Annotated in this window: 55 protein-coding genes and 2 pseudogenes (1 of these 57 running past the window's edge); 11 read left to right on the forward strand and 46 right to left on the reverse strand. The window is 47.2% G+C overall.

Going from position 1 to position 57671, the window contains the following annotated elements:
• Both ON063_RS00980 and holA read right to left on the reverse strand, forming a co-directional pair.
• Positions 1–277: pseudogene (locus ON063_RS00980) on the reverse strand (GNAT family N-acetyltransferase); the annotation flags it as partial.
• Positions 278–286: 9 nt separating this feature from the next.
• Positions 287–1297: a DNA polymerase III subunit delta gene (gene holA, locus ON063_RS00985; RefSeq protein WP_274663967.1), complete on the reverse strand. Its 1011-nt coding sequence runs from the start codon at positions 1295–1297 to the stop codon at positions 287–289.
• A 90-nt stretch (positions 1298–1387) separates the two neighbouring features.
• Between holA and ON063_RS00990 the strand changes: the two genes are divergently transcribed.
• Entirely contained in the window at positions 1388–1552 is a 165-nt protein-coding gene (locus ON063_RS00990; RefSeq protein WP_012726678.1) for a YqzM family protein, read from the forward strand.
• Positions 1553–1613: 61 nt separating this feature from the next.
• On the opposite strand, the gene ON063_RS00995 is transcribed toward ON063_RS00990, so the two are convergent.
• The 4 genes from ON063_RS00995 to ON063_RS01010 all read right to left on the reverse strand — a co-directional run bounded on the left by ON063_RS00995 (position 1614) and on the right by ON063_RS01010 (position 7170).
• Positions 1614–3731 carry a DNA internalization-related competence protein ComEC/Rec2 gene (locus ON063_RS00995; RefSeq protein ID WP_274663939.1) on the reverse strand — a complete coding sequence of 706 codons (2118 nt, stop codon included), beginning with the start codon at positions 3729–3731 and terminating at the stop codon, positions 1614–1616.
• Between the two features lies 1 nt (position 3732).
• Entirely contained in the window at positions 3733–4308 is a 576-nt protein-coding gene (locus ON063_RS01000) for a helix-hairpin-helix domain-containing protein (protein ID WP_274663940.1), read from the reverse strand.
• Between the two features lie 250 nt (positions 4309–4558).
• Entirely contained in the window at positions 4559–6202 is a 1644-nt protein-coding gene (locus ON063_RS01005; RefSeq protein ID WP_274663941.1) for a methyl-accepting chemotaxis protein, read from the reverse strand.
• Positions 6199–7170, reverse strand: a complete 972-nt coding sequence (locus tag ON063_RS01010) for a BMP family lipoprotein (RefSeq protein WP_274663942.1) — start codon at positions 7168–7170, stop codon at positions 6199–6201. The genes ON063_RS01005 and ON063_RS01010 overlap by 4 nt, the downstream gene beginning before the upstream one ends.
• Positions 7171–7375: 205 nt before the next feature.
• Here ON063_RS01010 and ON063_RS01015 point away from each other — a divergent pair, with 205 nt between their 5' ends.
• On the forward strand, positions 7376–7645 hold the full coding sequence (locus ON063_RS01015) for a hypothetical protein (RefSeq protein ID WP_274663943.1): 270 nt from the start codon (positions 7376–7378) through the stop codon (positions 7643–7645).
• A 52-nt stretch (positions 7646–7697) separates the two neighbouring features.
• On the opposite strand, the gene ON063_RS01020 is transcribed toward ON063_RS01015, so the two are convergent.
• Genes ON063_RS01020 through ON063_RS01030 form a run of 3 tightly spaced genes read right to left on the reverse strand, consistent with a single transcriptional unit; the run spans position 7698 to position 10144 of the window.
• Complete coding sequence (locus ON063_RS01020; RefSeq protein WP_214693180.1) at positions 7698–9218, reverse strand: flotillin family protein; 1521 nt, start codon at positions 9216–9218, stop codon at positions 7698–7700.
• 3 nt (positions 9219–9221) lie between these two features.
• Positions 9222–9743, reverse strand: coding sequence for an NfeD family protein (locus ON063_RS01025; RefSeq protein WP_074033399.1), 522 nt, complete (start codon positions 9741–9743; stop codon positions 9222–9224).
• Positions 9743–10144: a hypothetical protein gene (locus tag ON063_RS01030; RefSeq protein WP_274663944.1), complete on the reverse strand. Its 402-nt coding sequence runs from the start codon at positions 10142–10144 to the stop codon at positions 9743–9745. The genes ON063_RS01025 and ON063_RS01030 overlap by 1 nt, the downstream gene beginning before the upstream one ends.
• A gap of 119 nt (positions 10145–10263) precedes the next feature.
• Between ON063_RS01030 and rnhC the strand changes: the two genes are divergently transcribed.
• The 3 genes from rnhC to ON063_RS01045 all read left to right on the forward strand — a co-directional run bounded on the left by rnhC (position 10264) and on the right by ON063_RS01045 (position 13385).
• Entirely contained in the window at positions 10264–11178 is a 915-nt protein-coding gene (gene rnhC, locus ON063_RS01035; protein ID WP_274663945.1) for a ribonuclease HIII, read from the forward strand.
• A 71-nt stretch (positions 11179–11249) separates the two neighbouring features.
• Positions 11250–12062 (forward strand): alpha/beta fold hydrolase, encoded by an 813-nt coding sequence (locus tag ON063_RS01040; protein WP_274663946.1) that lies wholly within the window; start codon positions 11250–11252, stop codon positions 12060–12062.
• A 300-nt stretch (positions 12063–12362) separates the two neighbouring features.
• On the forward strand, positions 12363–13385 hold the full coding sequence (locus ON063_RS01045) for a PTS transporter subunit IIC (RefSeq protein ID WP_274663947.1): 1023 nt from the start codon (positions 12363–12365) through the stop codon (positions 13383–13385).
• 41 nt (positions 13386–13426) lie between these two features.
• Here ON063_RS01045 and pheT read toward each other — a convergent pair whose 3' ends face one another.
• The 9 genes from pheT to infC all read right to left on the reverse strand — a co-directional run bounded on the left by pheT (position 13427) and on the right by infC (position 20923).
• Positions 13427–15802 carry a phenylalanine--tRNA ligase subunit beta gene (gene pheT, locus ON063_RS01050; protein ID WP_274663948.1) on the reverse strand — a complete coding sequence of 792 codons (2376 nt, stop codon included), beginning with the start codon at positions 15800–15802 and terminating at the stop codon, positions 13427–13429.
• A 12-nt stretch (positions 15803–15814) separates the two neighbouring features.
• The gene (pheS, locus tag ON063_RS01055) at positions 15815–16837 is read right to left on the reverse strand and encodes a phenylalanine--tRNA ligase subunit alpha (RefSeq protein ID WP_224861524.1); all 1023 of its coding nucleotides are present in this window, start codon (positions 16835–16837) and stop codon (positions 15815–15817) included.
• A gap of 302 nt (positions 16838–17139) precedes the next feature.
• A complete protein-coding gene (locus tag ON063_RS01060) occupies positions 17140–17886 on the reverse strand; it encodes a TrmH family RNA methyltransferase (protein ID WP_074033405.1) in 747 nt (248 codons plus the stop codon).
• A gap of 1 nt (position 17887) precedes the next feature.
• A complete protein-coding gene (locus ON063_RS01065) occupies positions 17888–18913 on the reverse strand; it encodes a M42 family metallopeptidase (protein WP_274663949.1) in 1026 nt (341 codons plus the stop codon).
• Positions 18914–18932: 19 nt separating this feature from the next.
• Entirely contained in the window at positions 18933–19415 is a 483-nt protein-coding gene (locus ON063_RS01070) for a dUTP diphosphatase (protein ID WP_274663950.1), read from the reverse strand.
• A gap of 24 nt (positions 19416–19439) precedes the next feature.
• Complete coding sequence (locus ON063_RS01075; protein ID WP_214693206.1) at positions 19440–19694, reverse strand: hypothetical protein; 255 nt, start codon at positions 19692–19694, stop codon at positions 19440–19442.
• A gap of 86 nt (positions 19695–19780) precedes the next feature.
• On the reverse strand, positions 19781–20140 hold the full coding sequence (rplT, locus tag ON063_RS01080; RefSeq protein ID WP_012726696.1) for a 50S ribosomal protein L20: 360 nt from the start codon (positions 20138–20140) through the stop codon (positions 19781–19783).
• 27 nt (positions 20141–20167) lie between these two features.
• A complete protein-coding gene (gene rpmI, locus ON063_RS01085; protein WP_012726697.1) occupies positions 20168–20362 on the reverse strand; it encodes a 50S ribosomal protein L35 in 195 nt (64 codons plus the stop codon).
• A gap of 30 nt (positions 20363–20392) precedes the next feature.
• Entirely contained in the window at positions 20393–20923 is a 531-nt protein-coding gene (infC, locus tag ON063_RS01090) for a translation initiation factor IF-3 (RefSeq protein ID WP_074033409.1), read from the reverse strand.
• A gap of 341 nt (positions 20924–21264) precedes the next feature.
• Between infC and ON063_RS01095 the strand changes: the two genes are divergently transcribed.
• The gene (locus ON063_RS01095) at positions 21265–21474 is read left to right on the forward strand and encodes a hypothetical protein (RefSeq protein ID WP_012726699.1); all 210 of its coding nucleotides are present in this window, start codon (positions 21265–21267) and stop codon (positions 21472–21474) included.
• Between the two features lie 34 nt (positions 21475–21508).
• Here the strand turns inward: ON063_RS01095 and ON063_RS01100 are convergent, their stop codons facing one another.
• From ON063_RS01100 to ON063_RS01130, 7 genes are all read right to left on the reverse strand, one after another.
• Entirely contained in the window at positions 21509–22381 is an 873-nt protein-coding gene (locus tag ON063_RS01100; protein WP_274663951.1) for a DUF1002 domain-containing protein, read from the reverse strand.
• A gap of 104 nt (positions 22382–22485) precedes the next feature.
• The gene (gene thrS, locus ON063_RS01105) at positions 22486–24429 is read right to left on the reverse strand and encodes a threonine--tRNA ligase (RefSeq protein ID WP_274663952.1); all 1944 of its coding nucleotides are present in this window, start codon (positions 24427–24429) and stop codon (positions 22486–22488) included.
• A gap of 299 nt (positions 24430–24728) precedes the next feature.
• Positions 24729–26957, reverse strand: coding sequence for a primosomal protein DnaI (gene dnaI / locus ON063_RS01110; protein WP_274663953.1), 2229 nt, complete (start codon positions 26955–26957; stop codon positions 24729–24731).
• Between the two features lie 40 nt (positions 26958–26997).
• Positions 26998–27465 (reverse strand): transcriptional regulator NrdR, encoded by a 468-nt coding sequence (gene nrdR / locus ON063_RS01115; RefSeq protein ID WP_012726705.1) that lies wholly within the window; start codon positions 27463–27465, stop codon positions 26998–27000.
• A 12-nt stretch (positions 27466–27477) separates the two neighbouring features.
• Entirely contained in the window at positions 27478–27849 is a 372-nt protein-coding gene (locus tag ON063_RS01120; RefSeq protein ID WP_274663954.1) for a hypothetical protein, read from the reverse strand.
• Between the two features lie 112 nt (positions 27850–27961).
• On the reverse strand, positions 27962–28348 hold the full coding sequence (speD, locus tag ON063_RS01125; protein ID WP_026825618.1) for an adenosylmethionine decarboxylase: 387 nt from the start codon (positions 28346–28348) through the stop codon (positions 27962–27964).
• 232 nt (positions 28349–28580) lie between these two features.
• Positions 28581–29612, reverse strand: a complete 1032-nt coding sequence (locus ON063_RS01130) for a glyceraldehyde-3-phosphate dehydrogenase (RefSeq protein WP_214760153.1) — start codon at positions 29610–29612, stop codon at positions 28581–28583.
• A 157-nt stretch (positions 29613–29769) separates the two neighbouring features.
• Here ON063_RS01130 and ON063_RS01135 point away from each other — a divergent pair, with 157 nt between their 5' ends.
• On the forward strand, positions 29770–30252 hold the full coding sequence (locus tag ON063_RS01135) for a site-2 protease family protein (RefSeq protein ID WP_214782214.1): 483 nt from the start codon (positions 29770–29772) through the stop codon (positions 30250–30252).
• Positions 30253–30275: 23 nt separating this feature from the next.
• Here the strand turns inward: ON063_RS01135 and coaE are convergent, their stop codons facing one another.
• The 15 genes and pseudogenes from coaE to dnaE all read right to left on the reverse strand — a co-directional run bounded on the left by coaE (position 30276) and on the right by dnaE (position 49881).
• Complete coding sequence (gene coaE, locus ON063_RS01140; RefSeq protein WP_214693225.1) at positions 30276–30881, reverse strand: dephospho-CoA kinase; 606 nt, start codon at positions 30879–30881, stop codon at positions 30276–30278.
• Positions 30882–30893: 12 nt separating this feature from the next.
• A complete protein-coding gene (gene mutM, locus ON063_RS01145; protein ID WP_274663955.1) occupies positions 30894–31721 on the reverse strand; it encodes a DNA-formamidopyrimidine glycosylase in 828 nt (275 codons plus the stop codon).
• A gap of 21 nt (positions 31722–31742) precedes the next feature.
• Positions 31743–34337 (reverse strand): DNA polymerase I, encoded by a 2595-nt coding sequence (polA, locus tag ON063_RS01150; protein ID WP_274663956.1) that lies wholly within the window; start codon positions 34335–34337, stop codon positions 31743–31745.
• Positions 34338–34577: 240 nt separating this feature from the next.
• Positions 34578–36305 carry a two-component system histidine kinase PnpS gene (gene pnpS, locus ON063_RS01155; RefSeq protein WP_274663957.1) on the reverse strand — a complete coding sequence of 576 codons (1728 nt, stop codon included), beginning with the start codon at positions 36303–36305 and terminating at the stop codon, positions 34578–34580.
• Entirely contained in the window at positions 36302–37003 is a 702-nt protein-coding gene (locus ON063_RS01160) for a response regulator transcription factor (protein ID WP_271304550.1), read from the reverse strand. The genes pnpS and ON063_RS01160 overlap by 4 nt, the downstream gene beginning before the upstream one ends.
• Before the next feature lie 182 nt (positions 37004–37185).
• The gene (mdh, locus tag ON063_RS01165) at positions 37186–38118 is read right to left on the reverse strand and encodes a malate dehydrogenase (protein WP_224861534.1); all 933 of its coding nucleotides are present in this window, start codon (positions 38116–38118) and stop codon (positions 37186–37188) included.
• A gap of 37 nt (positions 38119–38155) precedes the next feature.
• Entirely contained in the window at positions 38156–39424 is a 1269-nt protein-coding gene (icd, locus tag ON063_RS01170; protein WP_083600123.1) for an NADP-dependent isocitrate dehydrogenase, read from the reverse strand.
• Between the two features lie 99 nt (positions 39425–39523).
• A complete protein-coding gene (gene citZ / locus ON063_RS01175; protein ID WP_214693233.1) occupies positions 39524–40636 on the reverse strand; it encodes a citrate synthase in 1113 nt (370 codons plus the stop codon).
• Between the two features lie 185 nt (positions 40637–40821).
• A complete protein-coding gene (locus ON063_RS01180; protein ID WP_012726718.1) occupies positions 40822–41286 on the reverse strand; it encodes a DUF441 domain-containing protein in 465 nt (154 codons plus the stop codon).
• Positions 41287–41353: 67 nt separating this feature from the next.
• Positions 41354–43096 carry a pyruvate kinase gene (gene pyk / locus ON063_RS01185; RefSeq protein WP_214693235.1) on the reverse strand — a complete coding sequence of 581 codons (1743 nt, stop codon included), beginning with the start codon at positions 43094–43096 and terminating at the stop codon, positions 41354–41356.
• 93 nt (positions 43097–43189) lie between these two features.
• Positions 43190–44158 carry a 6-phosphofructokinase gene (gene pfkA / locus ON063_RS01190; protein ID WP_214693237.1) on the reverse strand — a complete coding sequence of 323 codons (969 nt, stop codon included), beginning with the start codon at positions 44156–44158 and terminating at the stop codon, positions 43190–43192.
• A gap of 160 nt (positions 44159–44318) precedes the next feature.
• Entirely contained in the window at positions 44319–45269 is a 951-nt protein-coding gene (locus ON063_RS01195; protein WP_214693239.1) for an acetyl-CoA carboxylase carboxyltransferase subunit alpha, read from the reverse strand.
• Positions 45247–46066: pseudogene (gene accD / locus ON063_RS01200) on the reverse strand (acetyl-CoA carboxylase, carboxyltransferase subunit beta). Before accD ends, ON063_RS01195 begins: the two are co-directional and overlap by 23 nt.
• A 14-nt stretch (positions 46067–46080) precedes the next feature.
• The gene (locus tag ON063_RS01205; protein WP_274663958.1) at positions 46081–46635 is read right to left on the reverse strand and encodes a FadR/GntR family transcriptional regulator; all 555 of its coding nucleotides are present in this window, start codon (positions 46633–46635) and stop codon (positions 46081–46083) included.
• Between the two features lie 78 nt (positions 46636–46713).
• Positions 46714–49881, reverse strand: coding sequence for a DNA polymerase III subunit alpha (gene dnaE / locus ON063_RS01210; protein ID WP_274663959.1), 3168 nt, complete (start codon positions 49879–49881; stop codon positions 46714–46716).
• A gap of 102 nt (positions 49882–49983) precedes the next feature.
• Here dnaE and ON063_RS01215 point away from each other — a divergent pair, with 102 nt between their 5' ends.
• Complete coding sequence (locus ON063_RS01215) at positions 49984–50175, forward strand: hypothetical protein (RefSeq protein ID WP_274663960.1); 192 nt, start codon at positions 49984–49986, stop codon at positions 50173–50175.
• Positions 50176–50191: 16 nt separating this feature from the next.
• On the opposite strand, the gene ON063_RS01220 is transcribed toward ON063_RS01215, so the two are convergent.
• Entirely contained in the window at positions 50192–51160 is a 969-nt protein-coding gene (locus ON063_RS01220) for a DHH family phosphoesterase (protein ID WP_214782187.1), read from the reverse strand.
• A gap of 75 nt (positions 51161–51235) precedes the next feature.
• Between ON063_RS01220 and ON063_RS01225 the strand changes: the two genes are divergently transcribed.
• On the forward strand, positions 51236–51550 hold the full coding sequence (locus ON063_RS01225) for a YtpI family protein (protein ID WP_074033432.1): 315 nt from the start codon (positions 51236–51238) through the stop codon (positions 51548–51550).
• A 41-nt stretch (positions 51551–51591) separates the two neighbouring features.
• Here ON063_RS01225 and ON063_RS01230 read toward each other — a convergent pair whose 3' ends face one another.
• Complete coding sequence (locus tag ON063_RS01230; protein ID WP_074033433.1) at positions 51592–52902, reverse strand: DRTGG domain-containing protein; 1311 nt, start codon at positions 52900–52902, stop codon at positions 51592–51594.
• 165 nt (positions 52903–53067) lie between these two features.
• Between ON063_RS01230 and ON063_RS01235 the strand changes: the two genes are divergently transcribed.
• The gene (locus tag ON063_RS01235) at positions 53068–54165 is read left to right on the forward strand and encodes a M24 family metallopeptidase (protein ID WP_214746449.1); all 1098 of its coding nucleotides are present in this window, start codon (positions 53068–53070) and stop codon (positions 54163–54165) included.
• 42 nt (positions 54166–54207) lie between these two features.
• Here ON063_RS01235 and ON063_RS01240 read toward each other — a convergent pair whose 3' ends face one another.
• Together ON063_RS01240 and ON063_RS01245 are read right to left on the reverse strand one after the other, a co-directional pair.
• Positions 54208–54930 (reverse strand): metallophosphoesterase family protein, encoded by a 723-nt coding sequence (locus tag ON063_RS01240; RefSeq protein ID WP_274663961.1) that lies wholly within the window; start codon positions 54928–54930, stop codon positions 54208–54210.
• Between the two features lie 11 nt (positions 54931–54941).
• Entirely contained in the window at positions 54942–55667 is a 726-nt protein-coding gene (locus ON063_RS01245) for an SDR family oxidoreductase (protein ID WP_274663962.1), read from the reverse strand.
• 183 nt (positions 55668–55850) lie between these two features.
• On the opposite strand from ON063_RS01245, the gene ON063_RS01250 reads away from it, so the two are divergent.
• Complete coding sequence (locus ON063_RS01250) at positions 55851–56288, forward strand: universal stress protein (protein WP_012726732.1); 438 nt, start codon at positions 55851–55853, stop codon at positions 56286–56288.
• 54 nt (positions 56289–56342) lie between these two features.
• Here the strand turns inward: ON063_RS01250 and ON063_RS01255 are convergent, their stop codons facing one another.
• Both ON063_RS01255 and ON063_RS01260 read right to left on the reverse strand, forming a co-directional pair.
• Positions 56343–56939, reverse strand: a complete 597-nt coding sequence (locus tag ON063_RS01255; protein ID WP_214795643.1) for a 3D domain-containing protein — start codon at positions 56937–56939, stop codon at positions 56343–56345.
• Between the two features lie 377 nt (positions 56940–57316).
• Positions 57317–57671, reverse strand: partial view of an acetate kinase gene (locus tag ON063_RS01260; protein WP_271304541.1) — the end only. 857 nt of this gene lie beyond the right edge of the window; only the last 355 of its 1212 coding nucleotides appear in the window; its start codon lies beyond the right edge, outside the window — the gene reads right to left on this strand; it ends in the stop codon at positions 57317–57319.

Here is a 57671-nt window from a genome sequence, read left to right on the forward strand (position 1 = left end):
ACGCCTGTAAGAAATGCGACCCAATTCCTCGTCCGGCTAGATCCGGATCCGTCGCCATTCCCCGAAGTTGATACGGCACCGACACGCCTTCAATTTCTCTTGATGACAACATGACAGTCGCGACCGATTGCACGTGCTCTCTTTCGACCCAAGCAAAATGACGTGTCGTCGACGACTCGTCCCCTTCAAAATAACAAGTCTCAATCCCTTTACCCGGTCTGAGTACAATATGTCGAAGTGGAATCACATCTTGTAGTGATACTTGTTTCAATCCCATCTTCTCACCTCACAATAAGGCCAGTTGGCAAACGAGTGTATCGAATACGATTTGTTTATCGCCACGACCTGTTTTCATCGCTTCATCCGCATCTGCAATCAACGTCAACGCTTGCGCGAGCTGCGCTTCTGAAAAATTACGACTCGCTTGTGTTGCTAGTTTGACGGTATATGGATGAGCACCAATTTTTGAAGCGATTTGTTTTTCTCCGTACCCCGCTTCTGTCAACTGCTTTGATAGATACATGTTTCGGTATTGCCTTGCTAACAAACCAAGAAGTCCAATCAGTTCTTGTCCTTGCTTCTCTAAGTCACGTACTAACCGAAGCGCCGCATCTGCGCGTCGTTTGACGAGGAGCTCGGACAGCTGAAACACGTTATCCTCTAGCGTACGTGGCACCAAATCATTCACGATCTCAATCGGAATCGTCGCGCCTGTTCCTGCATATAACTGTAGTTTTTCTAATTCTCGGACTAATTTTCCCCAGTCATCCTGACACAAGAACAATAGTCGCTCCATGGTCGCCCGTTCCATTTTTTGTTGTTCCTGACTAAGCGTATCATTCACATATCGCATCAATTCTGCTTGGCTCGGTTTTTTCGCTTCGAGTACGATGGCCCGTTCTTTCAACCGTTTCACGATTTTTTTACGTTCATCGAGTTTTTCCGACTCCACAATGAGTACGAGGACCGAGTAAGTCGCGGGCTGAACGACATATTCGGCGAGACGGTCGACGTTATGCTTTTGCTTTTCTTTCGCTCCCGTCAAAAATTGGGCATTCTTGACGATGACTGTCCGAAATTCACTGAAAAAAGGGACCGTTTCCGCTTCATCGAGCGCAGTATCTAATGACGTCTCTTGGAGATCGAGTTGCATGACATCAAATTGATCACCGGATGGGTTGGCCGCCTTCACGATTCCACGTTCCCAATTTTCTAATAAATACTTTTCAGTTCCATGGAGAACATAGACGCTCGCTAGTTTACCATTATGTAACCACGGTTCATTCAAAACACACACCACTTTCACAATTTATTCTCATCTAAACATAGATTATCTTCGCATGATTCGCTATACTTATAAAGGAAGTATGATAAGGAGGGACCTAATATGCAAATTAACTCTGTACGCCCACCGAGTGAAAACCCGTTTGAAAATGATGTTCAATGCAAACGTAATGACGCGATCGACTCTGCGATCGGCTTCATCGTCCCATTTGGCTTTTTCTTCACGATTTTCTTCATCGGTGTCATCATCAAGTTCTTAAGCCTATAAGTTTTCAAACGATTGCCCCGGGGGAGCAATCGTTTTTTAGTGTATCATATTTATTCACGCACTAGTCGATGATCCCCCGACACATTCTTTTTTCACAGATGATCATCCCATCGAGATCGGTTCGCAACAAGCGACGTCCGACAATCCGGTCTAACGTCTCCTGATGTGGGTGGCCATAACGATTGTTCGCTCCGACGCTCGCAATCACCCATTCCGGATCGATTCGCTCGAGCAACTCTTCCCCTGACGACGTATTCGATCCATGATGCCCTAACTTAAACACGTCGACATCAACCGTCGGTAAGTTAGTCTCTTCTTTTATAGGCAAATCCCCTGTCAATAAATACCGCATGCCACCTACGTTCATATAGAGGCTGATTGAATGATCATTTTCATCTTCATGCACTTTAGTCGGTGCGACAATCCATATCCAAGACATCGGTCGATCTCCTGCCTCGAGATAGCGAACGGATGCCCCGTATTTTACCGCCAACTGAAGAATCTCCTCACGCTTCTCTGCATTCGCCACTTCTTTCGATAACCAAATCTCCTTTACATGCACGAGCTTCAACAATCCTTCTAAACCACCGATGTGGTCATGGTCCGCATGCGTCAAGAGGACAAAATCAAGTGCACGCTCCCCCCGCTTCCATATATATGGTGCCACAACGTCTGCTCCCGGGTCATACACTGTTCGTTTTTGCTCGTTGGGATCCCGAAAGACGCCGCCGACATCAATCACACCAATTGTTTCTCCTGACTCTACAACAATCGCATCGCCTTGACCGACATCTAAAAATGTCACCCGTGGAGCCTCTGCCCATTCGGCCCAACCGGCAACGAGGATACACGTCATTATGGCCATACACCATCCGAACCATCGCTTCCGTTGGACAAGAAGTAAACTTCCCCAAATCCCAATCCACAAAGCGACTTGCTGCGGAAATGTTAGTTCATGCATCGGTAGCCATGGTCGATTCATATCATGCATGGAGAACATTCCGTTGATGGCATCTAGGATCACCATGAATATTGGTGTAATTTCTGGAACGACCCAAACGGTCAGTGCGAGCGGCATCATCACCCATGATATGCAAAACGCCATGATCATATTGAAAAGTGGTGCAGCGACGGATAGAATCGGTTGAACTTGCCAAAGGACGAATAATCCAAATAGTTGGGCAAACACGGACAACTCCAACAACCCGGTCCACAGTTGTCTCGTGACCAACAAGAAGAACGTCATCCCGACCGTTAACTGAAACCCTAAATTTAAGAGAAGGTGTGGTTGAAAGGCAAGCATGGCAGCTGCGCACCAACTTAAGAGACGAATCGGGTCCCTTACCGATACACCAAATAAAGAAAGGATGAGCAACACATCTGCCACGAGGACAGCTCGTGCGACCGGTGGTGAAAAACCAGTTAGCCATCCGAACGCCGTAATCGTCAATAGAATCAATACCGTCTTCGTCTCTCGTCGAATCGGGATCGGTCGAAACATTGCTCGCAGGGCGACGATCAGCATGGCGATATGCGAACCTGAGATGACGAGAAGATGCAGGAGACCCGTCACTCGATATGAGAAAGAAGTCTGTTCGTCGAGCATCCGGCTCTCACCGAACAGTAAGGCCTCTATGTATAGTGCGACATCGGCGCGATATTGTTGTTCAATCTGTTGGAGACGTCTCTCTTTCCACCTTAACATCCAACCGTCCATCCCTGCTGTCGGACGGCACTCGTCGATTCGCTTGATCTTTCCTTTGAAGGATAAGTCCGCGCTAGCCGCCCATTTCTGTTCGTCAAATCCCCCGATGTTCCGCAACGGCTGAAACGGTTCTTGTTCTATTTCTACGAGACACGTCTCACCAGGTCTACCAATCGTGAGCTCTCTCCCCCGCAACACACCTTGATGAGTCCCCACGTTCCCATATAATCGGGCCGTCTTCCCGTTCTCTTTACGACTCTCAATCGAGAACACGATTGTGTCTGTCGGTGTCCATTCTGCCGGATCGGCATGTAGCCATGCAATCAGGATGAGGAGAATGACACCGAGTTTCGCATATAGATGTTGTCCGCCTCGAGACGCGACATATAACACACCGGAAACGATTGTGACGAGGTAAATTCCTTCCGTCAATCCGGTCACCATCACAATCGCAAATAGTGGAAATAACGGCATCTCATGGTACCAATAAGTAAGGTTTCATACTTTCTAATGTTTTCTCCCCAAATCCTTTCACTTCACCTAAGTCCTCGTATGTTTTAAAGGGACCATTCTCTTTCAGGTGGTTCAAAATCGCGTCAGCTTTTGCAGGACCAATTCCAGGGACCGACATCAACTCGTCTTTCGTGGCACTATTCACGTGTACCCCATTTGGTTCTAACTCTGTGCTAGGTACCTCTTGTGCAATCGGCGCTTCTCCTTTTTTCGGTACGATGATTTTTACACCGTCCACGAGTAGTTGTGCCAAGTTCAATTGTTCCGGGTCGGCTTCATCTGTTAATACGGCCAACGAGAGAACATCCCCGACTCTAGCACCTTCTGGCACGGTATAGACGTTCGGAGACTCGACTGCGCCTGTGACATACACGACGATTTCTAATCGCTCTACTGTCTCATCCGGAACTACTTCTTCTGATTCTACGACGAATTCATCGACGACACGTTCTTCTGGCTCTTTACTATAAAATAAATAACCAACACCTAAAAACAGGACGACGACAACACCGATGATGACCTGCTTCCACTTTTCCAAGACGATTCTCCCCCTGTTTCGACTATTGTATCTAGTATGCCGAATCCAGCGTGACTGCACTTGTCCCGTTCCAGGTCTTAATCCATTCTCAACGGAGTCGTTTGCTTGCCTGCAACGTACCCAACCTTCATACAATATGAAAGATAATCGCTCATTTTCTTGCGACAATAGAAGAAGGGACCCAACATTCGAAACAGCAAAAAAAACCGAAAACCAATGGGTGGTCTTCGGTCCTTCTGCATAAGGATCATTACTCTTCCTCGAAATGCTGGACTTGGTCAGCGAGTGCCGCAGCCTGTTCTTCTAGTTCTTGCATCAACGTAAAGATTTGATCAAAGCTTGCTTGTTGTTCTTTCATCGAAGCAGCCACTTCTTCATTTCCAGCTGCCAATTCTTCTGTCACGCCCGATACTTCCTCGACACGACGCAACACGTTGTTCACTTCACTACTAGATGTGCGCATTTCTTGCTCAATTGTACGGACGAACGAGGCGACATGGTCTGTACGTTCATGGATGCGGTTGAATGCTTCCTTCGTCAAACTAAATGCTTCAAGCTGTGCTTCTTGTTCGCGTTTTGATTCGTTCACCGTTTCTGTCAATCGCACGACTTCTTGTTGAATCGTCTCCACGACATGGAAAATCGAACGGGTTGCCTTATTGCTCTCTTCGGCCAACTTTTTAACCTCGCTCGCCACGACCGCGAACCCACGTCCTGCTTCACCTGCACGAGCCGCTTCAATCGCTGCGTTCAAGGCAAGTAAATTCGTCTGAGCCGCCACGTCTTCCACGAGTTTCGCCATCGATTCGATCTCCACCGTTTGTCTAGCAAAATGATCCATTCTCGTGACAAGGACTTCATTTCTTTCGCTCGAGCGATCAAGGATGTGTTCCTGATCCGTCAACGTCTCAATCCCGGCTGCCACTTCTCGTGTCATCTCAGTCGTTTCTTCTGTCGTCTGTTTCGTTTGATTCAAGCTCGTCTCGAACGACGTCGCCATCGTATGGACCGAGCTGAGCGTCTCCTGCAATTCATTAGCGATGGACTGCGCGCCATGTGCCATTTCATCCACTGCGTTCGTGATGTTTGACGTCGTGCTGACAACCGCTTCATTTTCAGCCGCTGCCGTTTCCGTCATCCCATTCACCTTCATCGATGTCACACGAATCGAACCGATGACCGTTTGAAGAGATGTCGTCATCTCGCGCATCGCGCGTTCTAGTCGCCCGATTTCATCATTGCGAGTTGATTCTGGCAATGTGATGAGGCGTCCTGAAGCGATGGCTTCTGCGACTTTCACGTTGCGCTCGAGCGGGCGTGTGATGGAACGCGCGAAGAAGAAGTTGTAAATGCCGAGCGCTAAGACAACAAGAATCGTCAACAGGATTGAGATGAATAATAGACGCTCTGTCTCATTTGCCGCCTCTACTTGAAGCGCCTCGTAGAACGAACCGTTCTTTGCAATCAGTGTGTTGATATCATTTAACAACCCTTCGAGCTTGGCAGCTTGAATCCGCGCTCCAATCCCACCTTCTAATGCAGACTCGACATCCTCGTTCACTTGTTCATACTTCATCGTGGCACGGTCTAAATGATTCGAAAACTCAGGAATCAAGTAAGTTTGTTTGAGATCGTCAAACGTTTTCGCATTCGATACACGGATGCGTTCAAGTTGAACGAGTGTAGACTGATTCGACTGTTCGCCAAGCGACGTCCAGAGCGACTGTTCTTGTAAGAGTGACGTCTCGAGCTGAGACAATTCAATCATTTGACTCCCGTACTGTTCATTGTAAGTCTGCAGACGGTTCAAGGTCGACAAGACATAACTCATCATGAGAACGATTAAGACGACGGTGAACACCGTTGAGAAGATAAACCGTTTACGTAAACTCATTGTAGTGTCCCCTCTTTCAGTTGACGTTCGACCGATTCATACTGAGTCGTCTCATTCTCATCCCACTGAATGCGACGAAGTGGCGCTAGACCGACGCCACCTTCTTCAATCCCAAGGATGACATGATCATTAAACGGCTGTTTTGTCACACGACCTGCGATTTCAACGATCGCCAAATCGACTTGTTTCAACATCGAAGTCACGACCGCATCAGGTGCAATCATCGATTGATCGCTATCGACTCCGATTGCCTTAATTCCATACTTTTCAGCAGTCTCCAATACCCCAACTCCTGTGAGGCCCGCCGCTGCATAGAGGACGTCTGCCCCCTCTTTGATTTGTTTCTCCGCTAGTTCGCGTCCAAGCTCTAGTGAGGCGAAGTCGTTCGAGAAATCAACGAGCATCTCGACATCCTCATTCACGGATTTCGCTCCACGCTCAAATCCTGCCTCGAACTTCTGAATGAGTTCAATATCCATACCACCGATAAAACCGATTTTATCCGTCTCTGTCTCAAGACCGGCTACCGCACCCGCGAGCGCACTGCCTTCTCCTTCTTCAAACGTGACATTTAAAACGTTCGGTAACGCTGACACGCCATCGATGAGGGCAAATTGTTGATCCGGATGTTCTGCCGCTACCGTCTCAAGATCTTCCTGACAGGCAAAACCGAGACCGACGATCACATCGTGCCCCTCCTGTACTAACTCTTCGAAGCCAGCTTGATACGTTTCGGTCTCCGATAATTCGCGATAGTCGACGAACCATTCGCCCGTCTCACGTAACTCCCCCATGCCACGCATCGCCGCATCACTGAACGATTGGTCCCCGAGACCAACATCCGATAGGACGACGCCCATCGTCTGACGTTCGTCAACAGCGGCAGTCGGGTCATCGATGACCGACTGACAACCGGACAACCACAGTGAACAAGCTGTGATTGTACTGATCATTATGCTTTTCTTCATGTATTCCATACTCCCTCTCTCTATTGGTCTGACAACTCTTTTATCGACAGAGAAGACAAGGTTCTCCATCATTATTTTTAAAAGTTGTGGGAATAAAATATCGGGATATCTGAGAATGTCAGATGTTTCAAAAGGGAATTTTTTCTAATTGTTGAATACACATATGAATGACTTTGATGACAAATCCGAAGGGAGGATGAAGGAAATGATAAAAAAGATCATTCGACATAGTTGGAACGTCATATCTGGATTATTTGTTCTCTTATTGTCACTTTGGTTGAGTGGTCCTGGTATAGCAGAGACAGACACCCCACAATATCGTTGGTATTTCATGCTTTGGTTTGTACTATGGACGGTCGGTTTTGTTTTACAGTTCAGACCGCGAACGAAATGGTTTGGTCTATTCATCACGTTTGTGCCGACATTGTATTATTTTATTTCCGTCCTAAAAGCATTCGAAGTCATTACATACTAATCAATCATGTACAAAAATCAGAGCCATAGATGATGTCTATGGCTCGTGTCAATTATTCTTTTGATGCAGCGACCGTCGTATCCGCTAACTCTCGCTCCGGTGCAGGCGCCTTCGCGACATTCCCTTTACCGGCAAAGTTCTCAAGCAAGTCTTTCATATCGATACCCGAAGAGGCTTTCAACGTTTGTTGCAATGAAGCCATAAGGTCCGTTGCATATCCCGTCACTTTCCCTGCTCCACCGTTTTGACCACCGCCTGTGTCGACGACCGTGATTTGATCGATGTTGCCAAGTGGTGCCGCAATTTCCTTCGCATAATCCGGAAGCATTTTGACGACCATATCGAGAATCGCTGCCTGCCCATATTGAGCGAACGCCTCGGCGATTTTCTCTTTCGCTTCCGCTTCCGCGAGACCCGTCAAGCGAATGATTTCAGCTTCCGCTTCACCTTTCGCGCGTTCAGAATCGGCTTCAGCAAGACCAGCCAAACGAACTCGTTCCGCATCCGCTTTCGCTTGTGCTTCGATGCGATATTTCTCGGCATCTGCGCTTGCGATTTGACGTGCTTTATCCGCAGCGGCCGATTGTTCGATCGAGTAACGGTCCGCATCGGCTTTTTTCTTCACTTCTGAATCATACTGCTTCTCACGACGCATGATTTCTTTCTCTTCGAGCTCGATTTGCTTTTGACGCTCGATGATTTGAACTTGCATCTGTTGTTCTGTAACTTCTTGTTTCGCACGTGCTTCCTCGAGCTCGTACGCTTGGTCGGCCCGGGCTTTGGCAACGTCTTGCTCGCGACGGTATGCCGCAATCCGGAGCTGATTCTCTTTCTCTGCTTCTGCGATTTCTGATGCTCGTTCTAACTCTGCTTTTTTCGCATCTTTCATCGCTTCCGCCTGTTTGATGCGCGTTTCTTTATCCGCTTCTGCTGTGGCGATATCGGCATCACGCTTCACTTGCGCGATACGAGGTTTACCGAGTGATTCTAAATAACCATTTTTGTCTCGAACATCTTTGATCGTGAAGGAGACGATGACAAGTCCCATCTTCGCTAAGTCTTGAGAGGCGACGCGTTGGACTTCTTGAGAAAACTTGTCTCGGTTTTTGTAAATTTCTTCAACCGTCATCGAACCAAGAATAGATCGCAAATGACCCTCTAATACTTCTTTCGCCTCGTTTTCTCGTTCAACTTTCGGTTTTCCGAGGAACTGTTCTGCGGCTGTCGCAATTTCACTGATGGACCCGCCGATTTTAATGATGGCCGTTCCGTCCGCCATGACCGGTACACCTTGTTCGGTATACACTTCAGGCGTTGTGACCTCTAGCTTGCTAGAGAGTAAACTGAGTGGTTCTGCTTGTTGGAACACTGGGAGGACGAACGTTCCTCCACCACGAATGATTTTGACACGGTTACCCGAGGTGTCGCTATGTACATTTTTCTTGCCTAAATAACTACCTGTTACAATCAACGCTTCGTCAGGTCCGACCGTGCGGTATTTCAAAACGAATACAAACACGAGTGCGAGGATGATGACCCCGACGATGATGCTGACTAAAATAGCCGTATTCATAAGTTATTTCTCCTCTCGAATCGTAGGTTCGTCATATGTCATGACGATGGCGATATTACTTTTCACTTCAATGATAATGACGCGATGGTCTGTGGAAATCGATGTCCCATCCAAACTTTGAGCCGTCTTCAAAAGGGAACCGGTCACCGTCTCAATCATGACTTCACCGTATCCGCCTTCTGGGATCGGTACCGTCAACCGTCCGACTTGTCCAACCAACGCTTCATCGGTCAATCCGATTGACTCTTCAGCATTGGATAATGGTAACAACACGAACAAATAGAGAAGTGTTGTCAGAGCGAGCGACCCGACCAATGCGACAGCAAGTCCAATCACCGGTGACACGTGCGCCAATGCGTTTAAAATGAGTCCGATTCCAGCACCGAGTGCTAAAAACGATAAAATAACTGCAGGGTTAAACCAGCCTTCAAACATGTCAAATGCATCAGAGAACATCATATAGATGAAGGTTCCAAAACCAGCGATGATCAACACCCACCAGTACAGTTGATCGATTGCCTCCATTACCACCCCTCCTCCTGTCGACGTTGCTGTTCCATAAATAACATACGTCGAAGTTGCTCGACCTCAAGGGCGAGCTGATCCTCAATCTTATCCCATTCGGATAGGGACGACGTAGATAAATCATTCGCTTCCCGAACTCGACCAATCGATTGTTCAATGCGCCGTCGATTATATACATCGACGAGTTCTTGACGTTCGAGTCGCATCCTGTTTAAAAAGTATTCAACTTCTTTTTGAACCTGAACCACTTGATCCGTCACGTCCTCAGAAGAATCTTGCATCAGCAGCCGACGCACTCTCACTTGATGAGCCACTAACTTGGCAATTCTCGCTTCGAGTTCGAGAATGTGCTTGTACAATTCCTCTACCTCATCTTGATTCGTGTCATCGCGCCACCACACGTCTATCTCACCTCACTTTACTCTAATCACTTTCATATACGATAAAACCTCATCATCGGTTTCAAAAAATCATAAAAAAATGTAAAATGAATTTGCCAGACAGAAAGGAAGTGCTCATTTTGGGCAACCAAGTCATCAAGCTATCAACTGCTGATCAAGAAAAACTAAAAACCATGTATCACAAGTATGCAGTCACCCCGCCTCCTTACGCGACTTTCAGTGCAAAAACCCCTGGATTTGTCGTCACGATTTATCAATCGGGTAAAGTGATGTTCCAAGGTAAAGATGCAGATTCCGAGGCAGTGAAATGGGGAACCCCTGCCAAGAAAAAACAAGCGTCTCCACCGATGACGACATTACCTGAAGGCTTTTCGAATTGGTCTGTCGTCGGGAGCGATGAAGTCGGAAAAGGGGATTATTTCGGACCACTCGTCGTCGTGTCCGCTTTTGTATCACGCGACCAGATCGCACTCGTCAAAGAGCTCGGTGTCAAAGACTCAAAACAGCTATCTGATCCTGAAATCATCCGAATCGCTAGAGATTTACACGCAACCATTCCATATCAAAAGGCGACACTACACAACCCGACGTATAATAAGATGCAACGCACGATGACCCAAGGCAAAATGACCGCCATCGCACATAACGCTGCACTTCATGCCTTGCTTGAAAAACTTGAACAGAAACCTGACGCCATCCTGATCGATCAGTTTGCCGAAAAGTCGGTCTACTATCAACATCTACGGGCAGAGCGCGATGTCGTCCGTGATGACGTCTACTTTTCAACAAAAGCGGAAGGACTACATGTCGCAGTCGCCGCCGCTTCCATCTTAGCCCGCGCCTTTTTCTTAAAAGAGATGGACAAACTAAGTAATCAAGCAGGATTGACCCTTCCGAAAGGGGCAGGGGCAAAAGTCGACCAAGTGGCCGCTCAGATCATCCGACGTCATGGACAGGATTATTTACAAAAGATTGCTAAAGTCCATTTTGCCAACACGAAAAAAGCAATAAACTTAAACGAACGTCGTCTGTAGAGGTTCGATTTCAAATATGATATACTCATTTTATGGTTAAATGAACTTAAAATTTTTGGAGGATAGCGTTCATGTTGCATTATAAAACCTATACAATCAGCGATGACCATCCTTGGGTCATCTTCATTCACGGAGCCGGCGGAAGTTTGTCGCATTGGTATCGTCAACTTCGCCCATTCCGTAAGAAATATAATGTGTTGCTCGTCGATTTACGTGGACACGGCGGTTCATACGATGCCGAACAATCGCTCAAACAACCGTTGAACGCCTATACGTTCGATGTCGTCGCGAAAGATGTCATTGAAGTCATGGATCATTTAGGGATCGAAAAAGGTCATATGGTCGGACTTTCTTTAGGTACGATTGTGATTCAAGCGATGTTTGAACATTATCCGGACCGGATCGCATCGGTCGTCCTTGGAGGCGCCATCGTCAAGTTCAACGTTCGTTCGACACTGCTCATTCGACTCGGTAGCCTCGTTCAAAATTTCGTACCCTATATGTGGTTATACAAATTGTTCGCATGGATCTTACTGCCGAAAAAACGGCATAAAAAATCACGGATGATGTTTGTACGTGACGCTGCGAATTTGTGTCAACGCGAATTTATTCGCTGGTTTAAGATGACTGAGAACATCAATCCATTATTAAATCAAATCACTTCGATTCAAACGAACGTCCCGATTTTATATATCATGGGCGATGAAGATTATATGTTCCTCGAAGCTGTGGAACGGACCGCAAAACACCAACCGACTGCCAATGTTGAAATCGTTGCAGACTCTGGTCACGTCGTGAATGTGGACCAACCCGAGCAATTCAATTCGTTGTCGATGAAATTCATCGACGATCAAATTCAAGCACGCTCTCTACAAATGAGCTGATTCAGGATGCCACCATACATCCTGAATTTTTTTAGTTTATTTTCAGAAAATATTGATTATTACAAAAATAGGTGGTATTCTTTAGCAAATCCAACAAAGAGGAGATGCTTGAGATGTTCAAACCCGTACATATGAACAGCCTGCTGATTATTATTCGACTGAGGGACTGAAATCGTTTTGTTTTTGAAAAACGACTTTTCAGGCCCTTGTTCCCGTGGTAATCGGACAGGCGCCTGCACATGTAACCCGCGCCTATCCTAATTGGATAGGTTTTTTTATTGGCACATAGACAAAGAGGAGATGATGGAAGTGAAGCAGTATATGATGGATCGAATGGTAAAAATTTCAGCAGGGATGGCAAACGCCGTACTCGTCACGCTCGGTGTTGGTCTATTGATTGAGACGATCGGTAATTTGACCGGGATCGCGATGCTCGTTCAAATCGGGCAAGTTGCGAAATCTTTGTTGGCACCAGCACTAGGAGCCGGTGTTGCCTTTCAACTCGGAGGGAACACGCTCATCTTGTTTAGCGCCATGATTGCCGCTACGATTGGCGGTGCTGCTTTAAAAGCGACCGAAAGTGGGCTCGTCCTCGTCCCAGGTCAACCGATTAGTGCATTGATTGCAGCCGCAGCAGCTGTATGGCTCGGCAAACGCGTTCTCGGAAAAACAAAGTTCGACATGATGGTCGTACCCGTAACAGCCGTTCTCGGAGGTGGAATCGTCGGTGTTGCCGCAGCGGCAGTCACGACTCCTCTCATCAACTCCATTAGCCAAGGAATCACAGCGTCCGTTGAAACGTCACCAATTGCGACATCTCTCGTCATCGCCCTTGTCTTCAGTGTCATGCTCATGTCACCTGCTTCATCGGCCGCACTCGCCATCGCTCTTCAACTAGACCCTGTCGCCAGTGCTGCCGCATTGATTGGTTGTTCAGCTCAGTTTGTCGGATTTACATTAATGGCGTATCGTCAAACCGATCCAGGTGGTTTGGTCGCTTCCTTCTTTGTCACGCCGAAAGTTCAGTTCCCGAACATCATCAAAAATCCGCGAATCGTCGTTCCACCATTCATTGCAGCGATGATCTCAGCACCGATTGCCACGTTAATGTTCTCACTACAAGTGCCGTATGAAATCGCCGGTCTCGGACTCAACTCTCTCATTGCCCCGCTTCAAATTTTAGCGGTACAAGGAATGGACGCGTTTCTCATCTTCACGATGACGGGTGTCGTTCTTCCTGCACTCATTACCTGGGCACTTTATCGTGTCACGAGCCTCGTCGGTTGGACGAAGTTCGGTGACCTTGCCCTCGAAATCCAATGAAATAAGGAGCGCTGTCCAAATCGGACAACGCTCCTTATTTTTTACGCTCGTACTTCAGCGCCGTGTGCTGCACGGACCGCTTCGACGATTGTTTCATATGCTGCTGTTACTTCTTCATCTTGTAACGTTCGTGACGGATCTTGGAACTTGAGTGAGAAGGCAATCGACTTCTCTTCTGGTCCAACATTCTCCCCTGTATATACGTCAAACAAGACGAGGTCGATCAAGAGTGGGCCTGCCGCTTCACGGATTGTTTGCTCCACTGTGCCAGCCGGAATCGAACGTGGCAAGACGAGTGCCAAATCTCGTGAAATCGATGGATAACGTGGCACGTCTTGATACAGAAGCGTCTCTTCCCCATTAAGTGCCAATAGGTCGAGTTCAAACACATACACTTCTTTCATCCCGAAGACTTCTTTTGACGTTCCTGGATGCACTTGTCCAACATAACCGATGACGTCACCATTCATCAAAATGTTCGCCGTGCGACCTGGATGCATATCTGGCATCGATACCGCTTCATACGTGACATCAAGACGAAGTGTTTGAACCAACGTGTCGACAATCCCTTTCGCGACAAAGTAGTCGACCGGAATCCGAGTGCCTTGTGAACGATGATCCATCCAAAGACCTGTGACAACTCCCGCCACCCGTTCTTTTTCACGTGGTAACGTATCTCCTTGCTCCGTATAGACACGCCCTGTTTCGTAGAGTGCGACGTTTGACTGTTGACGCGCCGTGTTGTAACGTGCCGCCTCTAACAGTCCAGGGATGAGTGATGTGCGAAGTACAGAACGCTCTTCACTCATCGGCATCGCTAGACGGACGAGTTGATCGGCTTGACCACCAAAACGTGTCGCATGTGCCTCACTCGTTAATGAATAGGTGATCGCTTGTGATAATCCGACACCTTGTAACATGCGGCGTGTCTTTCTGCGCAACACGTTGATTGCTGGTAAATAGCCTTTCGACTGAGATGCAGGTAACGTCGACGGGAGGCTGTCATATCCGTATAGACGAGCAACTTCTTCCGTGATGTCAGCTGGCAGCTCTAAGTCCGGACGACGAGAAGGGATATGGACACTCAATACATCATTGCCTTCTGTAGCTAGACCAAGACGTTCTAGAATACGTTCAATCGTTTGACGATCGAGTGTCATTCCTAGACGTTTATTAATGTAATCGACTGAGACTTCGATTTGACGAGCGCGTGACTCTTTTTCACCAGAAACAGTCGCTTCCCGAATCTCGCCTCCTCCGAGCTCCACAATCAATTGAGCGGCACGGTCGAGCGCAAGCATGACACGTTCCGGGTCCACACCTTTTTCAAAACGAGCGCTTGAGTCAGAACGAAGACCGAGCGTACGGCTCGTCTTACGAACTGAAGCCGGATCAAAGTATGCTGATTCTAAGACGATATCTGTCGTAGAGGCGTCCACTTCTGTGTTCGCACCACCAATGACACCTGCGATTGCTACCGGTGTCTGACCATCTGTGATGACCATCATTGAAGCGTCGAGCGCACGTGTCACGTCATCTAGCGTAACCATTTCTTCTCCGTTCTCAGCCTGGCGGACCACAATCGATTGACCGAGTTTTTTCGCATCGAATGCATGGAGCGGTTGACCAATCTCAAGCATCACGTAGTTCGTCACATCAACAATGTTATTGATTGGACGAACGCCCTCTGCAATCAAGATGTTTTTAAGCCATTGTGGAGATTCTGCGATTGTGACTCCTCGTACTTCACGCGCCGCATAGTACGGGCAGTTCGGTGTAGCGAGTTCAATCGACACTTCAGACGTAGAAGAGGAAGTGACCTCTGCTTCTGGCAACGTGTACGGACGTTCTAGAATTGCCGCCACTTCATGAATGATTCCATAAAGGCTCAAACAGTCCGAACGGTTCGGCGTCAGGCCAAGCTCGATGACCTCATCGTTTAAGTCGAGTAAGTCGAGTACGTCCGCTCCAACTTGGACATCTTCACGGAATGTGTGAATTCCGTCTTGCTCATCTTCTCGAATTTGCTTCTTCTCGAATCCGAGTTCCTCAAGCGAACAGATCATTCCTTGAGATTCGACACCGCGAAGTTTCGCTTTTTTAATTTTTAATCCCGGTAAACGTGCACCAACTTTCGCCACGATGACGTGTTGACCTTCGCGTACGTTCGGTGCGCCACAGACGATTTGAACGGGATCACATTCGCCGATGTCTACTTTTGTCACGTTCAATTTATCCGCCTCTGGATGCTTCTCACATGAAAGGACACGACCGACGACAATCCCAGAAAGTCCTTCTGCACGGTTTGTGACACTTTCCACTTCAATCCCGTTTTTTGTGATCAAGTCGCCAAGTGCTTCTCCGCTCAAATCTGACACATCAATATATTGATTCAACCATTTTTTTGATAGTAACATCTGTCTTCCTCCTTAGAATTGCTCGATGAAGCGTAAGTCGTTTGTGTAGAAGTGGCGGATGTCATCGACACCGTGTTTGAGCATCGCCATACGCTCAACACCGATTCCGAATGCGAATCCTGACACTTTTGACGAGTCATAGCCTGCCATCTCTAACACATGTGGATGTACCATCCCGCCTCCGAGAATTTCAATCCAGCCGGTTCCCTTACAGACGTTACAACCTTTTCCTCCACACTTGAAGCATGAAATATCAACTTCAACGGATGGCTCCGTGAATGGGAAGAAGCTTGGGCGAAGACGAATTTCACGTGCCTCACCGAACAATTGCTTCACGAACACTTCAAGTGTCCCTTTTAAGTCTGCCATCGAAATCGACTCATCGACGACTAACCCTTCGATTTGCATGAATTGATGCGAGTGCGTCGCGTCATCTTCATCACGACGATATACTTTTCCTGGGCAAATGATGCGAATCGGTTTCCCGTTCGCCTCTAGCATCGTCCGTGCTTGTACCGGTGACGTATGTGTACGGAGCAACGTCTCCTCGGTAATATAGAACGAGTCTTGCATATCACGTGCTGGATGATCTTTTGGCAAGTTGAGCATCTCAAAGTTGTACAAGTCCGTTTCGACTTCAGGACCTTCTGCAATCGTGTAACCAAGTCCAACGAATAAATCTTCCATCTCGTCGATGATCTGTTGCAAGAGATGACTATGCCCTGGAGCCGATGTACGTCCCGGGAGCGTCACGTCAAGCGTTTCCGCTTTTAACTTCTCTTCTAGCTCGATTGCCTTCACTTCTTCGATTCGAGCATCGAGCGTCGTTTGAATCGACGTTCGGACCGTATTCGCCAATTCACCAATGACTGGACGTTCCTCTGCGGATAACTTACCCATCCCACGAAGTACCTCGGTCATCGGACCTTTTTTCCCTAAATATTTGATGCGGACGTCATTTAATGATTTTTGTGTGGATGCCTGTTTGATTTCTTCAAGTGCTTCCATTTGTAACTGTTCTAATTGCTCTTTCATGTGTTCACTTCCTCCTCTACATAAAAAAGTCCCTTCAGTCGTTGACTGAAGGGACGAATCATCGCGGTACCACCCTACTTGGCCAATAGTTGGCCCACTTGAGAGCATCGTTATCGAGATGCCAAACCGGTGTTGTCTCCAACACGACTCCAGAGTGAATTCAGCGACAATTCCGGCTTAGGCTCTCAGTCACGGCCCATGCTCCCTGATCGGAATCGGTCATTCGCTTACTATGTTCTTTCAACGTCATATCATATTCATCGATGTGTTTAACCTATCACGTTTTTCACGTGCTGACAAGATTATTGTAAAGCGATCCGATACATTAAAATACCGGCAGCGACCGCCGCATTGAGCGATTCTGCTTCACCGAGTACTGGAATATGGACACGTGTGTCGCACAGTGCCAATACATCGGCATGTACGCCTTGTGCTTCATTTCCGATGACCAAAGCTACTTTGTCTTCAAATGCCACCTGCTCGTACGATGTCGCTTTCGAAAGAGCCGTTCCATACACATGGAAACCATCTTCTTTCAATTCAGGTAGTTTTTCAAGCAAGTCAACCGAAGTCACGTTCACGTGAAACAGGGAACCTTGAGTCGCACGAACGACTTTGGCATTGAACGGATCGACCGTCCCTTTCCCGAGGAGCACCGTATCAAATCCGGCTGCATCTGCCGTCCGAATCATCGTACCTAGGTTACCTGGGTCCTGTACCCGGTCTAACACGAGAACTTTTTTCATCTTACGCTCTACCGGTGTCATCTTCACGACAGCAAACACACCTTGTGTCTTTTCTGTCTCAGATAACAGGTCAGCGACATGATCAGATAATTCGAGCACCGGCATGTCCTCGATGCGCCACGTCTTTTTCGGTACGTACGACTCTGCCATGATGAGTTGTACGAGACGACCTGCTCGGATTGCCTCATCTACCAAATGCTCTCCCTCTACAAGGAATTGCCCGGTTTCTTGGCGTCCTTTTTTCGTCATCAATCGTTTTAATCGTTTAATCGTCTCGCTCTTCGTAGACGTAATCTTCGTCATATTATCCCTCTTTCAACCATTGGACCGTCTCGTGGTCTAAGCGTTTTGTTAATGCGACAACGAGTTCAATTGCTGCTTCGTAGTCGTCTTTATGGATGATTGACACGTTCGTGTGTAAATAACGAACAGGTACTGTCAATGCGATTGCCGGCATTCCAATCCCAGACAAATGGAATCGTCCTGCGTCCGTTCCGCCACCTGGTGTCAAATCAAGCTGATATTTGATGTCGTTGGCATCAAAGAAGATGACTTGAACGCCATCACCGAGTTTTGACAACCCTTCTGCTGGTGTCATTCCTGGCGTATCACTTGGAATTCCTGTATCGACAGCAATCGCCACATCCGGTTGAACCAAGTTAGCCGCTGTGACCGCTCCACGTAATCCAACTTCTTCTTGTACCGTCGCACCTGTATAGATGACACCTGGGAATGCTTCTTCTTTCAGACGTTTTGCAGCTTCAATGGCAATGGCACAACCGATTCGGTTGTCCCAAGCTTTCGCCATCAAGAAGTTCTCATTTTTCATGACCGTGAATTCACAATGCGGGACGACCGTATCACCCGGACGAATTCCCCATTCGGCGACTTCGTCTTTTGATGTCGCACCGATATCTAAAAACATGTCTTTGATTTCAACCGGTTTTTTACGTGCTTCAAGGGGAAGGACATGTGGTGGTTTCGCACCAATCACTCCCGGGATTTTTTCACCTGAACGTGTCACCACATCCATCCGTTGTGCCAATAAGACTTGGTTCCACCATCCACCAAGCGCTTGGAAACGTAGGAACCCACCTTCTTCCACACGCGTGACCATAAAGCCGACCTCATCCATGTGACCTGCAATCATGACTCGAGGTCCTTCTGCGTTTCCAGTCACTCGACCAAATAAACTTCCGAGACCGTCTTGTTCAAATGATTCGACATGTGGTTCAAGGTATTCACGCATTAACTGACGGACTTCCCCTTCATTTCCCGGGACGCCAGTTGCGTCTGTCAGACGTTTTAACATATGTAACGATTCATTCATACCAATTTGCTCCTTTTCCTTAATAGCCTAATTGTTGTCGCTCATGGTTCACTTCATTTTTGTTCATATACGCCATGAAAATGAGTTGTTCATTGAACCCAAGCGTATAGCCAAGTTCAAGATACGCTGCCATCAACGTCTCGTACATCGCTTCTGTTTTCGAAAGACCAAAGTTCGTCACTTTTCGATAAATATCTAAAAAAGCATCAGTCGCATCAAGATATGAGCTCCCCGCAGGAAACGCGTCTCGTTCATAACCAAGTGCAAGGCCGAGTGACAGTAAGAAATGAATGCCGTCTACATATTCTTCTAAGATCACATCTTGAGGCGACGGTCCTTTCTTCGACCAAAACTTAAAGCTACGTGTTTCGTTAGCCAGTTCACCGAGTTCGACAAGCAGCGCCAGTAACCGTTCATCGAATTGATTGCCGGATAATCCATGTTGTACTTTGATCCGCTCGTCTAATTCGCGCTGCCGATCAAACAATGTTGTCCAGTTCACCGGATGTTCCTCCTCTATCTCCACTTATAGCAGTACTAAAATCATTAAAGACCAGCCTACCGCTAAAATCAATACTTGTAATTGGAGCAGTTTTGGGGCATGAACGGTCTTTTTGCGCGTCAAATGGAGACCGAACAAGGCACCGATGGCTCCTCCTGCATAGGCGTATAGCACGTTGAAATCACCTTGGCCATGCGTATAACGTTTTGCCTGGATATAGGTATATACGTTCAAGACGATCAGCGCAAGGGCAACGATGGCGACAACTGATTGATTCATACGCTTTCCTCCTTCTCTTAATTCTAAGAAATTCTGAAGAAAAAAGAAAGCGCCGAGAGAGTGTCTCGGCGCTGTCGATTGAACGATTACGCGTTCAATTTTGATTTAGCTGTTTCAGCGAGTGACGCGAATGCCTGTGCATCTGTCACAGCAAGCTCAGCAAGCATCTTACGGTTGATGTCGATTCCTGCAAGCTTGAGGCCGTGCATCATACGGCTGTATGAGAGACCGTTTGTACGTGCTGCCGCATTGATACGTGTGATCCAAAGACGACGGAAATCACGTTTCTTCTGACGACGGTCACGGTAAGCGTACATGAGTGACTTCATGACCTGTTGTTTTGCTACTTTAAATAGAATGTGTTTCGAACCAAAGTATCCTTTGGCAAGTTTAATTTGCTTTTTACGACGTTGACGAGTCGTATAACCGCCTTTTACGCGTGGCATATGGATTCCCTCCTAATTGTTTCTGTATTACTTCGCGATCATGTTGCGAATGCGTTTGAAGTCTCCAGCTGATACGATAGCGCCTTTACGGAGCTTACGTTTCGCTTTAGTCGATTTGTTTGCGAACAAGTGACTTGTGTAAGCGTGTGAACGCTTGAGTTTACCTGATGCTGTACGTTTGAAACGTTTTGAAGCACCGCGGTGCGATTTCATTTTCGGCATGAGTATTTCCTCCCCACTGAGAATCGATGATTAATCTTCTTTGTTCGGAGCCAGCACTAAGAACATGCTGCGTCCTTCCATCTTCGGCTTTTGTTCAACTGTTGCCAAATCGGCACATTCCGCTGCCATTTTGTCCAAAACACGTTTCCCGATTTCCGAGTGTGTGATGGCACGTCCGCGGAAACGAATCGAAGCCTTCACTTTGTTTCCTTTTTCAAGGAACTTGCGTGCGTTACGCAATTTTGTTTGGAAATCGTTGTCCTCGATTGTTGGACTGAGACGTACTTCTTTCATTTGGATGACTTTTTGGTTTTTACGCGCTTCTTTCTCCTTTTTCTGGAGTTCGAAACGGTACTTCCCATAATCCATAATTTTAGCGACCGGTGGATTCGCTTTGTCCGCGACTAAGACTAAGTCTAGTTCCGCTTCTTCAGCTAAACGTAACGCATCGTTACGCGATTTCACACCGAGTTGTGCGCCGTCTGCGCCAATGAGACGTACTTCACGGGCACGAATGTTTTCGTTGATAAAGAGCTCTTTGCTAATGGTTAGCACCTCCATCGTGCGATTGCACGAGATTTAGATTGACAAGACAACATGGCAATAAAAAAAGCGTCGGCAGTTTCCCACCCACACATCAGTTGAGGTCATAAAACGGCAGACGATGCCGATTGAACCAAGAACTTGATGGACCTGCCTGATGACTCTCAGACGAGGTGAAAAGCGGGTGCTTCTGCTTTGTTGTTTTTAATCACTATGTCATCTTAGCACTAGCAGGAAAAGATGTCAAGATATCGCGCATGAATAATTGGTAGCTCACACTTTTATGATGATACCAGTCATTCTCTCGTTTCGCAATACCTTTTCAAAGGGAATAATGAATTATCAAAGGAGGGATTTACATGAACTGGCGTAAAGACGTCTCGCGCGAACATGACTATCACGATCAGGTTCAGCAGATTGTCAGTAAAACGATGCAGGCGCATGGCTTAGAAGATGAGAAGTTGCAGGCAGTACTAACGGACTTATTAGAAGAGATGAATCGTATCACATTAAAGATTGTCGATGATCACGAATCGGCTCAAAACTATATTCATAAACGATGGTACTAAAAAAGGGCAAATCAATTTGCCCTTTTTTAGTACCTTAGTTTGTGATCGACTTGAAGAAGTTACTGATTGCTTCAAACAATCTTGCGAAAAATCCTTGCACTTCCTCTTGCTCAAGGAAAGCCTGTACGTCTTGCCCTGCATCTTTTAATCCATTACTGATTGCAGACCAATCCAGATTTGCTTGTTGCATGTTCTCAAATAGTGTCGTCAATTGATCGAGTTGCCCTTCAGACAGCTGGACGTTATTTTGATTCAACACTTGAATGACGATGTCGCGAATCTCAATATTCGTCTCCGGCATTTGATTCGCGATTTCCGCTTTGATTTCATTCATGAGACCAGCCACATCCTCTTGACCGACCGTCTTGCCGATTTCAGACGTCACTGCCAACTCTTCCTGTGCAAGTTCTTTTCGTTCATCCGACAGTTCAATCCCGGTTTCGGCCGCCGTTTGATCATACGCCTTCATGATCCCTGTCAAAGCTGACGTACCCGTCACGTTAATTGGCGACGTGATATAGATGTCCGCATCCGTCACACCTGCTGTGACCAATGCGTTCGCATACATATCTTTTGTGACCCACGTCACATTTTCAGTTTGAATATCAAGCCCTGTCCCGTCCGTCAATTTGATTCGTGCGGACGAATACATGCCACCCCCACGTTGCGCCTGTGGGACAGAATTTCCTAGATATTTTTCTTCATCCGCTGCCGTCGTGATAATCGGTTCGATTCCTTCTGGCGCGTCCATCCGTTCAAGTACCCATTTTTGTTGTTCTGAAGAGAGCGACTCCCCGAGCGTCACAATCGTGTCATTGACGATTGCCTCTGCCCCGACTTTCGGAAGTGCTCCTGTAAATGCGACTGCTCCAATAGTAAGTGCCAATACTGGCTTCATATAATTCATGAATCATCACTCCTTATTGTTTACGATACGTGGAGACGACAAAATACACATCCGTCTTTAGACCGAAAAAAGCCACCTTTCTCGATGGAAAGGTGGCTCCTCACTTAGCGTGAACGGTTCGCAATCTCTTCTGTGAGGGATGCGATGAATTCGTCAAGTGATGCTGATACTTGTTCTTGTTGACCGTAACGGCGAATGTTGACCGCGCGCTCATCACGTTCCTTGTCCCCAAGTACGAGCGTCATCGGAATCTTCTTCATTTGCGCTTCACGAATCTTATAGCCAAGTTTCTCGTCACGGAGGTCCGTTTCGACGCGGACACCACGCTTGACGAGTTCCGCTTTGACTTCAGCGACATACTCATCATGGACATGTGATACCGGAATCAATTTCACTTGTACCGGTGCGAGCCATGTTGGGAATGCGCCTTTGTATTCTTCAATCAAATACGCCACAAACCGCTCCATCGTCGAAACGACACCACGGTGCAAGACGATTGGACGATGGTCTTTTCCGTCCGGCCCAGTGTACGTTAAATCGAAACGTTCTGGAAGTAAGAAGTCAAGCTGAACAGTCGAGAGCGTTTCTTCTTTCCCGAGCGCCGTGCGTACTTGCACGTCGAGTTTCGGTCCGTAGAATGCCGCTTCTCCTTCTGCTTCAAAGTATGGAAGTTCGAGCTCGTCCATCGTTTCTTTCAACTGGTTCTGTGCCATTTCCCAAATTGCATCATTATCGAAGTACTTCTCTTTATCGGCAGGATCGCGATACGAGAGACGGAAACGATAATCTTTGATGCCAAAGTCAGCATACACTTCTTGAATCAAGTGAACGATGTCTTTGAACTCTTGTTTCATCTGTTCAGGTGTCACGAACGTATGCCCGTCGTTCAAGACCATGTAGCGGACACGTTGAAGTCCTGTGAGCGCGCCTGACATCTCGTAGCGGTGCATCCCACCAAGCTCAGCGATTCGGAGTGGAAGCTCACGGTATGAGCGTGGCTCATGTTTGTAGATTGTCATATGGTGCGGACAGTTCATCGGACGAAGGACGAGTTCCTCATTGTCCATCTCCATTTTCGGGAACATGTCATCTTGATAGTGGTCCCAGTGTCCAGATGTCTTGTACAAGTCGACCGACCCAAGCACCGGTGTATAGACGTGTTGGTATCCGAGTTCGAGCTCTTTATCGACGATATAGCGTTCGACCGTACGACGAATCGATGCACCTTTTGGCAGCCACATCGGAAGTCCTTGACCGACTTCTTGTGAGACAAAGAAGAGGTCGAGTTCTTTTCCGAGTTTACGATGATCGCGTTCTTTCGCTTCTTCAAGAAGTCGCAAGTGCTCAGCGAGTTGTTCTTTCGTCGCCCAAGCCGTCCCGTAAATACGCTGTAACATCTTGTTATCTGAGTCGCCACGCCAGTATGCTCCAGCCACGCTCATCAATTTAAAGATTTTCAACTTCGAAGTCGATGGGACGTGCGGTCCGCGGCAAAGGTCGAAGAATTCACCTTGATGATAGATTGTAAGTGTCTGATCGGCAGGAATGTCTTCAATCAACTCGATTTTGAGTGGGTCTCCCAACTCTTTATAACGAGCGAGCGCTTCGTCACGTGAAACGACTTCACGAGTGATTTCTAAGTTTTCATCGACGATACGTTTCATCATCTTCTCAATCTCAGGCAGGTCTTCCTCATTGATTCGGCGGTCCATTTCGATGTCGTAATAGAATCCGTTCTCGATTGTCGGTCCAATCCCGAGATAGATGTTGTTCTCTTCTCCATACAGACGCTTGATCGCTTGTGCCATCAAGTGCGCTGACGAGTGACGCATCAGGTCGAGGCCGTCCTCTGAATCTGGCATGACGAGCTCGATTTTGCCGTCCTGTTCAATCGGACGACGGTAGTCGATAAGTTCTCCGTCTAGTTTTGCTGCGATTGCTTTTTTGCGAAGTCCCGGGCTGATTGAGCCTGCGACGTCTTCTGCCGTGACGCCGGCATCAAATTCTTTTACCGCGCCATCTGGAAATGTCAATTGAATCATGTACATCTGTCCCCTCTCAAAAAATGAATATAAAAAAAGCCCATCCCTCAAAAAGGGACGAGCTTTGATTCTCGTGGTACCACCCTCGTTCCCAAGCATCACGCTTGGCTCGAACACACGATAACGAGTGTGAATCGCCGCACGATTGACCCGTACGGTGCTCTGAGGGAGTAAATGCATCGTCGTCGTTAGGAAGCTTCCACCGCCCTTCCCTCGCTAAAACTCGTCTCGATGATTCATATCCTCTTCTATGCATCACTTATATGGTTATTAGTATAGTCAACTCATCCGAGAAAAACAATCCTTTACCGACGGCGATTTTCACCCTTCAGTTCGATTTGTGTCGTCGTCGTTGAAATTCGTTGCATGAGACGCTGCGCTTTCATTTTATTTTGCGCGGACCCATCGATTGAAAAGTGAGTCTCGAGCTCTTCTCCGCTAAAGTTCGAACTATATAGCGTCGGCAATCGATGCATCATCCGATATTGGAGAATGATGCCGAACAGTTCGTCGCGCACCCACGGGCTGATTGCCTCAGCACCAATGTCATCAATCAACAAGACAGGCACATGTTGAAACGAAGTTAAAAATGAATCAAACGATTCGGTGCGAATTTTGCGTTTTGCCTCCGATACGAATCCAGGGGCATGAACTAAAATCGTCTCGATATCCGCCACTTTCAATTCATTGGCAATGGCGGCGAGCAAATACGTTTTCCCGACACCGAAACTCCCGTGTAAATAGAGTCCGTTTACTTTTTGTTTGGACTTCATCCCCGTTACGAAACGCATCGCTTCCCGAAGTGCAATCTTGCGTGCATCGTCCGCCCAATCAAATGACTCAAAGCTCGCCTCACGGACTTCTTCCGGTAAGAACAAGCTCTTAAACTTACGGTCCATCTCTTTTTGGCGTCTAGCTTGTCGATGAGCGACCGTCTCTTCATAGCGAATGGCGATCTGTCCGAGATCGACATAGAGCACCGGTTGATGACCCGGGATGACGGCTTGTTCTTCGATGAACGTCTTCCCATCCATCTGCTCGGCATACTCACTCAGCTTTGTGAACCCAATTTCAATCGCTTTCTCTTCTAACTCAGGATGAGCGTTCAAAAAGGCGATTACTCCTGGATGATTGAGCGTTCGTCTGCGAATCGACTCATACGCTTCGCGGACTTCTTTTCGATTCATCAACTGCGATAACGACTGGTTGATTCGTTCCATCCCCTCACCCCTTCGAACGGAAGACTCCAATTCTTTCTTTCTCGCCTGATCATACGATCGCTGTTGTTTCGCTTCATCTTCGAGCCATTTCGGCATCTCGCCTTGTTGGGGTTTCCGACGCGAACCGACAGTCGTCCGCTGTACATTTTCACGTTTTTGTTGCTTCTTCTCAATGAGCGCATCTTGTGACGCTTCTTGCTCCAACGCTTCTTTCGCGTTCGTATAACCTGCCGTCTTCCAACTCGTTGCGATACGAAGGACGTAATTCTCGTTCAGACGAGTCTGTTTCTTCACTTCAATACAATAATAGAAGAGTGCGTTAATCACGCCCGGTGCGAGCCCGAGCGTATCGACGAGTTCGATAACCAACTGTTCATCACTTTTCGACAGCTGAGGCGTCTTCCGAAGTGTCGATACGTATTGATGGGGGTGGGCCGCTTCCATTACCGCTGGATCATGTAAGTCTCCCAGCTTGGTCTCTTCGAGCTCCACCGTCTTCTCTTTTCGATGCCGTGTCTGCTTTTTCTTCAACTGTAATACCATCTGACGGCATCCGTCCCGCTTCTCCTGCTCACTGAGCGGAAGATAGGCTTCGTGAACGAAATATTCTTTCAACATCTCCGCCATCGTCTCTTCGTCGAGTTGAGAGACATAGGCCAGTTTTGTGATGGTTTCGTCTAATTTCTTTGTGAAAAACCCGACTGGGAAATTCGTCAGTTTCTTCACAATGTCCATATCGAACGAATAGTTGATTTCAATCTTCGCACGATCTGGTTTTTCGTAGTTCTTTTGCGTGAACGCTCGATGATTGACACCTTTGACATCAAACACTTCATTAAAGTCTTTCGTCACCTCGACGATTCCCGCTGGCAAAGGGTCAATTGTGAAACGCCCCTGAAGTTGTTTAAAGCGCACTTCCCCTACTTTATAGAAGAGAAAGCTCGATAACAGTCCATCGTTTAAAAACGTATGCGGCGCGAGCGGCACACGCAACTGATAGACGTATTGCGTCAACCGAGCATCTTTCGTTTTGTACGTCCGTACCAATCCGATGGCTTCGAGGCGAAATAGATTATCCGTCAATTCATTGATGGAGTACTCCAACATCTCACACAAGGCACTATGAGACATATAGTTCGATTTCATTTTGCCTGGCTTCAATTCACTCCACAGCGTCTGATACAGCGCGAGCGCTTTGACACCGATGACAGGCTGATATAAGTGGTAAAGGGACTGATACGATTCGCGGTCAACAAGACCTGTACTCATAATGAGCAGTTCGTCCGTCCCAAAGATTGTACGTTCTTTCTCCATAGCTCTCTCCCCTGAAAAAGGGCGACCAGCAGGCCGCCCTTTAGTTGGTCGAATTTTCTTGCTTCATTAAATCTTCAAGTTCTTTAAAGAACACAGTGATATCTTTGAATTGGCGATAAACCGATGCAAAGCGGACGTATGCGACTTCATCGACACGTGCGAGTTCATTCATCACCAACTCACCAACCTGCTCACTCGGTATTTCCGATTGTGCGAGGGCGCGAAGTTGTTGTTCGACTTTTGTCACGACCCCTTCAAGCTGTTCAAGCGTGACTGGTCGTTTTTCACACGCACGAATGATTCCACGAAGCACTTTTTCGCGACTGAATTCTTCACGGTTTCCATCTTTCTTCACAATGATGAGGGGTGTCTGTTCCACCGTCTCAAACGTTGTGAACCGATACCCACATTTTTCACATTCACGACGACGTCGAATCGAATAATGGTCTTGCACCGGTCGGGAATCGAGCACTCTCGTTCCATTGTGATCACATTTCGGACAACGCATGCTCAAGCCTCCTTATCGTTCGACAGATTTATTTCCGATAGCACGAAGCGGGAATTGTTGTGTGAGCGCCTCGTAATAGTGAGTAACGATTTGTGCGAGGTCTGTACCGAGTCGCTGTTCGCGGTTCAATGTAAAATCGACTGCTGTACGACCTCCGTCTACTTGCACGATCGTAATGAGTCCGTCCCATCCTTCACCAATGAACGAGAGTTCGCCACGGTTCGAGTCGATGCGACGGACCGTCTGACCATTTGACTGAATCTGACTTTCTAACCATTGTAAGATTGCGTTCGGAGATGCCGCATAGTAACGTGTCCGAAGCGATTCATTTTTATGTGTATCTTTCGTTTCAATATGTGTTTGTAACTTATCTAACAGTCCCATAATCCACCTCAACGCCTGAGTTATATACGTTAAGCATATCAAAATTAAGGCAACAACAAAACAATTAAAAGGGCTGACCGTCAAACGGCCAGCCTCTAAAGGTTCTTCAGAATTATTTAGTTAGTGCAACTTGTGCTTCCGGAACACGAATTGGTCCCATTCCACGTTCAAGTTTCACATCTTCACGTACTTTCGCATCCAATCCTTCGGCGATGTATTGCGATGCCGTAGCTGGATCGATTCGATCTCCACATGTGAACACGTCAACCGACGCGTAGCCATGCTCTGGGAAACTGTGAATCGTTAAGTGCGATTCTGAAATGATGACGACTCCACTCACACCGTGTGGCGCGAATTTGTGGAAAGCGACTTCGCGGACTTCAGCGCCCGAACGAAGAGCAGCATCGACGAACAAACGCTCGATGTAGTCGATATCATTTAATTTGTCGGGATTGCACTCCCAAAGTTCTGTAATAATGTGACGTCCCATAGTATCCATATTAGTGGATCCCCCTTTACATCAATGGTCTCAAAGTAGTTGATGATCACTCACTTTGTGCCTGAATCGCCCACAACCACGGGGGCAAGTTAGTCCTAAGAGGTCCTAACCCTTTAAGTTGCGTTTGTCAGACCAATTGAAGTTCACGAAACTGAGTGTAACGTGTTTGGGACGTCGTTACAAGAGATTTGTTTAAAAAAATCAAAAATATTTTTTAGACCGTAATATTTTTTTAGGCGTGTGTTTCTTGTTGCCCGATTTGAAGGTAACTCGCCACCATGTCTAACAAGTCGACGACACGGCACGAATAACCCCATTCATTATCGTACCATGCGAGTACTTTTACATGATTTCCGCCAAGTACCATCGTCGAATCCATATCGATAATCGACGAACGGTCGTCTCCATTGAAGTCAATCGATACGAGCGGTTCATGGGAGACACCTAACACGCCCGTCATCTCTCCAAACGCCGCACGTTCAAACGCTTCATTCACTTCATCAACCGTTACGTCACGATGAAGTTCAACAACTAAGTCGACGAGTGATACGTTCGGTGTCGGGACGCGGAGTGCCATTCCGTTTAATTTTCCTTGAAGCTCTGGCATGACAAGCCCGATCGCTTTAGCCGCTCCTGTTGAAGTCGGAATAATTGAACTGCCACAAGCACGCGCCCGGCGTAAGTCCTTATGCGGGTTATCAATGTTATTTTGGTCGTTCGTGTACGCATGAACAGTTGTCACTAAACCAGTTTCAATACCGAATGTCGAGTGTAACACCTTCACGACCGGTCCTAGACAGTTTGTCGTACACGATGCATTTGAAATGATGTGGTCTTCTTCCGGGCGATAGTCTCGATCGTTGACCCCCATCACAATCGTGCGTAAATCCCCTTTCCCTGGCGCAGTTAAAATCACTTTTTTTGCGCCTGCATCTAGATGAAGTTTCGCCCCGATATCCGAGTTAAACTTCCCTGTCGCCTCGACCACGATGTCGATGCCAAGGTCTGCCCACGGTAAACGTGATGGATCACGTTCTGAAATGAGTTCGATTCGCTTTCCATCGACTTCAAGCGCATCCCCTTGCGCTCGAACCGTCAATCCGAATGGACCGTGAATGGAATCATGTTTGATGAGATGTGCGAGCGTTTCCGCTGGATAACTCGCATTGATTGCCACGACTTCATGACGTCCCTCAAGCATCAATTTTCGGAATACCATTCTCCCGATTCGACCGAATCCGTTAATCGCAACTTTTGTCCCCATGCTAAATCCCCCTTTTTCTACATTACGGTTTCATTATAACGGATAGCTGTAAGCGTTTTCACTATGATTCGTCACATTTTTTTCATTTTTCTTTGTTTATTTTTTGAAAATGAGGGAAATTTCTTGTCGTGAAGCACAACAGAAAGGAGGCGTCACCATGTTTGATTGGGGAGATATCGATAAGTTCTTCATTTCGTTTTTCATCATCTTACCGATTGTGACGTTGATTCATGAGTTCGGACACTTCTTTTTCGCAAAGTTGTTTGGAGGCTCGCTCGACATGCAAATCGGCACAGGAAAAAAACTATTTAAAGTAGGACGTCTTCAAGTGAACCGCGTCTATTTTTATGATGCGTGGTGCCAGTTTACAGATTTAAAATGGAGCAACAAGGTCACCCGCACGCTTGTATATGGCGGTGGAGCCATTTTTAATCTGGCGAGTATCTTAATTGTCAATGCGTTTATTTTGAGACGAGAGATTGAACCGACGTTGTATACGTATCAGTTCGCCTACTTTTCGTTTTACTATATTTTCTTTTCACTGTATCCCATCTATTATTCGAACGGTCACCCAAGTGATGGACGTGCCATTTATGATACGTGGAAGAAAGGATCACCCGAATCCGATCCATTAAACTAACCAAACGAAAAGAAGGCGAATCATCATTCGCCTTCTTTTTCAATCGTCTTAAATTGTTCGACCAAACGGTCAATTTGCGGTGGTAAGTCACCGAGTGAACCGTTGTTATTGACGAGAAAATCGGCCTGATGCTTTTTCTCTTCAATCGGGATTTGAGAATGAATGCGAGCGAGTGCCTCTTCTTTCGTCAATCCATTCCGCTCCATGAGACGCATAAGTTGAATCTCTTCGCGACAATAGACGACGACAGAATAATCGACGAGGTCGAGCATTGTCCCCTCAAATAGGAGAGGAATATCAAAAATAACGACAGACTCGCCGGATGCTTCATAATCACGCATCTGTTCCTTCATCTCTTCACGAATCGCTGGATGCATCAGTTGATTGAGGTGTTGTCGTTTCGTCTCATCATGAAAGATTTCACGCCCTAGCGCGGGACGGTTTAAGACATCGCCGTCAAAACATTTTGGAAATGCCGCTTTTACACCCTCAATCGCCTTCCCTCCAGGTTCGACGACCGTCCTCGCAATCAAATCGGCATCGATGATCGGAATCCCCTTTTTCCGAAATAGTCGAGACACCGTGGACTTCCCGGTTGCAATCCCACCCGTCAATCCAATTTTCAACATAACGCCCACTCCTTAACGTTGTTGACAGCGTGGACAATAATGCGTGCCACGACCGCCTAGTTTCATCTTTTCAATTTCTTGTCCGCAACGGCGACATGGTTCACCGGCTTGTCCGTATACATAAAGTCGTTCTTGGAACGTTCCCGCGGCTCCGTCTGGATTCGTATAACTCCGAATCGTACTTCCTCCACGTTTAATGGCTTCATTTAGCACGGCTACCGCTTCAATGCGTACACGCTCCACTTCTTCGTGCGTCAAACTAGCAGCTGGTCGTGTCGGGTGCACACCGGCACGAAACAAAGTTTCATCTACATAGATATTCCCTAATCCGACGAAGATGGACTGATCGAGAAGCGCCGTCTTGATAGCGCGCGTCTTCATCCGCTCTAGACGTTTATGCAACGCATCAGTTGTCACACGCTCATCAAACGGTTCGTATGCAAGTAGTGACAGTGGTGGTGTCGTATGAACCGCCTCATTCGTCCGCAACTCCATCGTTCCAAACTTCCGCACATCATTATAATGTAGGGTCGATTGGTCCGTGAAGTTGATGACGACATGCGTATGTTTAGCCGGTGCTGTGATTGTCTCATAAGGGAAGAACTTCCCTTCCATTCGGAGATGAGAGACGAGATATCCGTTCGTTAATTTGAATAAAATAAATTTCCCTCGACGTTCCACATCTGTAATGGTCTCTCCAATCAAATGGTGTACCCATTCTTCTGGCTCGAGTCCCCGAATGATTTTAGGGTCGAGCACATCGACAGACTGAATCGTCTTTCCGGAAACGGCAGATCGTAATCTGCGACAAACCGTTTCGACTTCTGGTAATTCTGGCATACTGATTTCCTTTCTATCTTCTTATTTCGTATCGAACCACGTCGTTCCAACGGCTCCATCCGCACGTAATGGAACGTCGAGTGTCACCGTATGCTCCATCGCTTCCGTCACTAATTTTTCTAATGCTTCCATTTCTTCAGCCGGACCTTCAAAAATCAATTCATCATGTACTTGTAACAACAACTTGGATTGAAGTTGCGATGATTGAAGAGCGTAATCGACGTCAATCATCGCTTTTTTGATGATGTCGGCTGCCGTTCCTTGAATCGGTGTGTTGATTGCCGTACGTTCAGCGAATCCACGCAAGTTAAAATTACGAGAGTGAATGTCTGGGATGTTCCGTCGTCGTTTTAACATCGTCTCGACGAACCCATGCTCACGAGCTCGTTCAATCGCAGCATCCATGAACGTCTTCACTCCCGGAAACTGTTCAAAGTACGTATCGATAAACGTTTGTGCTTCTTTTCGTGTGATACCTAGGTTTTGTGAGAGCCCATAATCACTGATTCCATATATGATTCCGAAGTTGACGGCTTTCGCCTGACGACGCATGAGTGAAGTGACTTCCTCATTTGCGACTTTGAACACGTTTGCCGCCGTCGATGTATGGATATCCTCATCATGCAAGAAGGCCGCCATCATTTTCTCATCTTGTGACATATGCGCCATGATCCGAAGTTCGATCTGTGAATAGTCGACCGCATAGAGCACCCAGTCCGGTTCGCTTGCGGTAAATGCCTTACGGATACGACGTCCCTCCTCTAATCGGATCGGGATGTTTTGTAAGTTCGGATTGACCGATGAGAGTCGTCCCGTTTGCGTTAACGTCTGCGTGTACCGGGTGTGAATCTTGCCATCTTCCTTCACGACTTTCTGCAATCCTTCTACATAGGTCGACTGTAATTTCCCGAGTTCACGATAATGCATGATCTTCTCGATGATCGGATGAAGCGGTGCCAACTTCTCAAGGACATCCGCCGCAGTCGAGTAACCCGTCTTTGTCTTTTTCACAGGGGGAAGCGCTAATTTCTCAAACAGGACGACCCCTAGCTGTTTCGGCGAGTTGATGTTGAACGGTTCGCCGGCCAATTCATGAATCGTTACTTCAAGTGCAGAGAGGCGCTCACGAAGATCTGTCTCCATGTGTTGAAGTGTTTCAACGTTTACATGGATGCCTGCCCATTCCATCTCGGCTAACACCGAGACGAGCGGTTTTTCAAGTGCCTCATATAATTCCGTCTGTTCGTTATCTTTCAGCTCTGAAGCGACACGTTCGAACAACGTCAAAATCGCATGTGCTTTCTCCGCGAGATGAGAGTGGAAAACTTCCTCATCTGGAACCTTCACTTTTGCTCCTTTCCCATATACTGATTCATCCTCTTCAAGAGGGTATGCGAAATGAGAAGCAATCGAGCTGAGTGACGTTCCACCAGATAAATTCAACAAGTATCCGGCAACGAGTAAATCTTCATAACCGCGAAGGGATAGGTGATGTCGCTTCAACTGAATGATTGTCTGTTTAGCATCGAGACAAATCGTCGTCTTCGATTCGTCTTCAATCCATTCCTTGACTCGCGCATCTTGTAACAGTGTCACATCGCCGACGGTCACGCCACGATCTGATGCGATTGCAACCCCAACGATGTCTTCTTCGAAGTAGTCATCGTGTAGTTGCTCAAGAATCAGGACCGCTCGAGACAAATCTTGTTCAGAAAGGTCGATGGTCGGTCTGACTTCTTTTTCGACCGTTTCTTCTGTAGAGCTGTCCGCTAATTTACCGATCAACGACTTGAATTGAAGTTCCATGAACAGGGGCTTCACAACAGAAGCATCATAAGGTTTAAAGACGAGATCATCAACGGTCACATTAAGTGGCACGTCTGTATAAATCGTCGCCAACTGTTTTGACATCTTCGCCTCTCGCTCGTTGGCTTCCACTTTTTCTTTCTGTTTCCCCTTTAGTTCATCCGTATGTTCGTAAAGGGACTCGACGGTTCCGTATGTTGAAATCAACTTGAGCGCCGTCTTTTCCCCGACACCCGGGATACCTGGAATGTTATCCGATTTATCCCCCATCAACCCTTTTAGGTCAATCATCTGAATCGGTTGTAGTCCCTCATAACGTTCCTGGAACGCCGTTTGGTCCATTGTCTCGACATCTGTGATGCCTCGCTTCGTCAAGTAGACGGTCACGCGATCATCGATCAGTTGGAGTAAATCTTTATCTCCCGTCACAATCGTCACTTGATCGTATGATGTATCCTTGGAGAGCGTGCCGATGATATCATCCGCCTCATATTGATCAAGTTCTAAGACAGCGATACCAAACGCACGACAGACGTCTCGCACGAGCGGGAACTGTTCGCGTAATTCCCCAGGAGTCTTTTGACGCCCTCCTTTATAGTCAGCAAACGTATCGTGACGGAACGTCTTCTTCGACGCATCAAACGCAACAGCAAAGTGCGTCGGTTGCTCATCTTCCATTAATTTCAACAACATCATCGTAAAGCCGTACACCGCGTTCGTATTTCGACCTGACGCGTCCGACATCGGAGGCAGTGCAAAAAACGCACGATATGTTAAGGAGTTCCCATCTAGGACTAGTAGTTTATTCATTCAATCGACCTCCATTCTTCTCTTCATTCATCATACCATACGGGTACATGCGTTCGAAAAAAAAGACCCTTTTCTACGAATAGAAAAGGGCCAAATTCTCGACCGTGTGGAGATGAGCACCGATCGAGTCACGAGATGATGAAGAGGTCTCATTCATAGAATAGCAAGGTTTTGTAAAGCAAATATGAATGGAATGGCAAGGTTTTGTAAAATGATTAATCACACGTGAGGTAAAGGAATTCAAACTGTTGGGAACGTGATAGTGAACGTCGTCCCTTTGCCTTCGACGCTATCGACATCGATTGTCGCATGATGGAGATCGATGATGTGTTTCACGATAGCAAGACCAAGACCCGTGCCACCTGAGTTTCGGCTTCTTGCTTTGTCAACACGATAGAAGCGCTCAAAGATTCGACTGACTTCTTTTTCAGCAATCCCGATTCCATTGTCCTTGACGCGTAACTTGTACGCATCCTCATTCGCCTCGACAGAAATTTCGACACGACTTCCTTCCGGAGAATAGTTGATGGCGTTCGCGACGAGGTTCATGATGACTTGCTTCATCCGATTCAAATCGGCCTGTAAGACGGCCGTCCCATGATGCTTCGCCTCTAGATGAATCGACTTTTTGTCCGCTTTCTGACTGAGCAAGAGACATACCTCATCGACGAGCTGGTTCAAGTCGACGGATACCAGTTCCATCTGGAAATCATCACGTTCTAATCTCGACAGCTCAAGCAAATCTTCAACAAGCATCTGCATCCGCGTCGCCTCTTTTTGAATGATGTCTAAGAACTGGTCGCGGAGTTCAGGCACTTCTTTAGCCCCGTCAAGTAATGTCTCACTAAATCCACGAATCGAGGTGAGCGGGGTCTTGAGTTCATGACTGACGTTCGCGACAAAATCTTTCCGCATCTTCTCGAGTCGCTTCAACTCCGTGATATCGTTGAATAAAAGCGTGGTACCACGAAGCATTCCCGTATCACTGAAAATCGGTGCGGCAGACACCATATACGTCTTCTGATTGAAGCCAGTTCGAATCGACAGCTGACGACGATGAACTTCTTCCGTCAAATACACGTCTTCGATCAGAGTCTCAACATCAGGACTCGGTAACATCCCGTGATAAAATTGTCCAATCGACAAATCATCGTATTGGAACATCTCGCGATACGAACGGTTGACTAATGTGACGATGCCTCGCTCGTCCACGAGAAGGAGCCCTGCCCCCATATATTCGATGAGTGATTCGAGTCGTGCCCGCTGAACCGATTCTCCGAGTGAAATCGACTCCAAATTTCGGGCGAGGACGTTGATTGATCCAGCGAGACTTCCGGTTTCCTCGTCATTTCGCAGTTCGTAAACGCGAGCCCGATAATTACCATCGGCGAGTTCCCGTAAGACGATGGTCGCCTCATCGATTGGTCGTATGAATTGGTTCGTCAGATGCTGAAGGACGAATAGGATGATGAAAAATGAAAAGAAGAGCGCGAGCGCAATCGTTAACCAAATTCGATCATACACGCCTTCAAGGTCTGACACGTAACGGATGAACGTTAAATAGACCGTCTCTCCTGTCGCAAGTTCAATCGGTTTTGTGAACTGGATCAACTCATCTTCGTCTGCTTCACCAAACGTTCCGTCTTCGGGCACCAGACTCGGGTCAATCTTATAATCGATTGACCCGACACGAAACGGCGTCCCGGCGATGACTTCATTCCTGCTATTGAGTAGCAAAATGTCAAAGCTACTCCCGTCATCGATTTGACCGACATATCCTCGAATTTCGTCTAACTCTCCTCCTTCAAGGTACAAAGCGGCGAGCTGAGCATCCTCTTTCAAGCGGTCACGTTCAGAATCCAAATAGAAATCTTTAAACAGTTGGCCGAGCACGATGCCAAGCGTCAAAAGTACACCCGTGACGAGAAGGATGAGCGTCGTCATGAATCTAGAGCGATACGTCTTCATTCCGAAGTCGGCTCCTCCATTTTATAACCGAGACCACGAATCGTTTTAATATATGTCGGCTTCTTCGTGACCGGTTCGATTTTTTCACGGAGATGACTGATATGGACATCGACGATTCGCGTGTCACCGACGAAATCGTAATTCCAAATAGCAGATAATAATTGGTCTCGTGTCAGCACACGTCCTTTATTTTTAGCTAAATATGCTAACAGTTCAAATTCTTTCGGAGTCAATTCGAGACGTTCACCTTGTTTGAATACTTCGTAGTTCGAAGCGACAATTTTTACGTCACCGATTTGAATGACGTCCTCCTCTACCGTGGTTTCTTGTGGCGCCGAGCGTCTTAGAATCGCTTTGACACGTGCCACGACTTCGCGAGGACTGAATGGTTTCGTCAAATAGTCATCTGCACCGAGCTCGAGTCCGAGAACTTTATCAAACTCATCATCTTTCGCCGTGAGCATCAAAATCGGTGTGTTGACTTTTTGTTGACGGAGTCGCTTACACACTTCAAGTCCGTCCATTTCCGGAAGCATTAAATCGAGCACGATTAAGACGGCATCTTTCTTTTCAGCCAGTTCCAATCCTGTCTTTCCATCATGTGCGGTTTCTACCTCGAAACCAGCTTGTTCTAAGTTGAATTTTAATAACGTCGCAATCGATACTTCGTCGTCGACAACAATTACTTTATCAGCCACACTACTTCCTCCTCTTAATCCATCAAATGTCACTCTCTATTTTACAAATCAAAGCTTGAAACGACCAACCTCAAAGCAAATCTTTACAAAAACAAAACAAATCCACTTTTAGTGTAGCATGCCCCACATGATGGAAACCGCAAAAAAGTGCTTCCCGCAAGAATGCAGGAAGCACTTTCTACTTATAGGACGCCTAATACGGAGCGGACCGAGTCGGCAGAACGTGAAAGTGCTGCTTTCTCCTCATCCGTCAAGTCGAGCTCGAGTACTTGCTCGATGCCATGTTTCCCAAGAATCGTCGGGACGCCAAGATACAAATCGCTAAATCCGTATTCGCCTTCTAGATAAGCAATAGCAGGTAAGATTCGACGCTGATCTTTTAAAATCGCCTCGACCATCTCTACGATTGCGGCAGCTGGCGCATAATACGCTGATCCATCACCTAACAGTTGGACGATTTCACCGCCACCTTTTCGTGTCCGCTCGACAATTTGCTCGATTCGCTCATGTGGTATGAGTTTTTCAAGCGGGATGCCACCTGCGTATGAATAACGCACGAGAGGCACCATATCGTCGCCATGTCCACCAAGAACGAATCCAGATACATCTTTGACGGAAACGTTTAACTCTTGTGCGACAAACGTCCGGAAACGAGCCGTATCCAGTACACCAGATTGCCCGATGACGCGTTCTTTCGGGAAACCCGACTCTTTGAACGCCGCATAAGTCATCGCATCTACCGGGTTCGTCAAGACAATCAAAATCGCTTCCGGCGAATAGCGAGCGATTTCTTTTACGACGGAACGCATCACGTTCGCGTTCGTCGCAACGAGATCATCTCGACTCATTCCAGGCTTACGCGCGATGCCCGCCGTGATGACGACGATATCCGAATCAGCCGTATCTGCGTAATCTGATGTTCCGGTAATCCAAGCGTCAAACCCTTGAATTGGTGCTGTTTCTTGCATGTCGAGCGCTTTCCCTTTCGTCGGTCCAACTTTTTCTTCCATATCGAGTAGAACGACATCCCCTAGCTCACGTTGAGCCAGATACAGTGCAGTGGTTGCACCGGTGAAGCCACTTCCAATTACAGAAATTTTGTTACGACGAATCATGAGCTCTCCCCCTCAATTGGCGACTTATTCGTTTGAATTACATGTTTTTGATCAATTCATCCGCAAATTCAGAACACTTCACTTCTGTCGCGCCGTCCATGAGACGTGCGAAGTCATATGTGACAACTTTCGAAGCGATTGTTTTCTCCATTGAGTTGATGATGAGGTCAGCCGCTTCGTTCCAGTTCATGTGGCGGAGCATCATCTCACCAGAAAGGATGACTGAAGATGGGTTTACTTTATCAAGACCTGCGTATTTCGGAGCTGTACCGTGTGTCGCTTCGAAAATTGCATGTCCTGTGATGTAGTTGATGTTCGCACCAGGTGCAATCCCGATTCCACCTACTTGTGCAGCAAGTGCGTCTGAGATGTAGTCTCCGTTCAAGTTCATCGTCGCGACGACATCGAACTCACGTGGGCGTGTCAAGATTTGCTGGAGGAAGATATCAGCGATCGAATCTTTAACGATGATTTTCCCTTCAGCTTCTGCTTTCGACTGAGCTTCGTTCGCAGCTGCTTCGCCAGACTCTTCTTTGATGCGGTCATACTGTGCCCATGTGAACACTTTGTCACCGTATTCAGCTTCAGCGAGTGCATAACCCCAGTTTTTGAATGCGCCTTCTGTGAACTTCATGATGTTCCCTTTGTGTACGAGCGTGACCGATTTGCGGTCGTTCGCAATCGCATATTCGATTGCAGCACGGACGAGACGCTCTGTCCCTTCAGAAGAAACAGGCTTGATACCGATCCCTGATGTCTCTGGGAAACGGATCTTGTTCACGTTCATTTCATCTTGCAAGAATTTGATGAGTTTTTTCACTTCGTCGCTTCCTGACGCGTACTCGATCCCTGCGTAGATATCTTCTGTATTTTCACGGAAGATGACCATGTCTGTATCTTCAGGACGTTTTACTGGTGAAGGAACACCTGTGAAGTAACGAACTGGACGAAGGCATGTGTATAAGTCGAGCTCTTGACGAAGCGCAACGTTCAATGAACGAATTCCACCACCGACCGGTGTCGTAAGTGGTCCTTTGATTGCAATCAAGTACTCGCGAATTTGATCGAGTGTTTCTGTCGGGAGCCACTCACCTTTTTCGTTATAAGCTTTCTCCCCAGCGTATACTTCCATCCATTCGATTTTCTTGTCGCCGCCGTATGCTTTTTCAACTGCAGCATCGAATACACGAACAGCCGCGTTCCAAATATCAGGACCTGTTCCGTCACCGATAATGAATGGTACTGTCGGAACGTTTGGTACGTTCAATACACCGTTTTCAACTGTAATTTTTTGTCCTTGTGTCAACATAATGAATCCCCCTAAGTACATTACTGTAGGTCGACGCGTACGCCGACCTACGTCACTTGTTAGTTTACCAAACTTTTGTCTAAAATGTGTCTCGAATTAACGTTCGTTCACAGGAACATATTTACGGCTTGTTTCACCGACATATTCCGCACGTGGACGAATCAAACGGTTATCCGCATATTGCTCGAGAATGTGCGCAATCCAACCTGACATCCGTGATACGGCGAAGATTGGTGTGAATAAGTCTTCTTCAAGACCGAGCGCATAGTATGTTGATGCCGAGTAGAAGTCGACGTTTGGTTTCAATCCTTTTTCTGTTTCGACGAGATGATCAATCTTCTCAGACATCTCATACCATTTCGGCTCGCCGATTTGGGCAGTCAACTGGCGGCTCATTTCTTTCAAGTGCTTCGCACGTGGGTCGCCGTCTTTATAGACACGGTGACCGAAGCCCATAATTTTTTCTTTGCGTTCGAATTTACCACGTACATATTCTTCAACGCGGTCGACCGAGTCGATTTCATGAAGCATTTTCATAACCGCTTCGTTTGCACCACCATGAAGCGGTCCTTTGAGTGCTCCCATTGCCGCCGTCACACCAGAATACATATCAGAAAGCGTCGCCACACAGACACGGGCCGTGAACGTTGAAGCGTTCAATTCATGGTCTGCATGAAGGATAAGTGCTTTGTCGATTGTCTTCTCCGCGACTTCGCTTGGTTCTTCTCCATTCAACATGTATAAGAAGTTCGCTGCATAGGAGAGACCTTCCTTCGGAGCGACAGGTTGTTCGCCTTTACGTAGACGCGCGAATGCCGTCACGATTGTAGCCACTTGAGCTTGGAGACGAATCGCTTTACGCATGTTTGCCTCGTCACTCATGTCTTCAGATTCTTCATCATATAGAGCAAGTTGTGAGAGCGCCGTACGAATCGTCGCCATTGCATTGGCTGATTTCGGTGCACGAGCTAACGTATCAATCACTTCTTCTGGCAACGTCGCTTCTTTCACGAGTGCCTCTGAGAGCGCTGTCAATTCCTCTGCATTTGGTAAGCGATCATTCCACAGTAAGAATACAACTTCTTCAAATGTGGCGTTGTCCGCTAAATCATCAATGGTGTATCCTCCATAAGTCAATTGTCCGTCAATAATTGAGCTGACTTTTGAGGCTGCTGCCACAATACCTTCTAACCCTTTTGTCGTTGACATTCATAACTCCCCCTCAGTCTTGTTTGAAAGTAGTCGACCGTAAAAACAGTCTGTGTATAGGGAATAAGGATACGGGACGGGCTTCTCCCCTGCATTCACCCAGTCTCCGTTTACCCTGTCCTTTATATAGTATAAACAATTTATTGCAAAAAAGAAATGTAAGCGGCTTCAGTTGTCAGAAAATATCAAAACCATTTTTCAATGACTTGGTATCCACCTAAAATCAAGGCTGCAATTCCAGCTCCTACGAGTGGTCCTACAGGGATGCCTTTCATGAACCCGACCGCTAAAATCGTGCCTGCGAGAAGCGCCGTCGTGACGACCGGGTCGACGCGCATCAATTGCACGCCTTGTCCAGCAGCGATTGCCACGAACATCCCTGAAGCAAATGCCACAATCCCGACAGGTCCTTTAATACTATTCCACAATTCTTTAAAACCGATATCCCCTGTCGCGATGGGAACAAGGACAGCAATTGTAATAATCGTCACACCCCAGCTGATTCCTTTCGATGCGAGTGTAGGAAATAACTGATCACCAAACCCGATTGCTTTAATAATGAGCAAGACGCTACTTGCGATAATAACTGACTGATTGTTTGAAATGACACCGATTAAGACGAGCATCAATAAAAATAGATATGCACTCATACGTATTCCTTTCTTCGAACGGAAAAAGAACCGACCTTTGTAGAAGGCCGGTTCGATTGTCGTTCAATTATGCGTTGTAGATTTTACCTGTGAGTGGGTCGATTGAAATCATCTGACCGTCACGAAGTGAAGTTGTGGCTGTATCCACACCTACGATGACTGGCTTACGGAGTGATGGTCCAACGATACCAGCGTGGCTTGTCAATCCGCCGTCTTCCGTGATAATTCCAGCCGCTTTTTCGATGGCAGGCATCATTTCTTTATCTGTGAATGGCGCGACGAGAATCATGCCGTCTTTCGCTTTCGCGTTTGCTTCTTCCGCATTTTTCGCGACAACGACTTCTCCAACGACACCGCGCTCACCGATTCCACGTCCGTCTGCGAGAGCATGACCGACGATGTGGACTTTCATCATGTTCGTCGTACCAGCTGTCGCTGCAGGAATACCAGCTGAGATGACAACGAGGTCACCGTCAGTGACGAATCCAGCGTGACGTGCTGCTTCCGATGCTTGAACCAACATTTCATCCGTGTTGTTCGGCATTGTCTCAGCAACGATTGGGTATACGCCCCAAACAAGGTTCAATTGACGAGCAACGCGCTCTGATTCAGTGACTGCGATGATGTTCGCTTCTGGACGGTATTTCGCCGTACGAGCCGCTGTGTATCCTGATTGTGTTGGCGTCAAGATCGCTTTCGCGTTCAAGTTGATTGCTGTGTGAGCAACCGCTTGTGAGATCGCATCCGTTACCGTATGCTCACTGCGCTTCTGACGATCTTTCAACAAGTTTTTGTAGTCGAGCATGCGCTCAGTGCGTTCTGCGATTGCAGCTTGCATTTGAACTGACTCGATTGGGTAGTCCCCTGCAGCTGTTTCACCAGAAAGCATGACTGCATCTGTTCCGTCCAAGATCGCGTTTGCTACGTCAGATGCTTCCGCACGTGTCGGACGTGGGTTACGTTGCATCGAATCAAGCATTTGCGTTGCAGTGATGACCGGCTTACCGAGGTCGTTACACTTCTTGATGAGTTCTTTTTGAACAGGTGTTACTTCTTCTGTCGGGATCTCGATACCGAGGTCACCACGAGCAACCATCAAGCCGTCAGAGATTGCCAAGATTTCTTCGATGTTATCCACACCTTCTTGGTTCTCGATTTTCGGGTAAATCTTGATGTGTGACGCGTTGTGTTTTTCAAGAAGTTGACGAATTTCTACCACGTCAGACGCACGACGTACGAACGATGCTGCGATGACGTCGATGTCTTGTGAGATACCGAACTCGATGTCCGAGATATCTTTGTCTGTGAGGGCAGGAAGGTTTACCTTGACGTTTGGCAAGTTAACACCTTTCTTCGTCTTGATGATTCCTTCGTTTTCGATTACACAACGGAGGTCGCGGTTCGGAAGTTTTTCAACGACACGGAGTCCGATGAGACCGTCGTCGAGCATGATGTGTGAACCGACTTCTACGTCTTCGTAAAGACCTTCATACGTTACAGAGAAACGATCTTTCGTTCCGACGATTTCTTCGCTTGAAACGATTGTGACTTCTTTCCCTTTTTCAAGAAGAGCTTTTCCATCTTCAAACGTATGTGTACGGATTTCTGGACCTTTCGTGTCAAGAAGGACTGTGACCACTTTCCCAGCTGCTTTCGCCGCTTCACGGATGTCACGGATACGTGCACCGTGCTCCTCATAGTCACCGTGTGAGAAGTTGAGACGGGCAACGTTCATTCCAGCTTCAATCATTTCAGGAAGACGCTTCTCAGAAGCCGGTCCAATCGTACATACAATTTTCGTTCTACGCATAATATAAAAACCTCCTAGGGGATATAGTGCAACTTACATACAGAAAACGGGGGGCCATAGACCTGATCCCGTCTCTGTAACTTCTAAAATCGTTTAGATCGACAATTGGTTGACGAGGTCAATCAATTGCATATCGATTGTGTGCTTGTTGTGGTCGAGCGCCTCATCGATATCAAGATCCATCATCTGGTTATTACGGATCCCGACGACGCGGCCCGCTTTCCCTTCAAGAAGAATCTCAACAGCGTATGCACCCATACGACTTGCAAGTACACGGTCTGCAGCAGTTGGGGAACCACCACGTTGAATGTGTCCGAGAATCGTAACACGTGTTTCTGAGTTTGTTTTCTCAGCAATCAATTTGCCGATTTCTTCAGCACTTCCGGCACCTTCAGCAACGATGACGATTGAGTGCTTCTTACCGCGGGCAATCCCGTGATTGATACGTTCCACGATTGCATTCAACTCTTCTGGACGTTCTGGGACAAGAATCGACTCCGCACCACCAGCGAGACCAGAATAAAGTGCGATATCACCAGCATCGCGACCCATTACTTCAATCACATACGTACGTTCATGAGATGAAGCTGTGTCACGAATTTTGTCGATTGCGTCAAGCGCTGTATTGAGCGCTGTATCGAAACCGATTGTCGCATCCGTTCCCGGAATATCGTTATCAATCGTACCAGGAAGGCCGATTGTTGGGAATCCGAGTTCCGTTAATTTCTGAGCTCCGCGATAAGAGCCGTCTCCACCGATGACCACGAGGGCATCGATATTGAACTTCTTCAACTGTTCTACTGCTTTTGCACGTCCTTCTTCAGTTCTGAATTCAGGACAGCGTGCAGAGCGAAGGAACGTACCTCCACGTTGAATGATGTCGCCGACTGATCCAAGGTTTAATTCGACTAAATCACCTTCGATTAATCCTTGGTAGCCGTTATACACACCGTACACTTCAAGACCTTCGAAAATCGCTTTTCGGGTCACGGCACGGACAGCAGCGTTCATTCCAGGAGCGTCTCCTCCGCTCGTTAATACCGCAATACGTTTTAAATTCACGTCACTCACCTCTTATGTGTTTTAACGAAATCTGAAAATAAAATACCATGTCTGACCTTTGTTTTACAACACAAGTATGTGAAAAAAATGCATAGGGTATGTTACAAAGCAGTCACTTGATGAATGAATAACTCTATATTCAAAGCCATTGTTACCGTTTTCACTCACTAATTGTGCCAATTTGATGATATTTGGTCGCACGTCCTTGAATAAGCTGAGAAGTCGACAGATCGAGCAACTCGTTCATGTGCTGTAATAATACAGGTTTCAAGAGTGATGACTGTAATGACACATCGACATGCGCGCCTCCATACACTTCCCCTACAACTTCATCCACAATCCCTAGGTTGAACAAATCTTGTGCTGTAATTTTCATCGTTTCTGCTGCACGCTCTGCTTGTTTGGCATCTTTCCACAAAAGTGCCGCTGCACCTTCTGGCGAGATGACCGAGTACGTACTATTCTCAAGCATCAACAATCGGTCGCAAACACCAATCCCAAGCGCACCACCAGAACCGCCTTCTCCGATAACGACGGAAACGATCGGTACTTTCAACGTCGCCATTTCAAACAAGTTTCGAGCAATCGCTTCACTTTGACCTCTCTCTTCAGCGGCTTTCCCTGGATAAGCCCCCTTCGTGTCAATGAATGTCAAAATCGGACGGTTGAACTTCTCGGCTTGCTTCATGAAACGTAGTGCTTTTCGGTATCCCTCAGGGTGTGGCATCCCAAAATTCCGCTTCATGTTTTCTTTCGTATTTCGACCACGCTGATGCCCGATGATGGTTACCGGAACACCTTCGAATGTCGCAAGTCCCGATACGATTGCCGCATCATCATACCCGTGACGATCGCCATGGAGTTCCATGAAATCAGGGAACATGTGATGGATGTAATCGAGTGTTGTCGGGCGTTTCGGGTTTCGCGCTAATTGTACGCGGTCCCACGGTTTCATATTCCCATAAATATCTTTTTCTAATCGGTCGAGCTTCAACTCCAGGTGACGAATCTCACGTGATAGGTCAATCCCTTTCGTTTCGGCTGTCTCACGCAATTTGTTTAACTGTTCGGTCACTTCTTTGATTGGGTCAAACATGTCGAACACCCCCATCGTGTAATCCGATCATTTTCTTCAAGAACGAACGCATCTGTTCACGATGGATGACCGCGTCCAATTGTCCAGACTCGAGTAAGAACTCTGCCGTCTGGAAGTTTTCTGGAAGTTTTTCCCGAATCGTCTGTTCTATGATTCGTCTTCCCGCAAATCCAATAAGCGCACCGGGCTCTGCGACGTTTAGGTCGCCAAGCATCGCAAAACTTGCTGAAACCCCACCTGTCGTCGGATGTGTCAAATAGGCGATGTAAAGAAGGCCCGCTTCATCATGTTCTTTTAAAGCAATGGACGTGTTCGCCATCTGCATCAAGCTGACCATCCCTTCTTGCATGCGTGCGCCACCTGACGCTGTGAATAAGACGACCGGAAGACGACGTGACGTCGCTTGGCGAACAGCAGAAGCAATCGCTTCTCCTACGTAAGCACCCATCGACCCCATTCGGAATCGGGCATCCATCACGCAAACAAACGACCGCTTCTTCAATCCCGGTCCGTTCACGGTCTTTATTCAACTTTTCTTCATAGTCAGGAAAATCAAGTGGATTCGCTTTGACGGAAGGTCCCGCAAACCGTTCGAATGAACCTTCATCGACGAGCATGTCGATTCGTTCCTGTGCATGAAGCGGAAAATGGTAGCCACAGTCACATACCTTATGATTTTCGTTTAACTGTTTCGTATAATGCATATATTTACAAGATGGGCACTTCGTCATCAATCCCTGTGGAGCGTCAATTTTTGGTTCTCGTTGACGCAACGGCATATATCGTTTCGGTTTCTTGAAAAAAGCAGTCATCGCTTCCCCCTCGTTCATTCCGGCATCCCCATTCCACGCCACGTCTCGACAAAACGTTTACGTTCTTCGAGCGTATATAACTCCCCAACATCTAGTCCCTCGAAAAATCGGTTCACTTCGCTCCAAATCCTGATGAACAACTCATTCTTCAACTGAAAAATGAGTTGCTGACGAAACGTTCGATCCTCTTCGATCACTGCCTCTAATTGAGTCAGTCGCTCATTCGTCGGCTCTACTTCCGAAAACGCCATTCGCTCTAACAGTTTGAGCATTTCGATGATATCGGTCGCTTTCGTCTGTTTCGTGACGATGAACTCCGACAAAATCTCGATGTAGCGATGTCGGTCCTGTTCACATAGGAAAGTACCCCCGCCGCGCCTTGTCTCGACGATCCCTAAAAAGCTCAATGCGCGTAACGCTTCTCGAACGGAGGCACGACTAATGGCTAGCGTCTCCGCAAGTTCACGTTCGGATGGAAGCCGGTCTCCTGGGACCAACGAAGATTGGACAATTAATTTTCGTATCTTTGAAATATTCTCGTGAAATGTGGATGCGTGTTTTTCATGCATCTGACCGTTCAACTCCCTTATTTGGATCACTTATCAATTCTTAAGTGGTCAGACCAATTAGTGCGATTATATCACTTTTTAGGACTTGGTACTAGTTTCTGGACCAACCATTTTATGATCGATTCGTTTTAACACAACATTTTCTTCTCCGAATCGTCTTTTCGCCTCTACGACGTACTCCTCGTTCGGGTTGATTGAAAAAGCGGATGCCAGTTGTTTCACTTCTTTCGAATCCGTGAACCGACAGACGACCGGAACGTCACCCTGTGCACGCTGAATCCAGTCTTCTAGTTCAGGGAATCGATCTAACGTTAGCCTTACGAACAAAGCTTGACCATGTAATGGACGCACACGTTCGACAATCAATTGTTTACGTCCATCCCGTTCATTCGAATGAACTTCAAGCAACAAAATGTTACCCACGTAGAGGGAGCGACTGAATTGAGCGAAGGTTCTAGGAAAGACGACGACTTCTTCTTGCGTCATCCCGTCATCTACCATTATGACACCCATTCGTTCTTGCTTTTTCGTCATAAACGTACGCACGTCATCCACATACACGACTAAATACCCGTTCGTCCCGTGCATAACGTCTTCAATCGTAGAAGGCTCGATGCCCACGTCAGGAATCGTCGTAAGCGGAGAGTGCACAACCCATGTTCCGAGTGCTTCCCGCTCTTCTTCAGACCAGTTTGGCTCTTTCGCTTTTTTCTGCTTAAGCCCGAGTGATGACAGTTCATCTGGTAAGAAGTGCGTACCGGCCTCTTCACGCAAACGTTCGACTGCTTCAAACGCACTCGTCCGGTCACCGTGATACATGCGGTCAAGCGCCCCAGCTCCTAGCAAACGTCTCAACTTCAGTTGATCTTTATTCTTCCATTCCATCGCTTCCTGAAGGGTTCGGACGTCTTTTAGCTGTCCATTCAGCTCGATGAGTCGTTCGACGTCTCGTTTCGTCAGTCCTTGAATCGCTTTAAGCCCAAGACGGACGCCAGGACCTTCGAGTGTCGCTTCTGCATGCCCGTGCAATACGTCGGGCGGATACACAGGGATTTTGTCTTTACGCAATAGTCTTACGAGTTGACTGGTCTTCTCCGACGTCACGACATGGAAGACACGTGGATAATGCGCTTTGACGTAAGCCAATCGATAACTGATCAAACTGTAGGCGACCGCATGAGAACGGTTAAACCCATACCCTGCAAACTTTTCAATCCAAGAGAAGATTTGCGACAAGACATCTCGGTTCTTTCCTTCAGATTGACGTAAAAACCGCTCTCGTTCTCGTTCAATCGTACCGGTATCTTTTTTGGCAATCGCTCGTCTGACCAAATCCGCCTCGGCATATGAATATCCACCCAGTTTTCGAAGAAGTCGCATGACCTGTTCTTGATAGACGAGCACGCCATATGTCGACTTCATGATTTCTTCGACGTCCGGGTGAATCGGTTGATACGGCATCCCATGTTTTCGTTTTGCATACGTTTCAATAAACTGCATCGGCCCTGGTCGATAGAGCGACATCGTCACGACGATATCTTCAAACTCCGTCGGTTTGACTTGACGCAGCGCCTGTTTCATACCCGAGGACTCAAACTGGAAGATCCCGTCCGTCTCTCCTCTTGCTAATAATCGGTACGTCCGGGCGTCATGTAAGGGAATGGTCTTCAAGGAGAACATCGCGTCACTCTCGCGGACTAATTCCTCCATTTGACGAAGGCGACTCAAGTTTCGGAGCCCGAGCAAATCAATTTTGAGTAGCCCGATTTCTTCCAAATCCTTCATATTATATTGGGTCACATGCTCATCAAGTTCGGGTTGGAGCGGTGTCACGTCTTCAATCGGTTGACGACTGAGTACAACCCCAGCGGCGTGTATGGATGATTGACGTGGCAATCCTTCTAGCTGTTTCGCAATCCGAATCAACTGTTGACGCTTCTGGCTACCTGCGAACCATTTCATCTGTTTTGGATTCGCCATCAACTCGTCCAACCCACCTGATTTCACTTGTTTACTTGCAGCCTGCCCTTCTTCTAACGTCATGCCGAGCGCCCTCGCGACGTCACGTATGGCCGCCTTTGCCCCAAAGGTTGCGAGTGTACCAATTTGCGCCGCATGAGCATCCCCATATTTCGATAGCACGTATGAAACGACTTCTTCCCGACGCTCATCTTCAAAATCTAAGTCAATATCCGGCATCGAGACGCGTTCCGGATTGAGGAACCGTTCAAATAGAAGACCATAGCGAACTGGGTCGACTTCTGTAATGTGCAGTGCAAAACTGATGAGCGAGCCGGCCGCCGACCCCCGACCTGGACCGACCTCGATCCCGGACTCACGGGCGAATCGGATGATATCTTCGACAATCAGGAAATACGAAGAAAACCCGGTCTTGGCAATGACGTCAAGCTCAAACTTCGCTCGTCCGATATACGGCTCTTTCATCAGTTCCATCGCTTTTAACCGTTCACCGACGAGCCGCTTCAACTTTTGATCAGCGTCCGGTAACTCTGGAATCGCGCCTTCCGCTTGTGGAAGATGCTCGAGTTGAATCAGTGCTTCAAATCGCTCAAGCTCGCCCAATTCTTCTGAAGTGAACCAGTCGTTCATCTCGCTTGGTAGCCGGACATGCAGACCTTTTTGACGTACATCCTCCTCTGACATCACTTCGCCTTCTCGAATGGCAGAGATTGCCCGGAAACCCTCCACATCTTCAGGTCGCATATATCTCGTTTCAGGGACCGGAATCAATTGGACGGCGAGTTCTTCTTTCATCATGCGAAGTTGCTTTAACAGTTGTACCTGTTCTGTCGTCTGCGGTGCCGGGAGACCGAGCCATAGTCTGTTCTCGTCTACAAAAGACAGCAGTTGATGATAAAGACGACGTCGATGGACCGGGTCGCTCGCTTTCCAGTTTTCCGGTAGGACAATGAGGGGCATCGTCGTATGTTCATCGATCCCGCCTTTCTTGATGATTCGGTATTGCTCTTGTAGTTCTGCTTCGTTCGATGCATAAGCAAGTACCGACACATCGAGCCCGTCTAGTCGAAGGACGGTTCTCAGTCCGATGAGCGGCTTCACCCCATAGCGTTTGCAGTAGGATAGAAACGACGGCACACCATAAAAGGCATCGTCTGCGATGGCGACCGCGCGACTCCCTCGCTCTGTCATCTGCATCACATATTGTTCTAGTCGAATCGTGCTTTGTAGTAAGCTATAAGCAGTTCTGACATTAAGATGAATCATCTTCGTCCTCCTCTCTATTTAATGATATTGTCAAACTCAATTCTCCACTTCTCTGATACAATAATTATAGACAAAACTCACGACAAAAGGGGGCAAAAGCGTATGATTATCAATCGGGGACAAATTGCGCGCGATAAGTTAGAAAAATTACAGAACGGTCAAACCGTCTTTGCGGACAGTCCTGAAATCATCGACCGACTTCGAAAGTATATTGCAGAATATCAACTCGATGTCGTCGAAGATTTGACCGACCGCGGCACGTGGTTTATCCCACAAGAAAACGGAGACAAATGAAGAGAGCTGACCGCGGTCAGCTCTCTTCATTTTCTTCAAACGTGAACTCTCCTGCCACTTCATTCAAAGCAGCAATAACGTCATCCATTTCATCCCACGTATCAATCGTGGCACCTGACGCCATCGGATGGCCACCACCACGGTAACGCTTCGCCACTTCATTGATGACAGGTCCTTTCGACCGAATCCGGACACGAATCTCTTCTTTGTTTTCGACAAACATGACCCAACATTTCAATCCTTCGAGGCCAGAGAAGCTATTGACGAGTTGCGATGCCGCTTCCGGGGACGCATGGAACGTCCGGAGCACATCTTTATCAATCTTCACATACCCGACGCCTTCTTCTGTGACATTGACGTGCTGTAACACGTACCCTTGTAACTGTAGCGTCGCTAAGTTGGTCTTATACATGTGTCGGTACAGTTTGTTCGTATCGATGCCTTTGTCAATCAATCTCGAAGCAATCTCAAACGTACGTGCCGTGGCATTCCGGAACTGGAAGCGCCCCGTGTCACCTACGATACCGGCATATAATAAGAAGGCCGCTTCTTGATCGATCGGATAATCCCAAATGTTCGCCAACTCCACAATCATCTCGGACGTCGAACTGACCGTGGTGTCCACGATTTGTGTCATCGCATACGGGTCTTCATCAGGGTGATGGTCGATTTTAATGATTGTTTTTCCTTTTAACGCATATGGTCCATCGATTCGTTCCTGATTCGCTGTATCTAGAATCAAAACGAGCGCATCCTTATACATTTCTTCCTCAACGTGTTCCATCTTTCCTAAAAATTCAAGGTCGGGCACCATACCGCCGACTACATAGATCTTTTTATCCGGATGAACCGACTTCAAAATACGTTGGAGCCCGAGCTGGCTCCCCAATGCATCTGGGTCTGGTCTGACATGTCGATGAATAAAAATGGTGTCAGCCGCCTCGATTTCTGTTTTGATTGAATCCGCTTTCGCCCATGCCCACATGATGATTCCTCACTTTCCTACACACTATTATGGTATGATGATAACAGATTACGAGAAAGAAAGGGGTTCCTTCACTTGCAACTTGTCATGATTGGACTCATTTTGTTCGCGCTCGGAGCGTACCTTGTCTTCAAGCGTCGTGCTTTTTTGACAAAGACGCCAAACCGTAAAGCCTTGTTCAATACACAAGCTTTAATCTGGTTAAGCTTATTCCTCGCGCTATTCGCCGCGAACCAAATGGTTGGTGGATTCGGTTTAAATTCATCGGTCGGTTGGATTGTCAGTATCGTCATGTTGGTCGTCGGCTTAGGCAATGCGGTCGTTGGATTTATCCGTTACCGGAAAATCTATCCGCTCGCCGCAGAAGAACCGACGAATACGCCTTCATAAAAAGAGAGCACCCGCTACTCGTGTAGCCGGTGCTCTTTTCGTTACCGATCAATCAACTGTGCCGTGACAAGCGCCTTGGCGACAAGTTGTGTACCTTGTGTCATTTCTACGTCGACCTTCCCGAACTTCCGCCCAAGATCGAAGACGTTTGCCGACACTCGAATCTGACTCTCAATCTGAATCGGTTTCATGAAGTAGACGGTGATGTTCTCGACCACCAAATCCCCTTTTTTCATATGACGCAGACTGCGCGTCGCCCCTTCGACTAACAAAGTCGTCAACACACCTGATGACGCGGTCCCCATATGGCTCGTCATTTGCGGAGCAACCTCGACAGTAAACGCCGTACCGTTCGACGCGGGATCTTCTTTCAATTGGTTCGTGATCATGTTGTCGAACGTTTCACCGACTTGTGGCTGACGATTCGCAAGCTGCAACGCCTTCAACACATCCTGACGACTGATGATTCCGAGCAAGCGACCATAGTTATCGACGACAGGGAGCATCTCAATCCCTTCCCATACCATCTGGTGCGCAGCGTTGGTCACGCTCGTCTGGACGCCGACCGTAATCGGGCTCTTTGTCATGACTTTCTCGATATCATAGTCGTGCGATTTGTCGATGACATCTTTCGCAGTGATCACCCCGACCACCTTCATCTGCTCATCGATGACCGGATAACGATTATGCTTCGTCCGCTCATTCAATTCGTGCCAACGTTTCACCGTGTCATCCGATTTCAAATAAAACGTGTCATGAAGCGGAATGACGATGTCTGAGACAAGAAGAATCTCTTTCTTGATAAGTCGATCATATATGGCCCGGTTAATCATCGTAGCGACGGTAAAGCTGTCGTAAGAAGTCGAGATGACAGGCATATCATACTTATCCGCCATTCGTTTTACTTCATCCGTCGTATCAAATCCCCCTGTGATCAACACGGCCCCGCCGGACTGCAAGACGAGTTCATGCGCCTTCTCCCGGTTTCCGATGATGACGAGTGAATCGACATCGATATAACGCATCATCGCTTCCAATTTCATGGCTCCGATGACAAATTTAGATAACGTCTTATGCAAACCATTTCGTCCACCTAACACTTGTCCATCGACAATATTGACGACTTCGGCAAATGTCAGCTTCTCAATATTCTCTTTTTGTTTACGCTTGATCCGAATCGTCCCTACACGTTCAATGGTAGAGACGAAGCCCAGGTTCTCAGCTTCTTTGATGGCCCGATAAGCCGTACCTTCTGATACAGCTAACTCTTTGGCAATTTGGCGGACCGAAATTTTTGACCCAACATCGAGTGACTCGATATGTGCTATGATCTGTTCATGTTTTGTGGTCATACGCGGAGTCCCTTCTCTCAATACATTTTCTACTCTTTCTAGTATACTGTATCAGTCAAACTTGTTCAAACTGTACTAATCAGATTGCAACATTTCCTTTCTGTTTTCGAAACAGCTATAATAGACGAGTAGTCAACGTAAGAGTGAGAAGGGAAGGGATTCATCTTGAATCAACGCACCAATCAAATTGCACAATCTTTAGCGACGAAAGGATTAGACGCGGCATTCGTCACGTCAAAGGCATCTGTATTTTACTTCTCGGGAGTATACGCAGAAGCACACGAGCGGCTGATTGCCATCCTCGTCCTAAAGAATGGGACAACTGCCATCATTTGTCCTGCCCTTGAAAAAGGAATTGTCGAAGCGAGTGACTGGTCAGGTGAAATCGTGACGTACATGGACCACGAGAATCCATGGGATAAAATCGTCAAGTTGTTCCTCGATAACCAAATCGTTCCTGAGCGTATCGGGATTGAAGGCGAGCATTTGACATTCAATCGTGTCGAGCAACTCCGCGCTGGTTTTGCCGGATTGTCGATTATCGATTTGACAGACGAACTCCAAACGTTGCGCATGATCAAATCACCGGATGAAGTACGTACAATGAAACGCGCCGCTGAACTTGCAGACATGGCAATCGAAGCAGGAATTCGTTCACTTCGTGAAGGCGTGACTGAGCTCGAAGTCATCGCGGACATTGAATATGCGATGAAACAACAAGGCGTTCGTGAAATGTCATTCGACACACTCGTATTGTTCGGTGAAAACAGCGCTGACCCTCACGGTGTACCAGGCAACAACCGTTTGAAGAAAGGCGATTTCGCCTTGTTCGACCTCGGTGTCGTCTGGCAAGGGTATTGCTCGGATATCACTCGAACGGTCGTCTTCGGTGAAGCGAGTACGAAACAACGTGAAATTTACGAAACGGTATTACAAGCAGAAGAAGCAGCGATCGAGATGGCGAACGTTGGCACGACGCTCGGAGCGATTGATATCGCAGCCCGTCAAGTCATCACGTCCGCTGGATACGGTGAGTACTTCACGCACCGTATCGGTCATGGAATCGGAATCGAAGTTCATGAACATCCATCGATGGCGGCGAACAATGACATGACAGCTCAAGTCGGGATGACGTTTACGGTCGAACCAGGTATTTATCTACCGGGCGTAGGTGGTGTCCGCATCGAAGATGACCTCGTCATGACAGAGAGCGGTCCGATTACGTTGACGAGCTATCCGAAAACACTTCAAGAGATTCAATAAGAAAAAGGTGGGGTCCAAGGACCTCACCTTTTTTCGCACTCTTCAATAGAACAATCGGAACATGACGTCGCGTTGCGGAACTTCATAACGTTCCATTTTTTCTAGAAATGTTCGTTTATCATAAGGGACAGCCCGCACATCAATCTGCATCCCGTTTTCCCCGTCTGACAAAATTGCGAACCGCGCAAGTTCATCTCGGGCGACACCGAGCGCACCTGGATTGACGTACCGCTTCTTCTCGTCTTGGAATAGGTGAACCGGGTGGTGATGCCCAAATAAGATGACATCCCCATCGTACTCTCCATACAACCGTTGCATGTTTTCAAGTGTCGGCTCTAGAATATCATGGAATGGTTCTTCGACGATGGTAGCTTGACGCTTTTCGCTCGGGATATGGTAATGGATGCCGAATGCCTTTTGACTAGCCAACTCACCCGTGATCGTTCGCGGAAGAGACTCAAGAACATCCACATATCTAGATTGAAGATGACGCGCGACCCACTCGTGATGCGGTCGCGTATGCGCATAACTTTCTGGATGGCCCTGTCCGGCTAACAGCGAGACGACTGCTTCATCGTGATTACCGGAAATCATGTGTGCCCCGCAGTCAATCAATTTCTCCATGACCGCGTTTGAGTCCGGCCCCATCGCAATCATGTCACCGAGTGACCAGATGATGTCGACCTGCTCTGTATCTAACGCATGAAGGACTGCCTCTAGCGCCTCTAGATTTCCGTGAACGTCAGTCACAACCCCAATCTTCATCGCTCTCCCCCTCACTTTCGATACTGATGCACCACGTTGACCCCGCCGGTCACATCGATGACGGCGCCCGTGATCATATCTGATTCCTCATGTAATAGGAAGGAAATGAGTCGTGCGATATCCTCTCCAGTTCCGTGTCGTCCGACTGGAGTCCCTTCATCGATTTCCGCCTCCTCGATACGCATCTCTTTTTGAGATCCGACGATGTTTCCTGGATTGACCATATTTGCCGTAATCCCAAAAGGCGCTTCCTCAAGAGCGACCGATTTCGTCAAACTGACGAGTGCCGTTTTCGCTGCCGCAAACGCTGAACGGTGAATCCATCCGGGAGCTGATGCACTTTCCGGAAACCCGTATGAGATGATGCGCCCGAAACGATTAAAGCGCATCGAAGGAATCGCGCGACGCATCAACCAAAACGAGGCAGACAGGTTACCTGTCACCACTTCATCCCACTCCTCATCCGTCAATTCGACGAGCGGTTTCCGTTCAAAAATGTATGGACCCGCATTTAGAATCAAGGCATTCGGTTCACCAAACCGCTCGACCGCTTCCTCATAGGCCGAGAGCAGCTGTTTGCGATCCGTCAATCCTGCCTCGATCATATGTATCCGCTCATGTTCCCAATCAATCGGATTCCGCTGTAGAATACTGACGTGCCATCCATCTTGCAAAAGACGCTCTGTCACGACACGGCCAATCCCTTTCGCACCAGAAGTAATCATTACATGTTTCATCGTCCAACCTCCTCCGCCTTATTTTACCCGTTCTTTCACGTGAATTCCAAACTTGGACATGTCGTGAACAATTCTATGAAAAAATTCACTCCTTTTCATGACGAAAAAGCGTGAAATTCGAAAGAAGTGGTATACTATATATGTAAGCCGAACGTATATTTCGAGCGAAAGGTTGGGATTTACATGGCAATTGTATACAAACACATTCTATCTGCCGTTGACGGCTCTAAAGAGGCGGAACGTGCATTTGAGACCGCAATCGATGTCGCCATTCGTAACGAAGGGAAACTGTATGTGGGTCACGTGATTGACACGCGTACATTCGCGACAGTTGAAGCCTACGATCGGACGATTACCGAACGCGCAGAAACGTATGCTAAAGAGTTACTCGAAGACTATGTGAACCGCGCGAAAGAACGTGGTGTGAAAGAAGTCGAGACCGTCATTGAATACGGTTCCCCAAAAGTGACAATCGCTAAAAAGATTGCTCCTAACCATGATATTGATCTTATTATTTGTGGCGCGACTGGGTTGAACGCTGTCGAACGCTTCTTTATCGGAAGTGTTTCAGAAAGCATCGTCCGCTATGCGAAGTGCGACGTGCTCATCGTCCGTCAATAATCGTTTATTCTCGAAAAAGGGGTCTTGCGCAATCGCAAGACCCCTTTTCTTTATTTACAACACCTTGACCGTAACCGTTTTACGACCGAATTGAATCGCCGCACTGTGCGAGTACATTAAGATATCGATTTTATTTCCTTTGATGGCGCCACCAGTATCTGCAGCCGTATACGTCCCTAACAGCTTGCTCCCTACGTATACTTGAACTTTCGTCCCAAGTGGAATGACACGCGGGTCGACCGCGATCACATTACGTTTTTGTGTACGAACGTTCCAACCGAGAGCCGTCTTCCCAGAACAGCCTTTGCAATAAGGTGTATACGCGGATGCTTTCATCGTGTACGTTTTACCGACAGATTGTTTCTTAGCTCCTGTTGTCGTGACATAACTTGTCGCAACCCATGCTTTTTTCTTTTTATAATAAACTTGTGTCCAGGCTCCTTTTGAACCTAAACGTTGCAATTTTTGACCTTTGTTTAACTTACCTAAGATTTTTGTACCCATTCGTGCATCTGAACGGATATTTAAATCGTTCACTTTACTGACGACATAAACTTTATTTGAAGAGGCAGCTTGCACTTGCGATTGTGGCAGGAAAAGCGTTGAAACTAAAATCGTAATTAGCATCATCCATCCTAACTTTTTAAGCATGCAATCGTTCCTCCCTTAGTTCAGATCGTGTCATCGATGAACTGTACATCGAATGTTTCGTCCAGATAACTATATGATGAAATATGTAGCAGTGCCGTTACACTTACGGTTCATTTAAATGTCACGAACGTTACAACTTGATGTCAAAACACCTGATTCTTTGCTTTTAATCGCATATTTGAAACGAAGTAGAGATATTTATATAAATAACCATCCAATATATGGTTATTTCATGACTCAAATGTTACAAAACGATATAAAACATGCATATAATGTTACAAAACGAAAATCATTTGTCCTATTCGTCCTCTAGCACGTTAGGAAAAAAGACTCAAAAAAAACCCACGTTACGCAAAGTAACGTGGGTTTAAGTGATCTTATGCGTGCTCTTCAACGAGGTTTGCAATGCGAACCGTATCGCGCGCGATGACCAATTCTTCATTCGTCGGGATGATGATGACCTTAACTGGTGAGTGTGGGTAGTTGATGAACAACTCTTTGCCTCGTGCACCGTTGTTAAGTGAAGGATCCCAGTAGACGCCCATGAATTCGAGACCACGGAGGATACGCTCACGGATGACATCCGAGTTTTCACCGACACCCGCCGTGAAGATGATGGCGTCGACACCATTCATTTCAGCGGCATATTGACCGATGTAACCGTGAATACGGTTTGAGAAGATTTTGAGAGATACTTCTGCACGGTGGTTTCCTTCTGCAGCCGCTTGCTCG

Source organism: Exiguobacterium sp. B2(2022), from assembly GCF_028823655.1.
Classification (GTDB): Bacteria; Bacillota; Bacilli; order Exiguobacteriales; family Exiguobacteriaceae; genus Exiguobacterium; species Exiguobacterium aestuarii_A.

What these genes read in the sequence shown, in the direction of transcription:
- ON063_RS00990 (WP_012726678.1), top strand. Translation starts at nt 1,388, where the DNA reads ATGCAAATTAACTCTGTACGCCCACCGAGTGAAAACCCGTTTGAAAAT.
- ON063_RS00995 (WP_274663939.1), bottom strand. Translation starts at nt 3,731, where the DNA reads ATGCCGTTATTTCCACTATTTGCGATTGTGATGGTGACCGGATTGACG.
- ON063_RS01005 (WP_274663941.1), bottom strand. Translation starts at nt 6,202, where the DNA reads ATGAGTTTACGTAAACGGTTTATCTTCTCAACGGTGTTCACCGTCGTC.
- ON063_RS01010 (WP_274663942.1), bottom strand. Translation starts at nt 7,170, where the DNA reads ATGAAGAAAAGCATAATGATCAGTACAATCACAGCTTGTTCACTGTGG.
- ON063_RS01015 (WP_274663943.1), top strand. Translation starts at nt 7,376, where the DNA reads ATGATAAAAAAGATCATTCGACATAGTTGGAACGTCATATCTGGATTA.
- ON063_RS01020 (WP_214693180.1), bottom strand. Translation starts at nt 9,218, where the DNA reads ATGAATACGGCTATTTTAGTCAGCATCATCGTCGGGGTCATCATCCTC.
- ON063_RS01025 (WP_074033399.1), bottom strand. Translation starts at nt 9,743, where the DNA reads ATGGAGGCAATCGATCAACTGTACTGGTGGGTGTTGATCATCGCTGGT.
- ON063_RS01040 (WP_274663946.1), top strand. Translation starts at nt 11,250, where the DNA reads ATGTTGCATTATAAAACCTATACAATCAGCGATGACCATCCTTGGGTC.
- ON063_RS01045 (WP_274663947.1), top strand. Translation starts at nt 12,363, where the DNA reads ATGATGGAAGTGAAGCAGTATATGATGGATCGAATGGTAAAAATTTCA.
- pheT (WP_274663948.1), bottom strand. Translation starts at nt 15,802, where the DNA reads ATGTTACTATCAAAAAAATGGTTGAATCAATATATTGATGTGTCAGAT.
- pheS (WP_224861524.1), bottom strand. Translation starts at nt 16,837, where the DNA reads ATGAAAGAGCAATTAGAACAGTTACAAATGGAAGCACTTGAAGAAATC.
- ON063_RS01060 (WP_074033405.1), bottom strand. Translation starts at nt 17,886, where the DNA reads ATGACGAAGATTACGTCTACGAAGAGCGAGACGATTAAACGATTAAAA.
- ON063_RS01065 (WP_274663949.1), bottom strand. Translation starts at nt 18,913, where the DNA reads ATGAATGAATCGTTACATATGTTAAAACGTCTGACAGACGCAACTGGC.
- ON063_RS01075 (WP_214693206.1), bottom strand. Translation starts at nt 19,694, where the DNA reads ATGAATCAATCAGTTGTCGCCATCGTTGCCCTTGCGCTGATCGTCTTG.
- rplT (WP_012726696.1), bottom strand. Translation starts at nt 20,140, where the DNA reads ATGCCACGCGTAAAAGGCGGTTATACGACTCGTCAACGTCGTAAAAAG.
- rpmI (WP_012726697.1), bottom strand. Translation starts at nt 20,362, where the DNA reads ATGCCGAAAATGAAATCGCACCGCGGTGCTTCAAAACGTTTCAAACGT.
- infC (WP_074033409.1), bottom strand. Translation starts at nt 20,923, where the DNA reads ATGGAGGTGCTAACCATTAGCAAAGAGCTCTTTATCAACGAAAACATT.
- ON063_RS01095 (WP_012726699.1), top strand. Translation starts at nt 21,265, where the DNA reads ATGAACTGGCGTAAAGACGTCTCGCGCGAACATGACTATCACGATCAG.
- ON063_RS01100 (WP_274663951.1), bottom strand. Translation starts at nt 22,381, where the DNA reads ATGAATTATATGAAGCCAGTATTGGCACTTACTATTGGAGCAGTCGCA.
- thrS (WP_274663952.1), bottom strand. Translation starts at nt 24,429, where the DNA reads ATGTACATGATTCAATTGACATTTCCAGATGGCGCGGTAAAAGAATTT.
- dnaI (WP_274663953.1), bottom strand. Translation starts at nt 26,957, where the DNA reads ATGGAGAAAGAACGTACAATCTTTGGGACGGACGAACTGCTCATTATG.
- nrdR (WP_012726705.1), bottom strand. Translation starts at nt 27,465, where the DNA reads ATGCGTTGTCCGAAATGTGATCACAATGGAACGAGAGTGCTCGATTCC.
- ON063_RS01120 (WP_274663954.1), bottom strand. Translation starts at nt 27,849, where the DNA reads ATGGGACTGTTAGATAAGTTACAAACACATATTGAAACGAAAGATACA.
- speD (WP_026825618.1), bottom strand. Translation starts at nt 28,348, where the DNA reads ATGGATACTATGGGACGTCACATTATTACAGAACTTTGGGAGTGCAAT.
- ON063_RS01130 (WP_214760153.1), bottom strand. Translation starts at nt 29,612, where the DNA reads ATGGGGACAAAAGTTGCGATTAACGGATTCGGTCGAATCGGGAGAATG.
- ON063_RS01135 (WP_214782214.1), top strand. Translation starts at nt 29,770, where the DNA reads ATGTTTGATTGGGGAGATATCGATAAGTTCTTCATTTCGTTTTTCATC.
- coaE (WP_214693225.1), bottom strand. Translation starts at nt 30,881, where the DNA reads ATGTTGAAAATTGGATTGACGGGTGGGATTGCAACCGGGAAGTCCACG.
- mutM (WP_274663955.1), bottom strand. Translation starts at nt 31,721, where the DNA reads ATGCCAGAATTACCAGAAGTCGAAACGGTTTGTCGCAGATTACGATCT.
- polA (WP_274663956.1), bottom strand. Translation starts at nt 34,337, where the DNA reads ATGAATAAACTACTAGTCCTAGATGGGAACTCCTTAACATATCGTGCG.
- pnpS (WP_274663957.1), bottom strand. Translation starts at nt 36,305, where the DNA reads ATGAAGACGTATCGCTCTAGATTCATGACGACGCTCATCCTTCTCGTC.
- mdh (WP_224861534.1), bottom strand. Translation starts at nt 38,118, where the DNA reads ATGATTCGTCGTAACAAAATTTCTGTAATTGGAAGTGGCTTCACCGGT.
- citZ (WP_214693233.1), bottom strand. Translation starts at nt 40,636, where the DNA reads ATGTCAACGACAAAAGGGTTAGAAGGTATTGTGGCAGCAGCCTCAAAA.
- ON063_RS01180 (WP_012726718.1), bottom strand. Translation starts at nt 41,286, where the DNA reads ATGAGTGCATATCTATTTTTATTGATGCTCGTCTTAATCGGTGTCATT.
- pyk (WP_214693235.1), bottom strand. Translation starts at nt 43,096, where the DNA reads ATGCGTAGAACGAAAATTGTATGTACGATTGGACCGGCTTCTGAGAAG.
- ON063_RS01195 (WP_214693239.1), bottom strand. Translation starts at nt 45,269, where the DNA reads ATGGGGGTGTTCGACATGTTTGACCCAATCAAAGAAGTGACCGAACAG.
- ON063_RS01205 (WP_274663958.1), bottom strand. Translation starts at nt 46,635, where the DNA reads ATGCATGAAAAACACGCATCCACATTTCACGAGAATATTTCAAAGATA.
- dnaE (WP_274663959.1), bottom strand. Translation starts at nt 49,881, where the DNA reads ATGATTCATCTTAATGTCAGAACTGCTTATAGCTTACTACAAAGCACG.
- ON063_RS01215 (WP_274663960.1), top strand. Translation starts at nt 49,984, where the DNA reads ATGATTATCAATCGGGGACAAATTGCGCGCGATAAGTTAGAAAAATTA.
- ON063_RS01220 (WP_214782187.1), bottom strand. Translation starts at nt 51,160, where the DNA reads ATGTGGGCATGGGCGAAAGCGGATTCAATCAAAACAGAAATCGAGGCG.
- ON063_RS01230 (WP_074033433.1), bottom strand. Translation starts at nt 52,902, where the DNA reads ATGACCACAAAACATGAACAGATCATAGCACATATCGAGTCACTCGAT.
- ON063_RS01240 (WP_274663961.1), bottom strand. Translation starts at nt 54,930, where the DNA reads ATGAAGATTGGGGTTGTGACTGACGTTCACGGAAATCTAGAGGCGCTA.
- ON063_RS01245 (WP_274663962.1), bottom strand. Translation starts at nt 55,667, where the DNA reads ATGAAACATGTAATGATTACTTCTGGTGCGAAAGGGATTGGCCGTGTC.
- ON063_RS01250 (WP_012726732.1), top strand. Translation starts at nt 55,851, where the DNA reads ATGGCAATTGTATACAAACACATTCTATCTGCCGTTGACGGCTCTAAA.
- ON063_RS01255 (WP_214795643.1), bottom strand. Translation starts at nt 56,939, where the DNA reads ATGCTTAAAAAGTTAGGATGGATGATGCTAATTACGATTTTAGTTTCA.